The sequence below is a fragment of the Actinocatenispora comari genome (assembly GCF_017312725.1).
GTDB lineage: Bacteria > Actinomycetota > Actinomycetes > Mycobacteriales > Micromonosporaceae > Actinocatenispora > Actinocatenispora comari.
The window spans coordinates 1-54,880 of sequence record NZ_BOPO01000132.1; the positions used below are offsets into that span (position 1 = coordinate 1).

Sequence of the window (54,880 nt, forward strand, 5' to 3'; positions counted from 1 at the left end):
GGCCCGGCGGCGCCGGCGCCAGGCGTGGGGCGGCACCCGCGCCGACCAGCCACGGAAGGATCGGCGCTCAGGCGGTCGCCGGGGCCAGCGCGGCGGACAGGTAGCCGAGATCGGACGGGCCGGTGTAGCGGATCGCGGCGAGGCCGGCGGCCCGCGCGCCGCGCACGTTGCGGTCGCTGTCGTCGACCAGCAGGCACAGCCGGGCCGGCACGCCGAGCCGGTCGCAGGCCGCCGCGTAGAACTCGGCGGACGGCTTCGCGTGCCCCAGCCGCGACGAGTTGAGCACCCCGTCGAACTCGCCGACCAGCCCCAGCAGCTCCAGATCGGCGTCGAGCCGGTCGGTGGCGTTCGAGGCCAGCAGCACCGGCACCCCGGCGGCCCGCAGCGCGCGCACCGCGTCGAGCACCGCCGGCACCACCACCCCGCGGTACGCCGACCACGCGGCCACCGCCCGCTCGGCGCGCGGCCGGTCGTCGGTCGCGGCGGCCAGCGCGTCGGTGATCGAGGCGAGCCACTCGTCGTGGCTGGAGCGGCCGGTGACCACGGCGCGCAGCCGGTCCGGCTCGAACGCGAGGTCGGTGAGCATGCCGTCGGGCAGCCCGTGCGCCGCCGCGACGGTCCGCTCGTTGGCCGGGTCGAACTCGCGCAGCACGCCGTCCATGTCCAGCACCAGCGCCTGGCACCGCTCCCGCATCCGCTCCCCCACCCACACCGTGGTGCGGCCCGAGCGCCGCACCGGCCGCAAGGCTAGCGGGCCGGCTCCCGCCGCGACCACCGACCGGCGCGCGCCGAACCGGGGCAGCCGATACCGGGGGACGAACCGGTCAGCCGGCGGCGGCCTCGGCGAGGCGCTGGCTGATCACCTGGGTGACACCGCCGCGCATGGTCACCCCGTACAGCGCGTCGGCTATCTCCATGGTGCGCTTCTGGTGGGTGATCACGATCAGCTGCGACTCGGCCTGCAGCAGCCGCATCACGTCGAGCAGCCGGCCCAGGTTGACGTCGTCCAGCGCCGCCTCGACCTCGTCCATCACGTAGAACGGGCTGGGGCGGGCCCGGAAGATCGCGCACAACAGGGCGATCGCGGTCAGCGAGCGCTCGCCGCCGGACAGCAGCGACAGCCGCTTCACCTTCTTGTTCGGCGGCCGGGCCTCGACCTCGATGCCGGTGGTGAGCAGGTCGTCCGGGTCGGTGAGGCTCAGCCGCCCCTCGCCACCCGGGAACAGCACCGCGAACACCTTCTCGAACTCGCGCGCGGTGTCCTCGTACGCGCTGCGGAACACCTCCAGGATCCGGTCGTCGACCTCCTTGACCACGGTCAGCAGGTCGCGCCGGGTGCCCTTCAGGTCCTCCAGCTGCTCGGAGAGGAACTTGTACCGCTCCTCCAGCGCCGCGAACTCCTCCAGCGCGAGCGGGTTCACCTTGCCCAGCAGCGCCAGCTCCCGCTCCGCCCGGGACGCCCGCTTCTCCTGCGTCGCCCGGTCGAACGGCGTCGGCTGCGGTACCGGCTTCTCCGCGGCCTCGGCCGCGGCCACCTCGGCGGCGGTCGGCGGCACCGGCTGCTCCGGCCCGTACTCGCCGAGCAGCGTCTCGACGTCGATCGCGTACTCCTCGGCCGCCTTGGCCTCCAGCTGCTCGATCCGCATCCGCTGCTCGGCCCGGGCCACCTCGTCCCGGTGCAGGGCGTCGGTCAGCCGTTCCAGCTCACCGCCCAGGTCGCGCACCCGGGTACGCACCTCGGTCAGCTCGGCCTCGCGGCCGGTACGGGCGGCGGCGATCTCGTCGCGTTCGCTGGCCGCGGCGGTCAACGACTCGCCGATGCGGTGCAGCGCGGCCTGCGCCGCGAGCGACACCGCCCGCGCGATTGTGGCGCCCCGCTCCCGGCGGGCCTTGCGGGCGGCGGCGCGTTCCCGGGCGGCCCGTTCCTGGGCGGCCTGCCGGGCCAGCCCGTCGGCGCGGCCGGACAGCGCCCGGACCCGCTCCTCGGCGGTGCGCACCGCGAGCCGGGCCTCCATCTCCGCCTGCCGGGACGGGCCGACCGCGGCGGCCAGCTCGTCGCGCCGGGTGGCGTCCGGCTCCTCGTCGGCCGGGGTAGCCTCGGCCAGCCGCAGCCGCTCCTCCAGCTCGGCAAGGCCGGCCAGGTCGGCGTCGCGGGCCTGCTCGGCCTTCTGCCGGGAGGTCTGCAACCGGTCCGCCTCGCCGCGCGCCGACCGGGCCGCCGCGCCGTACTCGGCGAGCTGCCGGGACACCGCGTTGCGCTGTTGCTCGGCCGACCGGCGGGACTGCTCGGCCGCCTTGGCCGCCTCGGCCCGTTCGGTCACCACCGCGCGGGCCCGGTCCAGCTGCTCGCCCAGCTCCTCGACCCGCGCCTCGGCCTCGGCCCGGCGCTGCGCCGCCTCGTCGACCGCGGCCTGTACCTCGATGAAGCTCGGCGCCGAGGCGGAACCGCCGGCGGCGTGGTCGGCGCCGAGCACGTCGCCGTCCCGGCTGACCGCGCGCAGCTCGGGCCGGTCGGCGACCAGGCTGCGGGCCGCGGCGAGGTCGTCGACCACCGCGGTGTCGCGCAGCAGCATGTCAAGCGCCGGCTGCAGCTCCGCCGGCGCCTGCAGTACCTGCAGCGCCCAGCGGGCGCCGCCGGGCAGCACGCCGGTCGGCTCGGCGGGTGCGGTGCCGGTACCGACCAGCATGGTGGCGCGGCCGGCGTCGTCGGCCTTGAGCAGCTCGACCGCGGCGACCGCGTGGTCGACCGCGCGCACCGCGACCGCGTCGGCGAACGGGCCGAGCGCGGCGGCGACCGCCGCCTCGTACCCGGTCTCGACGGTGAGCAGGGCGGCGACGCTGCCGAGCACGCCCGGCAGCCGGTCGGCGCCGGCGGCGAGCAGCGCGCCAGCGCCGTCCTTGCGCCGCAGCCCGAGCGCGAGCGCCTCCTCCCGCGCCTTCCACTGGGTCGCCTCGCGCTCGGCGGCGCGCTCGGCGTCGGTGAGCTGCTTGACCGTCGCCTCGGCGGCCTGCCGGGCCTGCTTGGCGTCGGCGAGCTGCTGTTCGAGCTGCAGGTCGTCGGAGTCGATGCCGTCGGCGCTCTCCTGCGCGACGGCGAGCTCCTCGGCGGCGGTCTCGTACCGCGCCTGCGCCTCGTCGAGCGCCATGGTGAGCCGGGCGATCTCGTCCTGCGCCGCCCGGGACCGGGTCTGCAGCGCGTTGACCTGCCCGGTCAGCTTCGCCAGGCCCTCGCGCCGGTCGGCGACCGCCTTGGCCGCGGCGACCAGTTCGCGTTCCGCGCCGGCGAGATCGGACTCGACCTGCTGCCGGTACTCGACCGTCTCGGCCAGCCGTGCCTTGTCCTCTTCCAGCGCGAGCCGCAGCTCGGTCTCCTGCTCGCGGACCCGCTCCGCCTCGCGCTCCAGCGCGTCCGGGTCGCGGCCGGTGCGCTCGTCGTCGCCGGCGGCGGACAGGAACCGGACCCGCTCGGCGGCGAGCTGGCTGGTCGACCGGAACCGCTCCTGCAGCCCGGAGAGCTTGTACCAGGTCTCCTGCGCCCGGGCGAGCACCGGCGCGTCGGCCGCCAGGGCCTCCTCCAGCTCGGCGAGCCGGCGCTGCGCGGTGCCGTGTTCGGCCTCGATGCGTTCCCGGCTGGCCCGGATCGACTCCTCGTCGGAGACGTCCTTGCGCAGCGTGCCGCGGACCGAGGAAAGGTCGTCGGCCAGCAGCCGCAGTCGCGCGTCGCGCAGGTCGGCCTGGATGCCGGCGGCCCGGCGGGCGATCTCGGCCTGCTTGCCCAGCGGCTTGAGCTGGCGGCGCAACTCACCGGTCAGGTCCTGCACCCGGTTCAGGTTGGCCTGCATCGCGTCCAGCTTGCGCAGCGCCTTTTCCTTGCGCTTGCGGTGTTTCAGGACGCCGGCGGCCTCCTCGATGAACCCGCGCCGGTCCTCCGGCTTCGCGTGCAGCACCGCGTCGAGCTGGCCCTGGCCGACGATGACGTGCATCTCCCGGCCGATGCCGGAGTCGGACAGCAGTTCCTGGATGTCGAGCAGCCGGCACCGGTCGCCGTTGATCTCGTACTCGCCGTCGCCGGTGCGAAACAGCCGCCGGGTGATCGACACCTCGGTGTAGTCGATGGGCAGCGCACCGTCGGAGTTGTCGATGGTCAGGGTGACCTCGGCGCGCCCGAGCGGGGCCCGGCCGGACGTACCGGCGAAGATCACGTCGTCCATCTTGCCGCCGCGCAGCGCCTTGGCGCCCTGCTCGCCGAGCACCCAGGCGATCGCGTCCACCACGTTGGACTTGCCCGAGCCGTTCGGCCCGACCACGCAGGTGACGCCGGGTTCCAGCTTCAGCGTCGTGGCGGTGGCGAACGACTTGAAGCCCTTCAGCGTGAGGCTCTTGAGATGCACTGGGCTGTCGATCCTCCATGCGGGTACTGACCTGCGCGCGGCGCGCCGACCTGCGCGTGATGACCCGCGCGCCCGGGCCCACCGACGTGCCTGCCGGGGCGAAAAGGCCCGAGTCGCAGGTTACCGTGCCGCGCCGCGCCCGCCGGGCAGGAGCGCACCTCCGGCGCGCCCGGGGGACCCCACAACGGGTGGGGTCACGCCGGCGCACGCGGCAGGAAGGAGGACGCGCCGACGCGGAACTCGGCGTCGGCGCGCGGACCGCCCGGAGGCAGTCGGTGGCGGCATTCCAGCCGCCACCGACACGGGACCGCGAAACGGCGGCCACGCCGGGCGTCGGGGTACGGGTTCCGCCACGGCCGAACCCGTGGGCACTGCGGTGATGCGTGTGCTGCCGCTCGACGCGCTGTCCGTACGGATCCGGGCCCGAGCAGGCGTTTCGCCCTGTCGTCGACCCGGTACGGATCAGCGCCGGCTCAGGTCAGCGCGGGTTCGGAGATCCGGAACAGATCGTCGGACTCCTGACGCGCCGCGGTCAGCCGGTCGTTCTCGGCCTGCAACCGTGCGGTCTCGAACTCCAGCGCCCGGACCCGGGCGCGCAGTCGGGTGACCTCGTCGATCAGACGCCGATCCGGCGTGTGACCGACGTGGCCGTAGAGGGCCTTCGCCATGGTGTCTCCTTGCGAATGCGTCGCCGGATGGCCGTAGATGCACACCCGCGGCCTGATCGGCGAGACGGGCGGGTGCAGTGGCGACGTCCATATGGTGTGCCAGCACGGCCGACATCGTCAAGGATGTCATGAGTCTGGTGGACTCAACTTCATCACCCCGTCGCAAAGCCGGCCAGGTCGCCGCGTGCCCGCTCTACCCGTACCACCACGGCATCCACCCGCCCCGGGGCCTGTGGACCACCGAGCCAATCGGCCAGATCGTGACATGCAGCACGGTCCCCCTCCGCGACCACCTCGACTCGCCCATCGGGGAGGTTCCGGGCCCAACCGGACAGACCCAGCGCCTCCGCCCGGGATCGGGTCCGGTACCGGAAGCCGACCCCCTGCACGAGGCCGCGCACCGCCGCGACCAGGCGAATCGACCCGACCGTTTCGTCCGGCGTCGCCGCGCTCATCCGACCGTCCAGACCAGAGCCGAGAGTGGTCCCGTTGCATACATAGAGTAGTCCCCACGTTCCGATCCGGCGACGTTTGCCGGCCCGGTCACTCGCCCGGTGCCGGCCGCCGGCGCGTGCCGCCACGCGGCCGGTGACCGCCACCGATAATCCCTCGGTGAACCCCACCACCATCACGCCGGCGCGGCTGTCCGCGCTCAGCGACGGGATCATCGCGATCGCCGCGACGCTGCTGGTACTGGACATCCGCGCGCCGATCGCGGCCGCCGCGGTGTGGCCCGCGCTGGGCCACGAGTGGCCCTCGCTGGTCGGCTACGTCGTCAGCTTCCTGATCATCGGCATCGCCTGGATCCACCACCACAACCTGTTCCATCAGGTCCGCGCCGTCGACCGCACCCTGCTGCTGCTCAACCTCGGCATGCTGCTGACGATCGGCTTCCTGCCGGTACCGACCGCGACCATCGGCGAACACCTCGCCGGCGGGCACGACGCGACCGGGGCCGCGGTCTTCTACGGCGCCGCGCTGACCCTCACCTCGGTGTGGTTCACGCTGTTCTGGCAGCACCTGTACCGACATCCCGAGTTGCTGCAGCCCGGCGGCGTCGAGGCCGCCCGGCGGGCCCGCCGCACGTCGCTGATCGGCCCCGTCGGGTACCTCGCGGCGACCGCGCTGGCGCTCGCCACCCCGATCGGCTCGGTGCTGGTCGAAGCGGGGCTGGTGGTCTGGTTCGTGGTCGGCCGGGCCGCGCCGGCCGGCCGCACCGGCGCCCCGGTCACCAACGAGGCTGGCGGGGACGCGGCTGGCAGTGCGGGCAGCGGTACGACGAGCGGTTCATGAACGGCTCGCGCCGGATCGGCGCGCCACACCGGTGACACGGCGCGCCGTCCCGCCCGTACACGTCCAACGACCGGTCGAAGTAGCCGGACTCGCCGTTGACGTTGACGTACAGCGCGTCGAAGCTGGTACCGCCGGCGCGCAGCGCGTCGCCGAGCACCGCGCGCACGTCGGCCAGCAGCGCCCGTACCACCGGGCGGGTCATCGTGTCGGTGGCGCGGGCCCAGTGCAGCCTCGCCCGCCACAGCGCCTCGTCGGCGTAGATGTTGCCCACTCCGGAGATCAGCGACTGGTCCAGCAACGCTCGCTTGATGCCGGTACGGCGGCGGCGCAGCGCGGCGACGAACGCCTCGTCGTCGAACGCGGGATCGACCGGATCGCGGGCGATGTGCGCGATCTCCGCCGGCAGCTCGGCGCCGCCCGCGGCCAGCGAGAGCCCGCCGAACGTGCGCTGGTCGACGAACCGCAGCTCGGTGCCGCCGTCGGCGAACCCGACCCGTACCCGCAGGTGCTTCTCGTCCGGCTCGTCCGCCGGCTGCACCAGCAGCTGACCGGACATGCCCAGGTGGGCGAGGATCGCGTCGCCCGGCTCGCCCGGACCGTCCAGCGGCAGCCACAGGTACTTGCCGCGCCGGCGGGCGCCGACGATCGTGCGGCCCACCAGCGCCGCGGCGAAGTGCTCGGCGCCGGGTGCATGCCGGCGGATCGCCCGCGGGTGGTGCACCTCGACGTGCTCGATGGTCCGGCCGGCCACCCACTTCTCCAGGCCGGCACGGACGGTCTCCACCTCGGGCAGTTCAGGCACCCGGCACTCCTAGATCGTGTACGGCCAGACGGTGATCATGTACGCCCCGAACCAGCAGCCCACCAGGCTGACCGCCACCAGGCAGGGCACCAGCACCCGGGTACGCGCGTGCAGCAGCGCGCCGCCGACCGGCAGCAGCACCGACAGCACCGGGACCAGCAGCCGCGGGCGGGAGTTGAAGTAGCCGGACGCGCCGGCCACCGTGCCGTAGGCCAGCAGCCCGTACAGCGCGACCGGCCACCAGTTGCCGTCGGTGCGGTCCAGCAGCGCCCAGAGCACCAGCGCGCCGGAGAACACCAGCAGCAACGCCGTCGCGAGCTGGACGAAGCCGTCGGCGTTGCGGAACGTGTCGGCCACGAAACGCAGGCTCGCCGCGCCCCAGTCGACGCCGGTGCCCCAGCCCTGCGACTGCTCGACGAACCAGCCGTCGGCGCGGCCCAGCCGCTGCCCCACCCAGAACCAGAAGCCGGGCACCGCGGCCAGCCCGGCCACCGCCGCGACCACCGGCCGTACCCGCGGGGCACCCGGCAGCCTCCGGTCGGCCCACAGCCGGTACCCGGCGTAGCAGGCCAGCGCGACCGCGGCGGCCAGGCCGGTACTGCGGGTCAGCCCGGCGGCCACCGCGAACGCGCCGGCCAGCAACCACTGCTGCCGGTGCAGGCTCAGCAGCATGGCCAGCACCAGGGCGCAGAACAGCGCCTCCGAGTAGGCCATCGAGAACACCACCGACATCGGCTGCGCGCAGAACAGCACCGCGAGCACGTAGCCGAACCGCTCACCGCGCAGCCGCCGCCCCAGCAGGTGGATCAGCACCGTACCGGCGGCCCCGGCCAGCAACGACACCACCACACCGGCGGCGGCGTACGGCACCCCGAACAGCGCCACGAACCGGACGCACAGCGGGTAGCCGGGGAAGAACGCCAGCGTGTTGCCGATCAGGTGGCCCGACCCGTCGTACTGCAGGGCGTGGTCGTAGCCGTCCCGCGCGATCCGCAGGAAGAAGTCGGCGTCCCAGATGGACAGTCGCGAGTAGACGCTCTGGCCCGGCCGGGCCAGCAGCGCCAGCAGCACGAACTGCACCAGCCGGTTCGCCGCGAAGATCGCCACCGGCGCGAGCACCTGCCGGACCACGAACTCCGACCGCGGCGACGACCCGGCCGCCGACGCCGGCGCCGCGGCACCGACGTCGAGCTGCTCGGTCACGCCCGACCGGCCGACGCGCCGCCGGTGCCCTCCTCGGCCCGGGCCGACAGGTCCTGCCACGCCTGCTCGGCGGCGCGCTGCTCGGCCTCCTTCTTGCTCCGGCCGTTCCCGGAACCGAACCGCTCGCCGGCCACCACCGCCCAGGCGGTGAACGTCTTCGCGTGGTCCGGCCCGTCCTCGGCCACCTCGTACTCGGGGACGCCGAGGTTCTGGTTCGCCGTCAGCTCCTGCAGGCTGGTCTTCCAGTCCAGGCCCGCACCGCGCCGCGACGCGTCCGCCATCAGCGGGTCGAACAGCTTGTGCACCAGCACCGACGCCACGTCGGTGCCGTGCTCGAGGTAGACCGCGCCGAGCAGCGCCTCGGTCGTGTCGGCGAGGATGCTCGCCTTGTCCCGGCCGCCGGTGGTCTCCTCGCCCTTGCCCAGCCGCACGTACGCGCCGAGCCCGTGCGGGCCCAGCCCGCGCGCCACCTCGGCCAGCGCCCGCATGTTCACCACCGAGGCGCGCAGCTTCGCCAGCTGCCCCTCCGGCAGGTCCGGGTGGGTGCGGTAGAGCGCGTCGGTCACCACCAGCCCGAGCACCGCGTCGCCCAGAAACTCCAGCCGCTCGTTGGTCGGCAGCCCGCCGTGCTCGTACGCGTACGAGCGGTGCGTCAGGGCCCGCTCCAGCAGCTGCGGCGACAGCTCGACGCCCAGCGCCGCGGTCAGTTCGGTCGGTGTCGCGCTACTCATCGCGGTCTCCGGTCGTCCTCGGCGGGACCTGTCGTCGCCTCATCGCCTCGCACACCTCCTGGCGCCCGGGTCAGCTCCCGGAACACTCGATCCATCTGCGCCACCCGCTCGACCGTGTGCCCGGTCGCCATCCGCGCGGCGAACCCGATCCCGGAGGCGACATCCGACCCGTTCGCCGCACCGTGGCAGACCACCACCGGCGCGGCCACCCCCAACAGCGCCGCGGCCCGCGGCACCCCGTCGGCACCGACCGGCGCGTCCCCGACGCCCGACGCACCGTCGCCGGCGGGTTCCGACCCCGGCCGCGCCGCACCGTCCGTACCGTCACCCGGGCGCAGCGCACCCTCCGCGCCGCTGCCCAGGCCCGGGACGCCTTCCGCGCGGCCGTGCAGGCGCAGATCACCCTCTGCACGGCGGCCCAGGCGCAGGTCGTCCTCCGTACCCCGGCCGAGGCGCAGATCGCCCTCCGCACGGCCGTTCAGGCGCAGGTCGCCCTCCGCACTACGGCCCAGGCGCAGGGCGCCCTCCGTACTGCGACCTAGGCGCAGGGCGCCTTCGATGCCCTTGAGCAGGACGTTTCCGGTGAAGCCGTCGGTGACGACCACGTCGGCCACGCCGCCGACGGGCACGTCGTAGCCCTCCACCAGGCCGACGTACTCGGTGTCAGGCGGCAGTATCCCCGCGGCCAGCAGCCGGTCGGTGGCCCGCCGCAGCTCGTCGCCGACACCCGGCTCGGTCCCGATGGACAGCAGCCCCACCCGGGGCCGGGCGACACCGAGCGTCGCCATCGCGTACCCGGCGCCGAGGACCGCGTGCCGGACCAGGTCGGCGGCGGTCGGATCGGGCGCGGCGCCCACGTCGAGCAGGATCAGCGAACCGCGGGCGGCCGGCACGGTGACCGCGAGCGCCGGGCGGCGCAGCCCCGGGTACCGACCGCAGTGGGCCACGGCGGAACGCACCGCCGAGCCGGTCGCCCCGGCGGACACCACCGCGTCGGCGCGGTCGGCGGAGACCAGCCGTACCGCGGCGTGCACCGGCAGGGTGCCGTCGGTCTCGACCGGGACCGGCTCGACCCGGTCGCGGTGGGCAGCCGGCAGCCGGGCCAGCAGGTCGTCCAGAACGACCTGGGGCCCCACCGGCAGCAGCCGGAGCACGGGGTCGGCGTTCAGCGCCAGCAGAGCGCCGTCAACCACGACGGCGGGAGCATCGTCCCCGCCGAGGAGGTCGACGGCGATCCGCGCGGCACGCCGCTCGGATCGCGTCATGTCGCGGGCGGGTCAGACCTCCACGACCTGGCGGCCGTTGTAGGTGCCGCACACACCGCACGCCGCGTGCGGCAGCTTCGGCGACCGGCACTGCGGGCACGGCTGGGTCGCCACCGCGGTGGCCTTCCACTGGCTGCGGCGAGACCGCGTGTTGCTCCGCGACATCCGGCGCTTCGGAACGGCCACGTCACTCACTCCTGATGATCTTCTCGTTGGATCGGGCACCGTGCGCCGGGGCACACGGAATCGCTCGGCTCACCGAGCTGCCCAGCTATTGTCACCCATCCGGCGCCGACGACCACTGGCGGGTCGCCCACAGCCGCTCGAACGGGGCCGGCGCGGCCCCGATCGCCCACGCCCCGGGTTGCCCCTCGGTGACCCGCGACCGGCGGTACCGGTCACGAATCGGCGAGTTTGTCCTTCAACCCGGCCAGCGCGGACCAGCGCGGGTCGGGCGTCTCGTGGCTGTGGTCGGCCGGCAGGTCGGCCAGCGGCTGGCCGCACTGCGCGCACAGGCCGGCGCAGTCGGGGCGGCACAGCGGGCTGCTCGGCAGCTCCAGCACGATCGCGTCCCGGATCACCGGCTCCAGGTCGGCCAGCTCGTCCTGCAGCCGGCGCACCTCGTCGATGTCGGCGGTCTCGTCGGTGGTGCTGCCCGGGTAGGCGAACAGCTCGCCGAGGTGCACCGTGATCGTGTCGGAGATCTCCTGCAGGCAGCGACCGCACTCGCCGCGCAGCGGCGCGGTCACCGTGCCGGAGACGAACACGCCCTCGGACGCGGACTCCATCCGCAGCTCCAGGTCGAGCTCGGCGCCCTCCGGCACCCCGATCAGCGGCAGCCCGAGATCGGCCGGTGCCGGCGCGGTGCGGGTGACCTCGCGCATCTCCCCCGCACCGCGGGGCAGCTCGCGGGTGGACAGCACCAGCGGCGACGTGGCGTCCGGCGGACGCGGCGTGCTTTCAGCCATGATGTCTCGGTCGACCTCGATCGTGTGTGGGACGCCGGCAGGGTCCGCCGGCACCGTGGAAGGCTACCCGCGGGCGCCGGGCAGCGTCGAACGGCGGGCCCACCGCCCGCCCCGCGGACCCGCTCAGGACAGCGACGCCCCGGTCAGGACGCGAAGCCCCGTCAGGACCCGAAGCCCCGTCAGGACAGCGACGTCTCGGTCAGTTCCTCGTCGTCCGGCGCGTACGAGCCGATCTCGCGCAGCGCGTGCATCTTGTCCCGGCCGCGTTCGATGGTGGCGAGCGACTTGGTCAGCAGCCGCTCGAAGTTGCCGAGCGTGGTATCGACGTACTCCTCGCACTCCTCGCGCAGCCGCTGCGACTCCTCGCGGGCCTCCCCGACGATCCGGTTGGCCTCGTGTTCGGCGGAGACGGCGACCTCGTTGGCCGAGACCAGCCGGGTGTGCTCGGCCTCGCCCTCGGTGATGATGCGCTCGGCCTCCCGCTGGCCGGCCGCGATGATCTTGTCGCGTTCCTCCAGCAGCGCCTGCGAGCGGCGCAGCTCGCCCGGCAGTTCGGCGCGCAGCTCGTCGAGCATCGCGATGATCTCGCCCCGGTCGACCATGCAGTTGCGCGACGACATCGGCACCGATCGGGCGGACTCGACGTAGTTCATGATCTCGTCGATGCGCTCCAGCGGATCCAACCCGGTCACTTCCCTCCTGCCAGGCGCGGACCGCCTGCCTTGTGCTGGTACCGGGCCCACCGCGCACCGGCGCGCCCGGGCCGCCGGGTCAGGCCGTACCGGGGCGCAACCGCGCGGCGAGCCGCTGGGCCACCACGTCCGGAACGTGCGGTGACACGTCGCCGCCCCACTTCGCGACGTCCTTGACCAAACTCGACGACAGAAAAGAGTAAAGCGGGTTCGTGGCCATGAAGAGGGTTTCCACGCCGGCCAGCCCCAGGTTCATCTGAGACTGCTGCAACTCGTAGTCGAAGTCGCTGACCGCGCGCAGCCCCTTCACGATGACCGAGATGTCGTGCGCCCGGCAGTAGTCCACGGTCAGTCCCGCGAACGAGTCGATCGTCACGTTCGGGTACTCGTGGGTGACCTCGGTGAGCATCGCGATGCGCTCGTCGACGTCGAACAGCCCGACCTTGGACTGGTTGACGAAGACCGCCACCACGACCTCGTCGTACAGGTTGGCCACCCGGCCGATGATGTCCAGATGCCCGTTCGTGACGGGATCGAACGAGCCGGGGCAGATCGCACGCCTCATGATCGGCGACCGTACCAAAGGGTGGTCTCGCCGTAGCGCCGTCCGCGCCGGTCGGTGATCTGCTCCGGCCAGTCCGGCTCCGGGGTCCGGGTCGAGCGCTCCACCACCAGCACGGCGTCCGGCGCGAGCCAGTCGGCGGCGAGCGCCGCCAGCACCGCGGTCAGCGTCTCCTGCGCCAGCGCGTACGGCGGGTCGGCGAAGGCCAGGTCGTAGCGCTGCGCCGGGGGCCGCTCCAGGGTCCGGGACACCGGGCCGGCCACGATCCGGGCCGCGCCGCCGACCCCCAGCTGGGCGGCGTTGCGGCGCAGCACCGCGGCCGCCCGGGCGTCGGACTCGACGAACAGCGCGTGCCCGCAGCCGCGGGACAGCGCCTCGAAGCCGACCGCGCCGGACCCGGCGTACAGGTCCAGCATCCGGGCGCCGGGCAGCTCCAGCAGCGTGCCGAGCGTGTTGAACAGCGCCTCGCGCACCCGCTCCGAGGTCGGTCGGGTGGACTGCCCGGCCGGTACCGCGAGCCGGCGGCCACCGAGCGACCCGGCCACGATCCGGGTCATCGGCGCGCTCCGTGGGCATCCTGCACGGCGTGACGGTACCCGGCGCCGCACCGCGGGCCGGGCCCGCCCCGGGGCGACAGCGCCAGCACTCTGCGTGTCCGCTGACGGCCCGTCGTGGCCGCCAACCACCGGCCGCTTTCCGGCCGCTGGTTCCGGATGGTTAAGGTCGGGCGTCGAGGAGGTCGCGCGGATCGGGGCTGTGGGCGAGACCGAGGCCCTTCCCCGCGTACCGTCTCGCCCGCGGTCACCGCAGCCCGTCGCGGCACCGCACGCATGGCCAACCCGATCACCCCTGTCGCGGAGTACGCCTTGCCTGGCACTGACCTGGTGCGCCGGATACCGGCGCTGCTCGCCGCCCTGGCGGTCGGGCTGTTCGGCGCGCTCACGTTCGCCGCGCCGGCCGCCGCCGCCACCCACGACGCGCCCGCGACGGCGACGCTCAGTTGCGAGAACGGCAAGGTCGCGGTGCGCTGGACGATCCGCAACGGCTGGCCGGACGTGGCCGACGTCAGCGACGTGTCGGGCAAGCCGGTCGACGTGGCGCTCAGCGGTACCGAGCTGGAGGGCAAGGGCGACAAGGTCCTCGGCAAGCAGCTGGTGCCGAGGACCGCGGACACGGCCGAGCTCAACTACACGGTGCGCTGGGCCGATCGCGCCAGCACCACCCGGACCGCCACCAAGACGATCCCGGACGACGTGTGCTCCACCACGCCGCCGACCTGCATCGAGGCCGCGGACGCGAGCTACCGGCACAGCTTCGACGGGACGAAGGGCACCGCCACCGTCGCGCTGCTCGCCGGGCAGAAGCTGTGCAAGGGGTCGAGCCAGGACTTCTCGCTGGCCAGCTACACCGCGTCCAGCGCCGGCGGCTACGCCTCCACGCTGCCGCAGCAGCTGTTCCGGCAGCAGACCCGCACGCTGAGCGCCAAGCATCCGTCCGTGACGCTGCGGGTCGCGGTACCGGACTGCTACACCCAGGTGGTGCTGATCTGGGGCGACCGGGACGAGGTGCTCACCGACTTCCGCAAGGACACGCCCGGCTACGGGGCGAAGGTGCTCGGGCACACCGGCGCGCCGGGCAACCGGTCCATCGGGCCAGTCGGCAGCTTCCACGGCGGCCAGACCGCCTGCGTGGTCAGCGTGACCGACTCGGCGTCGCCGTCCGACTCCCCCGCGCCGGCTCCGGCCCGGTCCGCGCCGGCCAGCAGTCCGGCCGCCGCCGCCAGCGCGAGCAGCCTGCCAGTCACCGGTGGTTCGCTCGCCGCGATCATCGTGGCCGTGGTGGTCCTCGCCGGCGGCGGGCTGGTGCTGTTCGCCGCCGCCCGTCGGCGCCGCATCGCCGCGACCGACCGCTGATGCCCGACCCCACTCCGCCGCCCCACCGAACACCGACGCCTGACCGGACGCTGGCGCCGGACCGGACGCTGGCGCCGGACCGGACGCTGGCGTCCGGACGCACCTCGCTGGCCGCTGGGCCGCGCCGGTCGGACGGACACTGAGCCGGTGCGGATCGAACCGATCACCCCGGCGCTGCTGGTCGAACGGCTGGTGGCGCGCATCGACGCGGCCGGCCCGGGCCGTACCCGGGTGCTGCTGGACGGCGCGCCGCCGGCCCGGCCGGCCCAGCTCGCCGCGGCACTGGCCGACCCGCTGCGCGCGCTCGGTCGGCCGGTGGTGACGGTGCACGCCGCCGACTTCCTGCGGCCGGCGTCGCTGCGGCTGGAGTACGGCCGGCACGACCCGGACAGCTACTACGACGGGTGGCTCGACGCGGCGGGGCTGGTCCGGGAGGTGCTGGCGCCGCTCGGGCCGGACGGGTCCGGGCGCTACCTGCCGACCCTGTGGGACGCGGTGACCGACCGGGCGACCCGGGCCGCCTACCGCGACGCGCCGACCGGTACCGTCCTGCTGCTCGACGGCGACCTGCTGCTCGGGCGAGCGTTGCCGGCCGAGCTCGCGGTGCACCTGGACGTGTCACCGACCGTACTGGCGCGCCGGCTGGACGCCGAGACGGCCTGGACGCTCGACGCGTACCGCCGGTACGCCGACGAGGTGGCGCCCCGCCGCACCGCCGACGTGGCGGTGCGCTACGACGACCCGGAACACCCCGCCCTGATCCTCGACTGACCGGCGCGCTCAGCCCTTCTCCAGGTACTCGGCACGGTCCTCGTCGACCAGGGCAGCGACGGTCTCGGCCAGCAGCGGATGCTCGGTCAGCTCGCGGTCGGCGTCGATCACCCGGACCGCCTCGTCCCGTGCCTCGGCGATCAGCTTCGCGTCGGAGAGCAGCGACAGCAGCCGCAGGTGCGAGCGGCGGCCGGACTGCGCAGCGCCGAGCACGTCGCCCTCCCGGCGCTGTTCCAGGTCGAGCTCGGCGAGCCGGAACCCGTCCACGGTGGACGCGACCGCGGTGAGCCGCTCGTGCGCGGCGGACTCCGGCGCCGCCTCGCTGACCAGCAGGCACAGCCCGGGCGCCGAGCCACGGCCGACCCGGCCGCGCAGCTGGTGCAGCTGCGAGACGCCGAACCGGTCGGCGTCCAGCACCACCATGACGGTCGCGTTCGGCACGTCGACGCCGACCTCGATCACCGTCGTGGCGACCAGCACGTCCAGCTCGCCGGCGGCGAACGCGCGCATCACCGCGTCCTTCTGGTCCGCGGGCAGCCGGCCGGTGAGCTGGCCGACCCGCAGCCCGGCGAGGGGCCCGTCGGCGAGCTGCGGCGCCACCTCGGCCACGCCCAGCGGCGGGCGGCGCTCGTCGTCGCCCGGCGCGCCCTCGTCGGCCGCGTCCTCGTCGGTGGGGTCGACGCCGATCCGCGGGCACACGACGTATGCCTGGTGGCCGGCGGCGACCTCCTCGCGCACCCGGGCCCAGGTACGGTCCATCCAGCGCTCCCGGTTGCCCGGCACCACGTGCGTGGTGATCGGCGAGCGGCCCCGGGGCAGCTCGGTCAGCGACGACACGGACAGGTCGCCGAACACCGTCATCGCCACCGTCCGCGGGATCGGGGTGGCGGTCATCACCAGCACGTGTGGCGGCTGGGTCGCCTTGTCCCGCAACGCATCGCGCTGCTCCACCCCGAACCGGTGCTGCTCGTCGACCACGATCAGCCCCAGGTCGGCGAACTCGACCCCCTGGTAGAGCAGGGCGTGCGTGCCGACCACGATGCCGGCCGTACCGGCGGCGATGTCGGCGAGCACCCGGCGCCGGGCGGCGGCCGGCAGCGACCCGGTCAGCAGCGCCAGCCCGGTCGCGCCGGCCGCCTCGTCGGTCAGCGGCAGTTCGCCGTCGGCCGGTGCCGGGCCGGTGCGGGCGAGGTCGCCGAGCAGCGTGGCGAGGCCCCGGTGATGCTGCGCGGCGAGCACCTCGGTGGGCGCGAGCAGCACCGCCTGCCCGCCGGAGTCGACCACCTGCAACATCGCCCGCAGCGCGCAGACCGTCTTGCCGGAGCCGACCTCGCCCTGCAGCAGCCGGTGCATCGGGTGCGGGCGGGCCAGGTCCTCGGCCACCTCCTCGCCGACCGCACGCTGCCCGTCGGTCAGCTGGTACGGCAGCCGCGCGTCGAACGCGGCGAGCACCCCGTCGGTGCGCCGGGGGCGCTGCACCGCCGGCCAGTCGGCCGCGCGCGCCTTGCGCTGCACCAGCGTCAGCTGCAGCGCGAACGCCTCGTCGAAGGTCAGCCGTTTCCGCGCGGCCGCCCGTGCCTGCCAGCTGCTGGGGCGGTGGATGTCGTGCAGCGCGGCGGCCAGCCCGACCAGTTCGTGGTCGGCACGCAGCGACTCCGGCAGCGGCTCCGGCGGCGGCTCCAGGGTGTCCAGCGCGACCCGGACGCAGCGGGCGATGGTCCAGCTCGGCATCGTCGCCGCGGCCGGGTAGACCGGGATCAGCGCACCGAGGAACTCCTCGATCTCGGTGTTGTCCTGCGCCGCCTCGCCGGGATCGGACAGCAGCTGGAAGTCGGGACCGTTGAGCTGCCGCTTGCCGCGGAACTCGGTGACCTTGCCGGCGAACAGCCCCCAGCGCCCGACGGTCAGCTGCCGCTGCCGCCAGGCCTGGTTGAAGAACGTCAGGGTCAGCGTGCGCTGCCCGTCGCCGACGGTGACCTCCAGCAGCTTGCCGCGCCGCTGTCGCATCGGCCGCACGTTCACCCGCTGCACCTGGGCGAGCACGGTGACCTGATCACCGACCTGCAACGCGGACAGGTCGGTGTGCTCGCCGCGTTCGGCGTAGCGCCGCGGAAAGTGGTAGAGCAGGTCACCCACCGTGGCCAGGCCGAGCGTCTCGGTCAGCGCCGCGGCGGTCTTGTCGCCGAGCACCTTGCCCAGCGGCGTGCTCAAGGTCGCCATCCGGCAACCCTAACCAGCCGCACCGACAGCCCCGGCCGCGCCGCACCCCGCGGTCGGCCGGGCCAGGTCTCTCAGGGCTTCGGGCTCAGCGTGCCCGCGGCCTTGCGCATCTGCTTGTTCAACTTGTCGTGCCCGTCCGGGACCGAACCCCAGAAGCCGGCCGCCGTGCCGTCTCCGGCGTCCAGCACCGCGACCACCACGTACTCGGTGGTCTTCTTGCCGGCGGAGCTGGTGTACGTGACGTCGAATGCCCACAGCCACGCCTTGCGGCCCAGCTGGGTCAGCTGCTCGTCGAGATGGTCCTTGCCGGCGTCGACCTTGGCGCCGGTGCCGTAGTAGCCCTTCAGGATCGAGGTGGCCAGGTCGGACTTGACCGACTTCAGGTCGTCCGGGCCGCTGTAGTCGAAGTCGTCGGACAGCTTGCCCAGCTGCATCGTGGCGTACACGTTGGTGTCGATCTTGACCGACTGGCCGACCGGGCTCTGCAGCTCCTTCGCCGGCGGCTCCACCGAGTCGACCCACGGCGAGCCGGCCTTGGTGTACCCCCAGCCGGTCGCCGAGTCGATGATCTTGTTGCCGTGCACCCCGTCATCGGACGGACCGGGCGACGGCTTGGCGGTCGCGCTCGTCGACGGCCGGGCGCTGGAACTCGAGCTCGGGTCCGCGACCGGCGGCTTCTTGTCCTTGCCGGTGGACACCAGGGCCACCACCGCGACGATGGCGAGCACCAGCACCAGCGCGCCGCCGCCGACGAACAGCCACGGCGCGATCGACCGCTTCTTCGGCGGCACCGGCCCACCCGGCGGCGGGAAGCCACCCGGACCCGGTTGGTACCCGGCGGGCGGGCCGCTCGGTTGATAGCCGGCGGGCGGGCCGCTCGGCGGCGCCATCCCCGGCGCCAGCGGCGCCCCGTACGGCGGGGGCTGCGCGCCGGGCTGCTCGTACTGCTGCGGCTGCTGCTGCCAGCCGGTGTCGAGCGAGTACTGCTCGAAGCCGGACGGCTCGTCGCCGGCGGACGGCGCCCCCGAGGAGTGGCCGGGCGGCGGCCCGAACGGGTCGGCCCCGGCACCCGGGTACGGCTGCTGCGGTGGTTGGCCCTGCGGCGGCTGATCGGGCCAGCCACCGGGCGACTGCGGCGGGTAGGTCACGACCGGAGGGTAAGCGGTCGTGCCCAACACGGCCGCGTTGAGGTCGCAACTCGACGGTACGCGCAAACACGTGCACCCTCGGTGAGACGGCCTGGCTAGAGATCGCGGGCGAAGGAGAGGCAGTCCGGCTCGTCGGCGTAGTAGCCGTAGTTCGGGATCCGCCGGTAGCCGAGCTTGCCGTACAGCGCGATCGCCTCGGGCTGCTTGCCACCGGTCTCCAGGATCACCCGGGTGCGACCGGCCCGGCGGGCGTCGGCCTCGATCGCGGCCAGTACCGCGGTGGCCACCCCGGTACCGCGGGCGGCCGGCACCGTGTACATCCGCTTCAGCTCCGCGGTGTCGTCGCCGTGCGAGCGCCAGCCACCGCACCCGACGGGCTTCTCGCCCCGGTAGGCGACCAGGAACGCGCCGTTCGGCGGCTCGAAGTCGGCCGCCTCGACCGGCGTCTCGTCGCCCTCCCCGCCGTACCGGGCGCCCAGGTCGGCGAGCGCCTGCGCCACCAGCTGCCGGGCCACCGGCTCGGTGAAGCCGACCCGTTCGATGCGCAGCGCGGTCGTGGTCGCGTCGTCGATCGTCACCCCGCCATTGCACCAGCACCACGGCGCCGGTCGCGAGCGGATTCGGCCAACGTGACGAGCGCCGCCGGTCAGCGGAAGTGGTCCCAGCCGCCGCGCCCGGTGAACGGCTCCCCGTCGACGGTCAGGCCGCTGCCCTCGTCGACGCTGCCGATCACCCGCCAGTCGGCGGTCAGCACGCTGCCGGCCGGGAACGTCGCCACCAGCGCGTGGTCCTCGCCACCGGTGAGCACCCACTCGTACGGGTCGACGCCGAGCGCCCGGGCCGCGTCCACCATCTGCTCCGGCAGCTCGAACCCGTCGCGCCGCACGTCGATCGCGACGCCGCTGGCGTCGGCGACGTGTCCCAGGTCGGCGAGCAGCCCGTCCGACACGTCGATCATCGCGGTGGCACCCTGCCGGGCGGCGACCGGGCCGCACTGGTACGGGACCAGCGGCCGGCGGTGCGCGTCCACCAGCGCGCGGGGCGACCGGAACCCGCGGGACAGCACGGTGAAGCCGGCCGCCGCCCAGCCGAGCCGGCCGGCCAGCGCCACCTGGTCGCCGGGCTGGGCGCCGGAGCGGGTCACCGGGCGCACGCCGCGCAGGTCTCCCAGGGCGGTCACCGAGATGGTCAGCGTGGGGCTCGCCACCGTGTCGCCGCCGACCACGCTCGCGCCGACCAGCGCCGCCTCCGCGGCGAGGCCGTCGGCGAGCTGCTCGGCCCACTCGACCGGCAGCTCCGGCGGCGCGGACAGCCCGACCACCAGCGCGGTCGGGGTGGCGCCCATCGCGGCGATGTCGGCCAGGTTCGCGCCGGCCGCGCGGTGCCCGACGTCGGTCGCCGAGGACCAGTCGCGGCGGAAGTGCCGCCCGTCGACCAGCACGTCGGTACTGACCACGACCCGGTTGTCGGAGGTGGTCACCACGGCCGCGTCGTCCCCGGGCCCCAGCAGGCAGGTCGGTCCCGGCGCCAGTCGCGCGGTGACCCGCTTGATCAGGCCGAACTCGCCCATCTCCGCAACGGTCACTGCAGGGCTCCTCCGATCGCCGGCGGTGGATGCGCGCCGCCGCCGCTGTCGGCCGCTGTCGTCGGCTTGCCCGCATCCTGCCACCCGGAGCCAACCCGCACCGTACAGAGGTCGACGCGGTGCGCGCTGCGTACGGTACGTTCTGTTTCGGCCGGCAGTTCCGTGGCGAGGAAGGGCACCCGTCGTGGTCCAGGCGTACATCCTCATCCAGACCGAGGTCGGCAAGACGCACGACGTGGCGACCGCGATCGGGCACGTCGACGGCGTGGTTCGGGTCGACTCGGTCACCGGCCCGTACGACGTGATCGCGCTCGCCGAGAAGCACACCGTCGACGAGCTCGGCAAGGCGGTCGTCAGCAAGGTCCAGTCGGTCGACGGCATCACCCGCACCCTGACCTGCCCGGTGGTGCATCTCTAGGCCCGCCGACCGGCCACGCGCGGGGCACTCGGACTGCGACGCGGGCCCCAGCCGTACCGGCCCGGGCGCGGCGACGGATCCGCCGACGGGCACAATCGGCAGCCGATCCACCCGAGCTTTCGCCGGAGGTGTCCTCGGTGGCCGACGCCGACTCCCGCGCCGCGGCGCGGACCGCGACGCTGATCGCCCTACCGCTCGCGCTGATCGCCGGAGCGGTCGCGTTCTGGGCGCTCGGCGGGCTCGGCGGCGGCAACGGCGACAAGCGGGCCGCCGGGTCGCCGAGCCCGCAGCCGTCCAGCACGGTACGGATGCCGGCCGCGTCGCTCGCCCCCACGCCGACCACCGTCTGCCGGGGGCTGATCGCGCAGCTGCCCAGCACGATCCGCTCGGCGAAGCGGCGCCCGGTGTCGGCCGGCGCCGAGCAGAACGCCGCGTACGGCGCGCCCGCGCTGCGGGTGGCCTGCGGCGTCGCGGCACCGACGGTGGCGAAGACCGCCACCGTGTACGAGCTGTCCGGCGTCTGCTATCTCGCCACCAAGCAGCGGGACGGGTCGAGCGTGTGGACGACGGTCGACCGGACCGTGCCGGTGGCCGTCACGGTGCCCGGCTCGTACTCGGGGGCCGGTCAGTGGGCGGCGGAGTTCTCCGACACGATCGCCGGCACGGTGCCCTCGTCGGACACCGCCCCGTCCGGCTGCCACTGACGCCGCGGCGCTGGTCCGCCCGGCGCCGGACGACAGTGCCGGCGCGGCGCCGTCAGCCGTGTTCGGCGCGACGGTGCAGGGCGGTACGGATCAGCCGGGAGATCAGCTTCGGGTAGTCCAGGCCGCTTCTGGCCCACATCTTCGGGAACGCCGACGCGGCGGTGAAACCCGGCATCGTGTTGATCTCGTTGACCACCACGTCCAGCTCGGGCGTGACGAAGAAGTCGACCCGGGCCAGGCCGGCGCAGTCCAGCGCGGTGAACGCCTGGCACGCGGTCCGGCGGACCTCGTCGATCACGTGCTCGGGCAGCCGCGGCGGGATGTCCAGCTCGGGCTCGTCGAGGTACTTGGCCTCCAGGTCGTACCAGCTGTGCCGGGAGTCGATGTGCACCTCGGCGGGCAGGCTCGCCTCCGGCTCCCCGCCGTACTCGCCCTCCAGCACGCCGCACTCGACCTCGCGCACACCGGTGAACGCGGCCTCCACCAGTACCTTCGAGTCGATCTCGCGGGCGGTGGCGATCGCCGCCGGCAGCTGTGCCCAGTCGTCGACCCGGGTGATGCCGACCGAGGAGCCGGCCCGGGACGGCTTGACGAACACCGGCAGCCCCAGCCGGTCCATCTCGGCCTCGGCCAGCGACTGCCCGGCCCGCAGCACCGCGTACTCGCCGACCCGCAGCCCGTCGGCGGCCAGCAGCTTCTTGGTGAACTCCTTGTCCATGCAGGCGGCGGAGGCGAACACGCCGGCGCCCACGTAGGGCAGGCCGGCCATCTCCAGCAGCCCCTGGATCGTGCCGTCCTCGCCGTACGCGCCGTGCAGCACCGGCAGCACCACGTCCACGTCCGCCAGCGCCGCGGCGCCCTGCGCCGGGTCCAGCGCGACGATCCGACCGCCGGAGCCGGCCGGCAGCGCCACCTCGGTACCGGCACCGTCGGTGATCTCCGGGAACCGCCGGCCGCGGATCGCCAGCTCGCTCGGATCGCCGTCGGTGAGCAGCCAGCGGCCCTGCCGGGTGATGCCCACCGGCACCACCTCGAACTCGTCCGAGTCGATCGCCGACAGCACGCTGCCGGCGCTGACCGCGGACACGGCATGCTCGCTGCTGCGACCGCCGAACACGACGGCGACGCGTGGTCTGCGTGGCGTAGTCACGCCCCCGGACATTACTCGACGTGCTCGCCACAGCAGCGACGCATCGGACGATCCCACCACCTCGGGGCGGCCCGGTCACGACCGGTTGCGGGCCGGGACCAAGGTCCCGGCCGCCGTGACCCTTGGCACCTGGTACGGCACGGGTGCCCGATTGTTGACTGGAGGTCGTTGTCGTCGTCGGGCTCGGGGGGTCGGGCCGAGGAGGTCGCCATGGCAGCGTCCGGTACCGGGCTGATCGTGGTCGGCGTGGACGGGTCGCCCACCTCGATCGCCGCACTGCGCTGGGCCGCCGCCGAGGCGTCCCGGCGGGCCGGCCGGCTGCTCGCGGTCCGGGCGGTCGGCGGCGGCGAGCCGACCGCGCAACTGGCCGCCGAGCACGCCGTACTGTCCGCCTCGGTCCGTGCCGCCCTCGGCGCCGAGCCGGCGGTACCGGTCGTGGAACGGATCGTCGCGGCGCCGCCGCAGCAGGCGCTGCTGTCCGCCGCCCGGGACGCCGACCTGATCGTCGTCGGCTCCCGTGGCCACTCCGGGCTGCTGGGCCGCATCCTGGGCTCCACCGCGATCTCGGTCGCGCGCACCGCGTCGGTGCCGGTCGTGGTGGTGCCGGCGGCGGACACCCCGGACGAGCGGGACGACCCGGGCCCGGCCGGGCAGGACGGCGCGGACTCGGCCGATCCCGGCATCGGCCCGGCCGCCGACCCCGGCCCGCCCGACCCGTTCGCCGGACGTACCGCCCCACCGCCGGCCGGGGCAGGCCGTACCCTGACCGTGTGATCCGGGTCTTCCTGCTCGACGACCACGAACTCGTCCGGCGTGGTCTGATCGACCTGCTCGCCGGCGAGCCGGACGTCGAGATCGCCGGCGAGGCGGGCACCGCGCGGCAGGCGCTCGACCGGGTGCCGGCGGTGCGCCCCGACGTGGCCATCCTGGACGTGCGGCTGCCCGACGGCGACGGCGTCGAGGTCTGCCGGGAGCTGCGCAGCCAGCTCCCCGACCTGCGCTGCCTGATCCTCACCTCGTACAACGACGACGACGCGCTGGTGCGGGCGGTGCTCGCCGGCGCGTCCGGGTACGTGCTGAAGGACATCATCGGCAACGACCTGGTCGACGCGGTACGCACGGTCGCCGCCGGCGGTTCGCTGCTGGACCCGACGGCCGCCGGTGCCCTGATGGAGGCGATGCGGCGCCGCTCCGACCCGGACGACCCGCTGGCCGACCTGACCGCGCAGGAACGCAACATCCTGCGGCTGATCGGCGACGGGCTGACCAACCGGCAGATCGGTGAGCGGCTGTTCCTGGCCGAGAAGACCGTCAAGAACTACGTCTCGAACGTGTTCACCAAGCTGGGACTCAACCGGCGCACCCAGGCCGCGGTGCTCGCCACCCGGATCTGGCCCCGCCCCGAGCGCTGAACCGCCCACCTCTGGCAGCCGGCGGCCGCGACGTGGCATTCGGCCATCGCTGGGCGGCCGAGCCTGGTGAGGCGGAACACCTCCCGGGCAGGCGGTCGGAACCGGCGGCCACGAGGTGGCTGCCGGCGGCGTCTAGGCGTGCAGCGGCACCTGCCAGACGACGAGCGTGCCGCCGCCCGGCCGGGCCTCGGCGGTCATCTCGCCGCCCAGCGACAGCGCGCGTTCGGCCAGGTTGCGCAGCCCGCTGCGGCGGCCACCCGCGGGCAGCCCGATGCCGTTGTCGGCGACGGTCAGCCGCAGCCGGCCGGACCCGACGGTGAGCTCCACGTCGGCGCGGCCGGCCCGGGCGTGCCGGGCCACGTTGGCGAGCAGCTCCCGGACCGCGGCGACCAGGTGCTCGCGCAGCCGTACCGGCAGCTCGACGTCCGGGTTGAGGTTGAACCGGACGCTCGGCGCGAAGCCGAGCGCGTCGGCGGCCTGGTCGGTCACCGACAGCAACGCCGAGCGGACGTCCTCGACCGAGCCGGCCGGCGGCTCCTCCAGCTGGTAGATCGTGGCGCGGATCTGGCGCACCGTCTCGTCCAGGTCGCCGACCGCGCGCAGCAACCGCTCCCGCACCTCCGGCAGCACCACCATCCGGGCGGTGCCCTGCAGCAGCATGCCGGTCGCGAACACCCGCTGGATCACCTGGTCGTGCAGGTCGTGCGCGATGCGCTCGCGGTCGGCGTAGAGCGCGACCTGCTCGCGCCAGGTGCGTTCCCGGGCCAGCCGCAGCGCCACCGCCGCCTGGCTGGCGAAGGTCTCCAGCATCCGCAACGCCACGGTCGGGAACGGTGACCGGCCGCGCAGCCGGCTGACCATCACCACGCCGAGCGCGTCGTCGGCCAGCCCCAGCGGTACCAGGGCGCACGGGCCGACCGGCGGCAGCGTGTCGGACAGCCAAGGCGCCCGCCGGGTGTCCTCCCACATGTCCGCCACCACCACCGGGGTACCGGAGCGGAACACGTCACCGGCCCGCGACGCGTCCATCGGCAGTACCCGCCCGAGCGTGCTCTCCGCCTCGACCCCGTCGGCGGTGCGGATCACCATGTGCTCGCGGGTCTGGTCGACGTGGAACACCACGGCGAAGTCGGCGTCGGTCAGCCGCCGGGCGGTGCGGATGATCGTGGTGAGCTGGCTGTCCGGGTCGGTACCGGCGAGCAGGTGGTGGGTCAGCCCGTAGTTCGCCGCGAGCCAGCGCTCCTGTTCCCGGCTCGTCTCGTACCGCCGGGCGTTGAGCAGTGCGATCGACGCGGCGGCGGCGAACAGCGCGAGCAGGCTCTCGTCGTCGGAGTCGAACGGCTTCCCATCCCGCCGGTCGGCGAGGTACAGGCTGCCGAGGTTGCGGCGACCGTCGCCGATCGGTACCCCGAGGAAGGAGCGCATCGGCGGGTGGTGCGGCGGGAAGCCGGCCGCGGCCGGGTGCCGGTCGATGTCGTCGACCCGCAGCGGGCCGGAGCGGCGACGAGGCTCGCCGAGCAGCCCGTGGCCGTCCGGGAACGGGCCGATCCGGGCGGCCTGCTCGGCGCCGATCCCGGTCCACAGGAAGTGTTCCAGCCGGCCGTCGGTGCCGCGCACCCCGAGCGCGCCGTAGCGGGCGCCGACCTGTTCGGCGGCGAGGTCGACGACTCGCTGCAGCACCACCGACAGGTCCAGCTCGCCGGCGATCGCCACCATCGCGACCAGCAGCTCGACGAACCGCCCGCGGCGCCGGGTGCGGTTCGTGTCGACGGGCGGCCCCTCGGACGGGCCGCCCTGCTCTCCCCCGTCCGCCGAGTCACTCATCGACGCAGTGTGTCATCCGGCGGCCAGCCCGGCGCGAAGATCGTCGATCAGGTCCACCGGGTCCTCACAGCCGACGGACAGCCTGATCAGCCCGGCCGGTACCGGGTCGCCGAACTGGGCGCGCCGGTCCGCCGAGGAGTGCAGCCCGCCGAAGCTGGTGGCGTTCGCGACCAGCCTCGTGGCCCGCAGGAACGCCGTCGCCGCCGCCTCGTCGGCCAGCTCGAAGGTCACCAGCCCGGGCATCCGGGTCAGCTGCCGGCGAGCCAGCGGATCCAGCCCCGGCCAGCGCAGCCCGGTCACCTCGGACCGGCCGGCCAGGAACTCCACCACCGCGGCGGCGTTGGCCTCCTGCCGGGCCAGCCGCAGCTCCAGGGTGGCCAGCGACCGGTGCGCGAGCCACGCCTCGAACGGGCCGCAGATCGCGCCGGTCATCGCCCGCCAGCCGCGCAGCCGGTCCGCGAGCCCCGGGTCGGCGGTGGCGACGTAGCCGAGCACCAGGTCGGAATGGCCGGTCAACGCCTTCGTACCGGACGCGACCACCACGTCTGCGCCCAGCGCCAGCGGCCGCTGCCCCAACGGCGTCGCCGTCGTGTTGTCGACCGCGAGCACGGCACCGAGGTCGCGCGACATCGCCGCGACGGCGGCGATGTCGCACACCGCCAGCCCGGGGTTGGCCGGCGTCTCCAGCAGCACCAGGGTCGGCGCCAGCTCGGCCAGCCGGTACGGGCCGGGCGTCGGCACCGTGTGCACCGTGACGCCGCGCTCGGCCAGTACCGTGTCGGCGAACTCGCGCACCTTGAAGTACCCGTCGGAGGGCAGCAGCACCGTGTCGCCCGGGGCGAGGGTGGCCAGCAGCAGGCCGGTGATGGCGGCCATGCCGGAGCCGAACGCGACGACCTCGCCGCCCTCCAGCTCGCCGATCGCCTGCTCCAGCGCGCGCACCGTCGGGTTGTCGGTCCGGCCGTACGCGTCGGCACCGCCCGGCCCCTCGGCGGCCAGGTGGTAGGGCGCGGCCAGCACCGGTCCGGCCCGGAACGGCGCGCCAGGCGTCGCGGCGGGCTCGCCGGCGTGCACCACCCGGGTCGCGTCCCGCCAGCCCGCCGGCGCCACACCGCCGGGTCGATCCGCCTCCCTGGGGTGATGCGCGTCCTCCGGCCCGCCGGGCTGCCCGGACGGGTGCATCACTCGGCCTTCATGGCGCGGCTCATCAGCTCGCGCAGCGCCTCCGACACCGGCACGTGCTCGTAGCAGACCCGTTCGACCTGCTCGGTGATCGGCATCTCCACCTGGTACCGGTGCGCCAGGTCGCGGATCGACCGGCAGCTCTTGACCCCCTCGGCGGTCTGCCGGGTGGCACGCTGCGCGGCGGCCAGGCTGTCGCCCCGGCCCAGGTACTCGCCGAACCGGTGGTTGCGCGACAGCGGCGACGAGCAGGTGGCGACCAGGTCGCCCAGCCCGGCCAGGCCGGAGAACGTGCGCGGGTCGGCGCCGAGCCGCTCCCCCAGCCGGGACGTCTCGGCCAGCCCGCGGGTGATCAGCGTCGCCTTCGTGTTGTCGCCCAGCCCCAGCCCGGACGCCATCCCGTACGCCAGCGCGATGACGTTCTTGACCGCGCCGCCGATCTCCGCGCCGACCACGTCGGTGTTGGTGTACGGCCGGAAGTACGGCGCCGCCACCGCCCGCTGCACCAGCTCGGCGCGGGCCAGGTCGGTACAGGCGACGACGGCCGCGGTGGGCTGCGCGTGCGCGATCTCCGGCGCCAGGTTCGGCCCGGTCACCACCACGACCTGATCGGTCGGGATGCCGGTGACCTCGGCGATCACCTCGCTCATCCGCAGCAGCGTGTTCAGCTCGATGCCCTTGGCCAGGCTGACCACGCTCGCCGCCGGGTCGAGCAGCGGCTTCCAGGCGACCAGGTTGTCGCGCAGCGCCTGGCTGGGCGTGGCGAGCACCACCAGGTCGGCGCCGTCCAGCGCGACCGCCGGGTCGGTGGTGGCGCTGACCGCGTCCGGCAGCCGCACCTCGGGCACGTAGTCCGGGTTGGTGTGCGTGTCGTTGATCGCGTCGGCGACCTGCGCCCGGCGGGCGAGGATGCGCACCTCGCGGCCGGCGTCGGCGAGCACCTTGCCGAACGTGGTACCCCAGGAGCCGGCGCTGAGCACCGCCGCGCGCTTGATCTCGGTCATCGTCCGCCTTCGCCGTCGGGGGTGGCCGGCCGCTTCGGCGGCCATGCGTACAGCTGCTCCGGCGGCTGCTCGTCGCGAAGCTCGGTGAGCAGTTCCCGGATGCGGTACATGATCGCGTCGGACAGGCCGCTGAGCACGGTGCGGTCCGGCTCACCGCCGGCGGCCCGCTCCCGCCAGGCGGACAGGTCCATCGGCGGGCCGGCCAGCACGCTGACCGGGGTACGCGGCCGGGGCCGCACGCTGTGCGCGACCGGATCCTGCAGCCGTTGCGCGCCCCACTGCGCCACCGGGATCACCGGAGCGCCGGTGGCCAGCGCCAGCCGGGCCACACCGGTACGGCCGTGCATCGGCCAGAAGTCCGGATCGCGGGTGGTGGTGCCCTCCGGGTAGACCACGACGACGTCGCCGTCGCGCAGCGCCGCGGCCGCCTCGTCCACCGAGCGGGCCGCGTCGATGCTGCCCCGGTGCACCGGGATCTGGCCGGTGCTGCGCAGCGCCGGGCCCATCAGCGGCACCTGCAGCACGCTCGCCTTGGTCAGGAACCGCGGCACCCGCCCCGTCGCGTACACGAACCGGGCCATCACCATCGGATCGACCTGCGAGATGTGGTTGGCGGCGACGATCGCGCCGCCGGTGGCGGGGATGTGCTCGGCGCCCTGCCAGGTGTGCCGGCTGAAGACCGTGAGCGTGGAGTTGATCACCCCCATGCCGACCCGCACCCAGAAACCTCGACGCGCCACCGCACCTCCCTACCCTCGTCACCGTACCCGTGCCCACGATGATGCCCGCCCGGCGACGGCCCCCGGACGCGGGCCGGCCGCCTCACCCGCCGACGGTGACCGCCGGGCCGCCCGGCGACTCGGACGGCAGCGGTCAAACTCCCCCGCGGACGTACCCGCCCGCCGCGGCGGGACGGTGCGGCGGGCGCCGCCGGAACCGGTACGGTCGGGGCATGCAGGGGACCGTGGCGACGTTCGAGGCCGACACCGGGGCGGGCACGGCGGTGCTGGACGACGGTACCCGGGTCGCGTTCGACGCGGCCGCGTTCGCCGCCGGCGGCCTGCGCCACCTGCGGCCCGGCCAGCGGGTCCGGCTGGACACCGACGAGCGCGACCGGATCGTACGGGTCGCCCTGGTCACCATGGCCTGACCGGCGACGCCTCCGTGGCGACCGGGTGCCGCCGGCCGGGCGACGGAGCGGACCGGCCGGGCGACCAGGTACCGCCGGCGCGGCGACCGGCGAGGACGGGCCCGCGATCGGGTACCGCCAGCGCGGCGGCCGGCGAGGACCGGCGCCGTGGTCCGGGCGCACGGTCGGCTCGTCACGGTGCCGTTGACCGGTGTTTCTCGCTCGTTCAGCCGGATCGGGTCATCATGAAGCCATGACGCACGCCAGCGAGGAGAGCACCCGTACGGGCGACCGGTCGACGCGGCGCGGCGCCAACACCCGGCCCGCCGCGGCACCGCGGCAACCCGGCCCGGAACCGGCCACGGCACCGCTGCGCGGCGCACCCGACACCGCCCCCGCACCGGCCGGCACCGACCCGTCGCGCCGCGGTACGGCCGGCAGCGACGACCGCGGCGCGGGTACGGCCACGGCGAGCGACACGGCTGCGGTGCGTGGGGCGGCCGAGCCGGCGACCGTGCGAGGGGCGGCCGAGCCGGTCGACCGGGAGGAGCTGCCGGAGGGGCGGTTCCTCAACCGGGAGCTGTCCTGGCTGGACTTCAACGCTCGGGTGCTCACCCTGGCCGAGGACCGCAAGCAGCCGCTGCTGGAGCGGGCGAAGTTCCTCGCCATCTTCGCGAGCAACCTGGACGAGTTCTACATGGTCCGGGTCGCCGGGCTGCAACGGCGGCTGTCCACCGGCCTCACGTTGCGCACCCCGGACCGGATGCCGCCGCGCGAGCAGCTGGAGCGGATCAGCCAGCGGGCCGCGGAGCTGGTCGGCCGGCACTCCCGGTGCTTCGCCGACGACGTGCGGCCGGCGCTGGCCGAGGCCGGGGTGCGGATCCTGCGCTGGTCGGAGCTGACCGCCGACGACCAGGAGCGGCTCCGCGGGTACTTCCGGGACCAGGTGTTCCCGGTGCTCACGCCGCTCGCGGTGGACCCGGCGCACCCGTTCCCGTACATCTCGGGGCTGTCGCTGAACCTGGCGGTGCTGGTGCGGGCGGCCGACGGCAGCGGCGAGCGGTTCGCCCGGGTGAAGGTGCCGAACAACGTGCCCCGGTTCGTCACGGTGCAGCGGCCCACCGCCGGCCGCTCGGCGTTCCTGCCGGTGGAGGACCTGATCGCGGCGCACCTGGACCAGCTGTTCCCGGGCATGGACGTGGTCGACCACCACGTCTTCCGGGTCACCCGCAACGCCGACCTGGAGGTCGAGGAGGACCGGGACGAGGACCTGCTGCAGGCGATGGAGCGCGAGCTGGCGCAGCGCCGGTTCGGCCCGCCGGTGCGGCTGGAGGTGGCGTCCACCACCTCCGACCACGTGCTCGACCTGCTGGTGCGGGAGCTCGACATGACCTCGCAGGACGTGCTGCGGGTGCCCGGGCTGCTGGACCTCACCGCGCTGTGGCAGATCTACGACGCCGCCGACCGGGACGACCTGACCGACCGGCCGTTCGTGCCGGCGACGCCGGCGGCGTTCAGCGAGGGCGAGACACCGAAGAGCGTGTTCGCCACGCTGCGCGGCGGCGACGTGCTGGTGCACCACCCGTACCACTCGTTCTCGACCACGGTGCAGCGGTTCATCGAGCAGGCGGCCGAGGACCCGGGCGTGCTCGCGATCAAGCAGACGCTGTACCGCACCTCCGGCGACTCACCGGTGGTCGACGCGCTGGTGACCGCCGCGGAGGCGGGCAAACAGGTGGTGGCGGTGGTGGAGATCAAGGCCCGGTTCGACGAGGAGGCCAACATCTCCTGGGCGCGCAAGCTGGAGCAGGCCGGCTGCCACGTGATGTACGGCCTGGTCGGGCTCAAGACGCACGCGAAGATGGCGCTGGTGGTGCGAGCCGAGGCGGGCGGCATCCGGCGCTACTGCCACATCGGGACCGGCAACTACAACCCGAAGACCGCCCGCACGTACGAGGACTTCGGCCTGTTCACCGCCGACCCGGAGGTCGGCGCGGACGCCACCGACCTGTTCAACGTGCTCACCGGGTACTCCCGGCAGACCAGTTACCGGCGGCTGCTGGTGGCGCCCCAGGGGGTACGGGCGGGCATCATCGACCGGATCGAGCGGCAGGCCGACCGGGTCCGTGCCGGCAAGCCGGCCCGCATCCAGTTCAAGGTCAACTCGATCGTGGACGAGCGGGTGATCGACGCGCTGTACCGGGCCAGCCGCGCCGGCGTGCGCATCGACCTGGTGGTGCGCGGGATCTGCTCGCTGCGGCCGGGTGTGCCGGAGCTGTCGGAGAACATCCGGGTCCGGTCGATGCTCGGCCGGTTCCTGGAGCACTCGCGCATCTTCCGGTTCACCGCCGACGGCTTCGACGAGTTCTGGATCGGTTCGGCCGATCTGATGCACCGCAACCTGGACCGCCGGGTGGAGGCGCTGGTGCAGGTGACCGACGCCGCCGCGCAGCGCGAGCTGGCCGGGGTGCTGGATCTCGCGATGGCCGACAGCACCGGCGGGTTCGAGCTCAACCCGGACGGCTCCTGGACCCGGCGCAACGGCGGCCTGAACGACATGCAGGCGGTCCTGCTGCGCGAGACCGTCGACGAGACCTGAGGTGGCATCGATGTCCGCACAGCTGATCCGGGCGGCCGGCGGGCTGGTCTGGCGGGAGGGGCCGACCGGGGTCGAGGTGGCGCTGGTGCACCGGCCCCGGTACGACGACTGGTCGCTGCCGAAGGGCAAGCTGGACCGCGGTGAGCACCCGCTCGCGGGCGCCTGCCGGGAGGTGGCCGAGGAGGCGGCGCTGCGCCCGGTGCCGGGAGTCCGGCTGCCGTCGGTGCGCTACCGGGTGGCCGGGCCGGGCGGCTCGACCGACAAGGTGGTCGACTTCTGGTCGATGGCCGCGGTCGACGGCGCCGGGTTCGCCCCCAACGACGAGGTGGACCAGCTGCGCTGGGTCCGGCTGGACCAGGCGCCGGCGGCGCTGACCGACGACGACTACCTGCCGGTGCTCGCCGCGTTCGCCGCGCTGCCCCGGATCACCGCGACGGTGCTGCTGGTCCGGCACGCCAGCGCCGGCCGGGCGGACGCCTGGCAGGACGCCGACGAGCTGCGACCGCTGGACGAGTCGGGCGTCGCGACGGCGGAGCGGCTGGCCGCGCTGCTGCCGCTGTTCGCACCGGTCCGGCTGCTGACCGCGACGCCGTTGCGGTGCGTGCAGACCATCGAACCGACGGCGCGCCGGCTGGGGCTGGAACCCGCCCCGGCGCCGGTGTTCGACGAGGTGGGGCACGATCCGCTCGGTGCGGCGGCGCGCGTGCGGCGGCTCGCCGAGCGCGGCGGCAGCAGCGTGGTCGCGAGCCAGGGCGGCATCATCCCGGCCACCCTGGATCTCCTGGCGCACCAGGACGGTGTCACGGTGGCAGACGCCAGCACGCCGAAGGGCGCGGTCTGGGTGCTGTCGTTCGCCGACGACCGGCTCGCCGCCGCCGACCTGCTCCGCCCCTGACGAACCCCGCCCACCGGTCCTCGTTCGTCCACTATGGACAGACCGGTGCGGCGGTCAGCTGTCGGCTGGCTGCTCGGCGACGACGAGCATGGTGTGCTGGCCCTCCAGACCCTCGACCATCACCAGGGTGCAGGCGGTGACCCGGCCGCGCCACACCTCGGCGACGGGCAGCTCCGGACGCGGTTCGAGCGGGTAGCTGTTGGCGAAGAACGGCAGGCCACCGTTGCCGCCGGCCGATCCGTGCACGTGGTTCATGTACCGGATGCCGGTGTCCAGGTCGACCACCGCCGGGAAGGTGACCGCCTCGAACCGGCCGTCGCCGCGGCGCTTGCGCTCCGGCCGGGTGTCGGCGAACCGGGTGACCTCGATGGTGTGCCCGACGGGGATCGGCGCGGGGAAGTTCAGTCGCAGCGTGCGTGCCATCCCCGCACGGTACTGTCCCGGGGCCCCCGGTCTCCACCGCCGACGCGGCTGCCGCTGCGCGCCGACGGCCCCGCCCGTCCACAGTGGACGTGCGGGGGCCGTCGGGATCGCTCAGGTGGTGGCGATGCTCGGCTTGAACGACGGGCGCGAGCTCTCGTACGCGGCGATGTCGGCCTCGTGCCGCAGCGTCAGGCCGATGTCGTCCAACCCCTCCAGCAGCCGCCAGCGGGTGAAGTCGTCCAGCTCGAACGACCAGGACCGGCCGTCCGCCCGCACCTCCCGCTCGACCAGGTCGACGGTGATCTGGGTGGTCGGGTCGTGCTCGATGAGCTTCCACAGCGTCTCGACCGCGTCGATCGGCAGTTGCACCGGCAGCAGGCCGCCCTTGAGCGAGTTGCCGCGGAAGATGTCGCCGAACCGCGGCGCGATCACCGCGGCGAACCCGTGGTCCTGCAACGCCCAGACGGCGTGCTCCCGGGACGAGCCGGTACCGAAGTCGGTGCCGGCGACCAGCACCGTACCGCCGGCGAACGCCGGGTTGTTGAGCACGAACTCCGGATCGTTGCGCCAGGCCGAGAACAGCCCGTCGGCGAAGCCGGTGCGGGTGACCCGCTTGAGGTACACCGCCGGGATGATCTGGTCGGTGTCCACATTGGACCGACGCAGCGGCACCCCGGTACCGGTGTGCACGGTGAACTTCTTCATGACGAACTACCTCCCTACAGGTCGGCCGGTGCGGCGAGATGGCCGGCCACCGCGGTGGCCGCGGCGACCGCCGGCGAGACCAGGTGGGTACGCCCACCGCGGCCCTGCCGGCCCTCGAAGTTGCGGTTGGACGTGGACGCCGAGCGCTGGCCCGGCGTCAGCACGTCCGGGTTCATGCCCAGGCACATCGAGCAGCCGGCGAACCGCCACTCGGCGCCCGCGGCGGTGAACACCTCGTGCAGCCCCTCCGCCTCGGCCGCGGCCCGTACCTTGGCCGAACCCGGCACCACGAGCATCCGGACGCCCTCGGCGACCCGGCGACCGGAGATCACCTCGGCCGCCGCCCGCAGGTCCTCCAGCCGACCGTTGGTGCAGGACCCGAGGAACACCACGTCCACCTCGACGTCGCGCAGCTTCGTGCCGGCGGTCAGGTCCATGTAGGACAGTGCCCGCTCGGCCGCGGTACGCGCGGCCTCGTCGGCGAACGACTCCGGCACCGGCACCGTGCCGGACAGCGGTGCGCCCTGCCCCGGGTTGGTACCCCAGGTGACGAACGGTTCGACCGCACCGGCGTCGATCGTGACCTCGGTGTCGAACACCGCGTCCTCGTCGGTCGCCAGCCCCCGCCAGTACTCCACCGCGGCGTCCCAGTCCGCGCCGGCCGGCGCGTTCGGCCGCCCCTTGAGGTACGCGAACGTGGTCTCGTCCGGCGCGACCATGCCGGCGCGGGCACCCCACTCGATCGACATGTTGCAGATGGTCATCCGGCCCTCCATGGAGAGATCGCGGATGGCCTCGCCGCGGTACTCGACGATGTGGCCCTGCCCGCCGCCGGTGCCGACCTGGGTGATCAGCGCGAGGATCAGGTCCTTCGCGGTGACCCCGGGCCGCAGCGCACCGGTCACGGTGACCGCCATCGTCCTCGGCTTGGTCTGCGGCAGCGTCTGGGTGGCGAGCACGTGCTCGACCTCGGAGGTACCGATGCCGAACGCGATCGATCCGAACGCGCCGTGGGTGGAGGTGTGCGAGTCGCCGCACACGATGGTCATGCCCGGCTGGGTGGCACCCAGCTGCGGGCCGATCACGTGCACGATGCCCTGCTCGGCGGCGCCGAGCGAGTGCAGCGGCACGCCGAACTCGACCGCGTTGCGGCGCAGCGTCTCCAGCTGGGTACGAGACACCGGGTCGGCGATCGTGACCAGGTTGTCGGTGGGTGTGTTGTGGTCCTCGGTGGCGAGCGTCAGGTCCGGCCGGCGGACCTTGCGCCCGGCCGCCCGCAGGCCGTCGAAGGCCTGCGGGCTGGTCACCTCGTGAACGAGGTGCAGGTCGATGTAGAGCAGGTCGGGTTCGCCCTCGGCGGACCGTACGACGTGCGCGTCCCAGATCTTCTCGGCGAGTGTGCGCCCCATCTCACTTCTCCCACGATATGGACTTCCCGAATGATGGGAGGTATGTTTCGGCTCGTGGGACAGAGTATCAGTGGTGTCGGGGTGCTCGACAAGGCCATCGTGATCCTCGAGGCATGCGTCGACGGCGCGAGCCTGGCCGAGCTCGTCGACCGGACCAAACTGCCGCGCGCCACCGCGCACCGGCTCGCCCAGGCACTCGAGACGCACCGGATGCTGGTCCGCGACCAGCACGGTCGGTGGCGGCCCGGCCCGCGGCTCGGCGAGCTCGCCAACTCCGCGCCGGACGTGCTGCTCACCGCCGCCGAGCCGGTGCTCACCGCGCTGCGCGACCAGACTGGCGAGTCCGCCCAGCTGTACCTGCGCCGCGCCGACGAGCGGCTCTGCGTCGCCGCCGCCGAGCGGGCCAGCGGGCTGCGGGACACCGTCCCGGTCGGCGCGGTCCTGCCGATGACCGCCGGTTCCGGCGCCCAGATCCTGCTCGCCTGGGAACCACCGGAGGCGATCCTGCCGCTGCTGCCGCGGTGCAAGTTCACCGCCCGCACGCTGGCCGAGGTGCGCCGGCGCGGCTGGTCGCAGAGCGTGGCCGAGCGCGAGGCGGGCGTGGCCAGCGTCTCCGCACCGGTGCGCGACCGTACCGGCCGGGTCATCGCCGCGGTCTGCGTGTCCGGCCCGATCGAGCGGATCGGCCGCCGTCCCGGCGACCGGCACGCGATGGCGGTCGTGCGCGGCGGCCAGCGCCTCTCCGGCCTGTAGTCGCGGCGACACCTCGACGCCCGGGCGCCGTCAGGCACCCGGGCGATGCCGCGCGTCCGGACGGCTGAACACCCCGGGGATGTCGCACGTCGCAACGATGCGCACCCTGGGGACGTCGCGCGTCCAGGCGGCATCGTGTCGCCTGACGGGCTTCCGCCGGTGCGCGGTGAACTGTCCGGTTGTGCCCGACCGAACCGTCCTCTAACCTAATGATCTTCATCAATCCGACCTAGCCGGCTATTCCGGCGTGTTGGACGATCGTCTGGGGAGGACGCAATGCCGCGACACCTGACCCGGCGCCTGCTCGGCGTCGCCGCCGGTGCCACCCTGGCGGCGGGGCTGCTGACCGCCGCCGCGCCGACCGCGCTGGCCGCACCCACGCACCACCGCCCGCACCCGTCCGCCGACGTCTCGTTCGCCGGCACCGTGGCGCTGAGCAACTGCTCCGGCTCGCTGGTACGGGTGCCGAGCGCGACCGACGACGACAAGGCGCTGGTGCTCACCAACGGTCACTGCCTGGAGTCCGGGATGCCCGGGCCCGGGGAGGTGATCGTCGACCAGCCGTCGCACCGGACGTTCTCGCTGCTGTCCGCCGACGGCCAGGACTCGGTCGGCTCGCTGACCGCGACGACCGTCGAGTACTCGACGATGACCGACACCGACGTCACGCTGTACCAGGTGTCGCAGACCTACGGCGAGATCCAGCAGCAGTACGGGATCGCGGCGCTCGCGCTGTCCACCGAGCACCCGACGGCCGGTACCGACATCGCCGTGGTGTCGGGTTACTGGCAGCAGACGTACTCGTGCGCGATCGACGGTTTCGTGCCGGAGCTGCACGAGGCGGACTGGGTCTGGAGGGACTCGGTGCGCTACACCGAGCCGTGCCACGTGATCGGCGGTACGTCCGGCTCACCGGTGGTGGACACCGCGTCCGGCCAGGTGGTGGCGATCAACAACACCACCAACGAGGACGGCGAGCAGTGCACCCTCAACAACCCCTGCGAGGTCGCCGCCGACGGCACCGTCACCGTGCACCAGGGCATCGGCTACGCCGAGGAAACCTACGGCCTGGCCACCTGCATCCAAGGCTCCACCATCGACCTCACCGCCCCCTGCCCCCTCCCCAAACCCTGACCAGCCACCACCCGCACTCCGGCGCCCGGGTTTGAGAGCCGAAGGCAAACCCCCACGGTAACCACAGCAGAGGTCGGCGAGCCGAAGGCAAAGCCCCCACGGTAACCACAGCAGAGGTCGGCGAGCCGAAGGCAAAGCCCCCACGGTGACCACAGCGGGGGTCGGGGGGTGCCGGGGGGCGAAGCCCCGCCGGCGCGGGGCCCGGGGGCCGCGCCCCCGGAAGGCATACGAAACCGACCCCATCCGCGCTCTCCGCGGATGGGGTCGGCCCATCGGTGTAGCCCCGACCGGATTCGAACCGGCGCCGCCGCCTTGAGAGGGCGGTGTCCTAGGCCGCTAGACGACGGGGCCCCAGGCGGTGCGCGGACAAAAGCTGGGGTACCAGGACTCGAACCTAGACTAACTGGGCCAGAACCAGTCGGGCTGCCAATTACCCCATACCCCATCGGTGCCCGCGCACCGGAGAGAACTGTACCCGACGATCAACGCGGCCCTCAAATCGGCCCGACCCCCACGGGTGGTGGCAGCGGTCACCGGCTCGTACCGGCGTGCCCCGACCCGTGTCCCCGGCTCCCGCGGTGCGCCGACGCCGCCACCGTGTCCCTCCCCGACCGGTTCGCCGCCGATCGGTACCGCCACCTGGACGGCTCCCACCGCCACCAGGACGCGCCGGCTGGCCGTTCCGCGCCGCGCCCGGCGCGCCGCGCCACCACCGCCGTCCCCGGACCGGATCGGCGGCTCGATGCCGACCCGCCCGCTGTCCGCCCCGCCTGCGGCGACCGCTAGAGTGAGGCACGTACGGCCCCGTCGTCTAGCGGCCTAGGACACTGCCCTCTCAAGGCAGCGGCGCCGGTTCGAATCCGGTCGGGGCTACACGACCTTGGTGACCCCTGTCCGCATGGAGCGCGGACGGGGGTCGTTTCGTGTGCCCTCCGGGGGCGCAGCCCCCGGGCCCCGCGCCGGCGGGGCTTCGCCCCCCGGCACCCCCCGACACTCACTGTGGTCACCGTGGCGCTGACCCTGGTCACCCCGTCACGACCCTGGTCACCCCTGTCCGCATCGAGCGCGAACGGAGCCGTTTCGAATGCTTCCGGGGCGGGGCTCTTCGACAACCTGGCTCCGGAGATGGTCGCCGGGCGCTGACGTTGGTCGCTGGCCGGATGGAGTGCGGACGGGGGTTTCGGGGTGGGGTGGGGTGCTGGTGGGGGGTGCGGGTTCAGGGGGTGGGAGGGGGTGGGGGTGGGGTGGGCTGCGCGGGGTGGGGGCGCCATTGTTCGGGGGTCTGGGCGTTGACGGGGCGGAGGGGCTGGTGAGCGGGTTGGATGCGGGGGCGCGGGCGGTGTGGGGCGGGCAGGCGCGTGCGTACGCGGAATCGTTCGCGGCGGTGTGTGCTCGACCGGTCGGGGAACTGCTCGACGCCGTCGACGCCGGCGCCGGCGTGCGGCTGCTGGACGTCGGTACCGGGTCGGGCAACGTGGCCGCCGCCGCCTGCCAGCGCGGTGCCCGGGTGACGGCCGTCGATGCCGAACCGGGCATGGTGGAGCTGACCGCGAACGCCGTACCGCGGGCCGACGTCGGGGTCGCCGCGCTGCCGTCGCTGCCGTTCGCCGACGACGTCTTCGACGTGGTGACCGCGAACTTCGTGCTGGACCACGTCGGCTGGCCGCGGCGGGCGGTCGCCGAACTGGCCCGGGTGACCCGCCCGGGCGGCCGGATCGCGGTGACCCTGTGGCCGGTACCGGCCGGGGCCGGCCACGCGCTGCTCGGCCGGGCGACCCTGGCCGCCGGCGTGCCGCGGCCCGAACACCGGACGGTGCTGCCACCGGAGACCGACTTCCCGCGTACCGAGAACGGCGTGACCGGACTGCTCCGGGACGCCGGGCTGGCCACCCCGGTGGCCCGGACGATCGCCTGGGAACACCACACCGACGCGCGCCAGTGGTGGCGCGCGGCGGAGTCCGGCGTCGGGTTCAACGGTCACCTCATCGCCAGCCAGCCGGCCGCGACCCGGGCGGCGATCCGGCGGCAGTTCGAGGCGCTGGCGGCCGGGTTCGCCGGCCCGGACGGCCGGCTCGCGCTGCCGCACCGGGCGCTGCTCGCCACCGGTACCGTCCCCGCTCCCCCGGGCCGACGGCACGACTCGTGACCGCCGCGCCCGGGACCGCCGGCTCGATGCCGGCACACCGTTCGCCGGCACGAGCCGAGCCGACCGGACGGGCGCCGACCCGGATCCGTACCGGCGCAACGGATCCGCACCGGCCGAATCCATGACGGCTGGATCCGCACCGGCCGAACATCCCGGCTGGATCCGGATCGACCGAAATCCGTGCCGGCCGGATCCGGGGCGGCGCAACGGATCCGGTCAGCGGGCGGCGAGCTCGAGGGCGGCGGGCAGGGCGACGAGGTCCGGGATCCGGTGCACGCCGGGCGGGGTGGCGGCCGCCGTCGACCGCCGGTCCAACCAGACGCCGGTGAGGCCGGCGGCGTGCGCGGCAGTCGCGTCGGTACCGGGGTTGTCGCCGACGTACGCCGCCTCGTGCCGACCCACGCCGAGCGCGCGGCACGCGTACCCGAAGATGGCCGGATCGGGTTTGGCGCAGCCGGCGGTGTCGACGCACACCACGCAGGCGAACCGGTCCAGCAGGCCGGCGGCGGCGAGCTTGTGCCGGGCGTGCGCCTCGTCGTTGTTGCTGACCACCCCGAGCACCGCCGACGCGGCCACCACCCGCAGGCAGTCCACCACGTCGTCGAACGGGCGCAGCGCGGCCTGGTAGTGCCGGCGGTACCCGCGGAACCAGGCCGCCGGGTCCGCCGGCGCCGGCCGGCCCAGCCAGCGGGCCATGGCCACCGCGCGGGCGTCCTGCTGGTCGGCGAAGGTCAGCTCACCGGCCAGATAGCGGGCGAACTCCTGCTCCTGCACCGCGTTCCAGTACGCCGCCGCGGCCGGTCGATCGGCGGCCGGTACGCCCAGCTCGGCGAGGTAGCCGAGGATGCCGCGCCGCTCCGCGGTCGAGTAGTCGACCAGCGTGTCGTCGACGTCGAACAGCACCGCCCGCACCGCCATGGCCCTCCCGTCGGTCGCGCCCGGCCGGAGCCTACCGAGTTACGAGCGGGCGTGCCCGGCTCGTACGGTGCGGTCGGCAGGGCGCACCGTCGCCGGCCGGTGCCGGTGCACCGGCCGGCGACGGCGTCAGGCCAGCTTCGCGCGGGCGGCGCGGAGCCGGGACAGCGACCGGTCGCGGCCCAGCAACTCCATCGACTCGTACAGCGGGGGCGACACGGTGCGGCCCGTCACCGCGACCCGCACCGGAGCGAACGCCTTGCGCGGCTTGAGTTCCAGCCCGTCGACCAGCGCCACCTTCAGCGCCTCCTCGAGGTCGGCGGCGCGCCAGTCGGCGAGGGCGTCGAGCGCGGCGATCGAGGCGTCCAGGACCGGCGCGGCGTCGGCGCCGAGCGCCTTGGCCGCGCTGGCCTCCTCCGGCTCGAACGACTCCTCCGGGCCGAACAGGAACCGCAGCATGTCCGGCGCCTGGCCGAGCGTCGTGATCCGCTCCTGGATCAGCGGCGCGGCGGCGGCGATCACCGCCCGCTCGGCGTCGGTCGGCGTCACCAGCCCGGCCTCGACCAGGTACGGGACGATCCGGTCGACGAAGTCGTCCGGGGTGAGCAGCCGCACGTGCGCGGCGTTGATCGCGGCCAGCTTCTTGCCGTCGAACCGGGCCGGGTTGACGTTGACGTCGGCGACGTCGAACGCCTCGACCAGCTCCGCCGGGCTGAACACGTCCCGGTCCGGCGCGATCGACCAGCCCAGCAGCGCCAGGTAGTTGACCATGCCCTCCGGCAGGTACCCCTCCCGGCGGTACCGGAACAGGTCGCTGGAGGGGTCGCGCTTGGACAGCTTCTTGTTGCCCTCCCCCATCACGTACGGCAGGTGCCCGAACCGTGGCGTGCGCTCGGCCACGCCGATCGCGATCAGCGCGCGGTAGAGCGCGAGCTGACGCGGGGTGGACGGCAGCAGGTCCTCGCCGCGCAGTACGTGGGTGATCCGCATCATCGCGTCGTCGACCGGGTTGACCAGCGTGTACAGCGGGTCGCCGGTGCCGCGGACGATGACGAAGTCGGGCACCGAGCCGACCTTGAAGGTGACCTCGCCGCGAACCACGTCGTCCCAGGTCAGGTCCTCGTCGGGCATCCGCAGCCGCAGCGTCGGGGCCCGCCCCTCGGCCCGGAACGCGGCCTTCTGCTCGTCGGTGAGGTCCCGGTCGAAGTTGTCGTAGCCCAGCTTCGGATCCCGACCGGCGGCCTTGTGCCGCGCCTCGATCTCCTCGGCGGTGGAGAACGACTCGTACGCGAAACCGCCCTCGACCAGGCGCTTCGCCACGTCGGCGTAGATCTCGCGCCGCTGGCTCTGCCGGTACGGCGCGTACGGGCCGCCGACCTCCGGACCCTCGTCGTAGTCCATGCCGAGCCAGGACATCGCGTCCAGCAGCATCCGGTAGCTGTCCTCGGAGTCGCGCGCGGCGTCGGTGTCCTCGATCCGGAAGATCAGCTTCCCGCCGGTGTGCCGCGCGTACGCCCAGTTGTAGAGCCCGGCGCGCATCAGCCCGACGTGCGGGGTACCGGTGGGCGACGGGCAGAACCGCACCCGGATGTCGGCGCCGGTCGGTTCCGCGTCGGTCGGTACGGAGTCGTGGTCAGTCAAGGTTCACCACCGGGTTGCTCAGGGTGCCGAGGCCGTCGATGGCCACGGTCACCGTGTCGCCGTCGGTCAGCGGTCCGACGCCCGCCGGCGTACCGGTGAGGATCACGTCACCGGGCAGCAGCGTCATCACGTGCGACACGTACGAGACGAGGGTCGGGATGTCGAAGATCAGGTCCTTGGTACGCCCGCGCTGGCGCACCTCGTCGCCGACGGTGCAGGTCATCTGGACGTCGGAGACGTCCGCCTCGGTGTCGATCCAGGGGCCGAGGGGGCAGAACGAGTCGAAGCCCTTCGCCCGGGTCCACTGCCCGTCGCTGCGCTGCAGGTCGCGCGCGGTGACGTCGTTGGCGCAGGTGTACCCGAAGATCGCGGCCGGCGCGGCGGCCCGGTCGAGGCGGCGGGCGCCGGTCAACCCGATCACCACCGCGAGCTCCGCCTCGTGTTCGACCTGCTTGGACTGGGCGGGCAGCCGGATCGCATCGCCGGGGCCGACCACCGAGGTGGACGGCTTGAGGAACAGCAACGGTTCCTTCGGCACCTCGGCGTTGTGCTCGGCGGCGTGCGCGGCATAGTTGCGGCCGACGCACACGACCTTGCTCGGCAGGATCGGCGACAGCAGCCGCACGTCGTCCACGGCCCACCGTTGCCCGGTGATCTGCACCCGGCCGAACGGCAGCCCCTCGATCTGGGCGACGGTCAACCCCTCCGTCCCCGCTGCGGGGTCACCCTCGACCACCCCGAACGACATGCCGCCACCGTGGGCGAACCGTGCGATACGCACAACACAACCTTCCCGTCGCCGACCGCCGCCGATCGGCTCGGCGACGGTACGAATTGCCTCTGGCAGAGAATCTAACGTTCCGCGACCCCGCGGCGTCGACGGGATAACGCGCCGGCCGGTCGGCCCGTCGTCGCTGGCAGACTGGACGCATGTCCGTACCGCCCAGCATGCCCGCCGGCGCCGACCCGCCCGGCGCGGTGTCGACCGGTGGCCGGCGCGAGGTGCTGGCCGAACCGGACTGGCGGCGCCGGCGGGCGCAGCACGAGCGGCGGGTCGACGGCTGGACCCGGCCGCACCTGGCCCGGCGCCGCGACGGGCTGCGCCATCCGGTACAGGACTTCCTGTTCACGTACTACTCGCACCGCCCGGCGCAGCTGCGCCGTTGGCACCCGGGCGCCGGGATCGTGCTCGCCGGTGCCGACCCGGCCGAGTTCGGCGACCGGTACCAGCCGGTCGACGGCGGCGCCGCGCTGGCCGCCGGCCCGCTGCTCGCCCGCCGTGCCGACACCGTCGCCTGGGTCCGCGACCTGCTGGCACGCACCGCGGCGCGGCCGGCCCAGTTCGGCTGCTTCGGCCTGCACGAGTGGGCCATGGTGTACCGGCAGACGCCCGGGCAGCTGCGGCACGCGGCCTGGCCGCTGCGGCTGTCGTCGGCCGACACCGACCGGGTGGTCGCCGAGCGCGGCGTGCGGTGCAGCCACTTCGACGCGTTCCGGTTCTTCACCGAACCGGCCCGGCCGCTCAACCTGCTGCAGCCCACCCGGGAGCGGCAGGCCGAGCTGGAGCAGCCGGGCTGCCTGCACGCGACCATGGACCTGTACAAGTGGGCGTACAAGCTGTCCCCGCTGGTCGGCAGCGACCTGGTGGCGGACTGTTTCGCGCTGGCCCGGGACGTCCGGGAGATCGACATGCGCGCCTCGCCGTACGACCTGAGCGCGCTGGGCTACCGACCGATCCCGATCGAGACGCCCGCCGGCCGCGCCGAGTACGCCGCCGCCCAGCGGGCGATGTCCGACCGCGCCGCGCCACTGCGGCACCGCCTGATCGCCGCCTGCGACGACCTGCTCGCCCAGCGGTGACGAGTCCCTTCGCCGCCGGACGATGCCGACCGCGGGGCGGCGAAGGTCAGGGGCGGGTGCCGACCAGGCCCGCCTCGTACGCGGCGATGACGAGCTGGGCGCGGTCCCGGGCGGCGAGCTTGGCCAGCAGCCGGCCGATGTGCGACTTGACCGTGCCGTGGCTCAGGTGCAGGTGGTTGGCGATCTCGGTGTTGGACAGGCCGCGGCCGACCAGCGTGAGCACCTCCCGCTCCCGGTCGGTCACCCCGGCCAGCGCGGTCCGCACCTGCCCCGTCGGCGCCGGCCGGGCGGCGAACTCGGCGAGCAGCCGCCGGGTGACGCTCGGCGCGAGCAGCGCCTCGCCCGCGGCGACGACCCGGATGCCGGCGAGCAGGTCCGCCGGCGGCGTGTCCTTGAGCAGGAAGCCGCTGGCACCGGCGCGCAGCGCCGCGTAGACGTACTCGTCGAGATCGAACATGGTCAGGATCAGCACCCGGGTGTCCGGCAGCTCGGCGCAGATCCGCCGGGTCGCCTCGATGCCGTCGGTGCCGGGCATCCGGACGTCCATCAGCACCACGTCCGGGCGCAGCCGCGCGGCCTCGGCGACGGCCTGCGCACCGTCCGCGGCCTCGCCGACCACCCGCAGCCCGTCCGCGGTGTCCACCAGTACCCGGAACGAGCCGCGCAGCAGCGCCTGGTCGTCGGCGATCAGGACCGAGATCACCCGGCGGCTCCGTAGGGCAGTACCGCCTCGACGGCGAACCCGCCGCCGGCACCCGGCCCGGCGCGGAAGCTGCCGCCGTAGGCGCCGACCCGCTCCCGCATCCCGATCAGGCCGTGCCCGGCCGCCGGCAGTACCCCGCCGCCGGCGGGGACCCGGGCGCCGTCGTCGATGACCTCGATACGGACCGCGGTGTCGGTGCCGGTCACCGCCACCCGGCAGGTCGCCGGCGCGGCGTGCTTGACCACGTTGGTGACCGACTCCTGCACGATCCGGTACACCGAGACGCCCAGGCTGTCCGGGACCAGGTCGGCGCCGTGCACCGACAGCTCGACCGGCACGCCGACCACCGCGGCCCGGTCCACCAGCTCCCCCAGTCGGGACAGGCCCGGCGCGGGTGACAGCTCGCCCGGTTCGCCGTCGCGCAGCACGCCCAGCAGGTGCCGCATCTCGGCGAGCGCCTGCCGGCTGGTGGTCTCGATCACCTCGAGCGCGTCGTGGGCCTCCGCCGGCCGCTGCCGGACCACGTGGTTCGCCACGCCGGCCTTGACCGCGATGACCCCGAGCGCGTGCGCGACCACGTCGTGCATCTCCCGGGCCAGCCGCAGCCGTTCCTGGGCGACCGCCCGTTCGGCGGCCTGCTGCGCCAGCCGCGCCGCGTACTCCCGGCGGTCGGCGACGGCGCGGCCCAGCGTCCACGAGCAGCCGAGCAGTACCAGGGCGAAGACCAGCATCGCGAGCGATCGGTCGGTGTCGGCGGAGCCGGCACCGCTGGTCGGCCCGGCCGCGGTCATCGCGAGCAGCCCGACCGCGCTCAGCACCCCGATCGCGACGGTCGGCACCCAGCGGCGGCGCGGTTGGCTGACGGCGACCGAGTAGAGCGCGCAGGCCGCCGGCAGCAGGGTGTACGGCGAGAGGGTGCCGGCCGCCGCACCGAGCGCCACCGCGAGCAGCGCGACCACCAGCGCCGGCCCCGGCCAGCGGCGCCGGACCAGCAGCGCGCCGGCGCCGAGGACGGCCGGTACGGCCGCGAGCGCAGACCAGCCGCCGGTGTGGCCGAGCAGCAGCGTGGGCAGCGCGTCCGCGGCGAGCACGCCGGCGGCCAGCACCGCGTCGATCGCGACCAGCTGCCGTGGGGTCAGCCGCCACCTGCCGTCCTGCACCGCTCGACGGTAACCGGCCCGGGCGCCGCCGCGCCTCCGACCACGGTCCGTCGGCCCCAGGTCGCACCCGCCGGCCCGGCCGGGGCGGACCCCGGACCCGGGTGCCGGCGCAGGTCCGGACCGTGGCCAGACGCGCCGGACCGGGCCGGTCGCGCAGCCTGGGGTCATGACCACGCGAGCCGCCGAGGTGCGGACATGATCGAGTTGAGGCAGCTGACCAAACGGTACGGCCGGACCGTCGCGGTGGACGACCTGTCGTGCACCGTGGAACCGGGCATCGTGACCGGTTTCCTCGGCCCCAACGGGGCCGGCAAGTCCACCACGATGCGCATCCTGCTCGGCCTGGACGCGCCGAGCAGCGGGGCGGCGCTGGTGGGTGGCCGCCGGTACGCCACGATCGATCGGCCGCTGCGCGAGGTCGGCGCGCTGCTGGACGCGACCGCCGTGCACGGCGGCCGTACCGCGCGCAACCACCTGCGCATCCTCGCCCGTACCAACCGGATCCCGGCCACCGCGGTCGACGCGGCGTTGGACCGGGTCGGGCTGGCGCAGGTCGCCGGGCGCCGGGTCGGTGGCTTCTCGCTGGGCATGAAGCAGCGGCTGGGGATCGCCGCGGCGCTGCTCGGCGACCCGGCCGTGCTGGTGCTGGACGAACCGGTCAACGGGTTGGATCCGGACGGCGTGCGGTGGATCCGGCAGCTGCTGCGCGGCCTCGCCGCCGAGGGCCGCACCGTGCTGCTGTCCAGCCACCTGATGAGCGAGATGCAGCTGACCGCGGACCGGGTGATCATCATCGGCCGGGGTCGGCTGCTCGCCGACACCACCGTGGCCGAGCTGACCGACCGGTACGCCGGGGCGGTGCTGGTGCGCACCCCGCGCCCGGCAGAGCTGGCCGCGGTGCTGACCGGCGCCGGCGCCACGGTCGCCGCCCAGCCGGACGGGCAGCTCGGCGTCACCGGACTGTCCGAGTCCGCGATCGGTGACCTGGCCGCCGAACACCACCTGCCGCTGCACGGCGTGGCCCGCCGGGACGCCTCGCTGGAGGAGGCGTACCTGCGCCTGACCGCCGAGTCGGTGCAGTACGGCACGCCGCCGCCGGCCCCCGCGCCGGCCGGCGCCGTCGCACCCTCGACCGGGAAGGACGCCCGATGATCGCCGTACTGTCCGCCGAGTGGCTCAAGATCCGCTCGCTGCGCTCCACGTACGCGCTGCTCGCCGTGGTGCTCGCCGGGCTGGGCGGTGCCGCGGCGCTCTGCGGCTACCTCGTCACCGTGTACGACGGCGCCGCCCCGGAGCTGCGCGCCCACATCAGCGTGGCGCCGGTGGCGGGTCTGGTCGGCAGCATGACCGAGCTGCTCGCCGGCGTGCTGGGCACCCTCGCCATCACCGGCGAGTACCGCAGCGGCACGCTCCGGGCCAGCCTCGCCGCGGTGCCCCGGCGCGGCCGGCTGTTCGCCGCGAAGGCGGCGGCGGTCGCGGTGATCGGCCTGGTCGCCGGCGAGGCGGCGGTGTTCGCCGGGTACGCGATCAGCCATGCCATCGTCGGCGACCGCACCCTGCTGCTGGATGCCCGCGGGTTCGCCGACCAGGCGCCGCTGCTGGTCGCGCAGGGGCTGACGGTGCTGCTGTTCGCGCTGCTCGGGCTGTCGCTCGGCACGCTGACCCGGTCGGCCGCCGGCACCATCCCGGTACTGGTGCTGCTCTGGTACATCCTGCCGATCGTGGCGAACCTGCTGCCGCAGCCGTGGCACGGCCGGATCGGTTCGATCGTGCCGGACTCGCTGCCGGGGCAGCTCGCCGGCGTCGGCAACGACCACTCGGTGTACGGCGCGCTGCTCCCGCCGTGGGGTGCCGCGCTCGCGATGGCGGCCTGGATCGCGGTACCGCTGACCGCCGCCGCGATCGTGTTCTGCCGCCGCGACACCCGCTGACCGCGGCCGCCGCCACGGGACCGGCGACACCGGGCACCGCGTGCCTGCGTGTCGCCGGAACCCTTGCCCGGCAACGGATCCGAGGCCGGCCGATCAGCGGGTCGCGACCGGGGTCAGCGGGCCGCGGCGGCCGCCTGCGGGGCGGCGGCGCGGACCCCGTAGGTCAGCGCGTCGACCAGGGCGCGCCAGCTCGCCTCGACGACGTTCTCGTGCACGCCGACGGTGGTCCAGCTGCGCCGCTCGTCGCCGGAGTCGACCAGCACCCGGGTCACCGCGCCGGTGCCGTGGCTGCCCTCCAGGATCCGTACCTTGTAGTCCAGCAAGTCCACTGTGGACAGATGCGGGTAGTGCCGGACCAGCGCCGCCCGCAGCGCCGCGTCCAGCGCGTTGACCGGGCCGTTGCCCTCACCGGTGGCGATCACCCGCTCGCCGCGCACCCGTACCTTGACCGTCGCCTCGCTGACCACCGCGCCGTCCTCCCGGTGCTCGACGATCACCCGGTACGACTCCAGCGTGAACGCGGTGACCGGCGCGTCGTCGAGCTCGCCGCGCACCAGCAGCTCGAAGGAGGCGTCCGCCGCCTCGTACGACCAGCCCTCCGCCTCGCGCCGCTTGACCTGCTCGGTGACCGACGACAGCACCTCCGGATGGCCGGTCAGGTCCAGGCCGAGCTCACGGCTCTTGAGCTCGACGCTGGCCCGACCGGCCATCTCCGTCACGAGGATGCGCATGTCGTTGCCGACGATGGCCGGATCGACGTGGTTGTACAGATCCGGGTCCACCTTGATCGCGCTCGCGTGCAACCCCGCCTTGTGAGCGAAGGCGCTGGCCCCGACGTAGGCCTGGTGGGTGTCGGGGGCGATGTTGGCGATCTCGGCGATGGCGTGCGAGACGCGCACCATCGTCTCCAGGCACCCGTCCGGGAGGACCTGGCGCCCGAGCTTGGTGGTGAGGTTGCCGATCACGGCGAAGATGTCCGCGTTGCCGGGCCGCTCGCCGTAGCCGTTCGCGGTGCCCTGCACGTGCATCGCGCCGGCCTCGACCGCGGCGATCGTGTTGGCCACCGCGCAGGCGGTGTCGTTCTGCGCGTGCATGCCCAGCCGCGGCTCCCCGCCGAGCTTGCCGCGCAGCTCGCTGACCGTGCGGTACACGCTGGAAGGCAGGCCGCCGCCGTTGGTGTCGCACAGCACCACGACATCGGCGCCGGCGTCGAGCGCGGTGCGTACCACCGACAGGCCGTAGCCGGGGTCGTACCGGTAGCCGTCGAAGAAGTGCTCGCAGTCGAGGAACACCCGGCGGCCCTGCTCGACGAAGAACCGGACCGAGTCGGCGATCATCGCGAGGTTCTCCTCGCGGGTGGTGCGCAACGCCCGTTCGACGTGCCGTACGTCGGACTTCGCGACCAGGCAGACGGTGCCGGTCTGCGCGTCGAGCAGGGCCCGTACCTGCTTGTCGTCGGCGACCGCGACGCCGGCCTTGCGGGTCGAGCCGAACGCGACGAGCTGCGCGTGCCGCAGCGACAGTTCGGTCCGGGCCCGGGCGAAGAACTCGGTGTCCTTGGGCATCGCGCCCGGCCAGCCGCCCTCGATGAAGCCCACCCCGAGCTCGTCCAGCAACCGGGCGACGGCGAGCTTGTCGGTGACCGAGTAGCTGATCCCCTCGCGCTGTGCGCCGTCCCGCAGCGTGGTGTCGAACAGGTGGAACTCGTCGGCGGGCGTACCCATGGTGGTGTCCTCTCCCGGGGAGGTCGGATGGCGGAGCTGGCTGAGGCGAAACTGGCCCGGAAAACGAAAAGACCCCCCGGGTCACGGGAGGTCTGCGCGCTGGGCTCGACGGGTGTGTCGGCGGGAGCGCGCTAGGTGCCAATAATCAGGCCACGAAGAGTCCGGGTCATGACCGACACGATGCCACGCCGTCCGCCTTGTGGCCGGCAGATCCCACCATGCGGGCGGCTTCGTGATCGACTTCACGTCGCCGGCCGGTCACCGGCGGCCCCGACACCAGCCGGCCCCGGTACCGCGCCGGTACCGGGGCCGTGGTGACGGGGTCGCGACGGGTCAGAGCAGCCGGTGCACCCAGCCGTGCGGGTCGGGCAGCTCGCCGTGCTGGACGCCGAGCAGCGACTCGCGCAGCTGCCGGGTCACCGGACCCTCGACCCCACCGCCGATGGTGAAGTCGAGGTCGGCGCCGCGGATCCGGCCGATCGGCGTCACCACCGCGGCGGTACCGCAGGCGAACGACTCGCGCAGCCGGCCCGACTCGGCGTCGGCCTGCCACTCGCTCAGCGCGTACGGCCGTTCCTCGACCCGCCAGCCGCGGTCGGTGGCGATCGTCAGCACCGAGTCGCGGGTGATGCCGGGCAGGATCGTGCCGGCCAGCGGCGGCGTCACCAGCGTCACGTCGTCGCCCTCGCCGTACACCGAGAAGACGTTCATGCCGCCGAGCTCGTCGACGTAGCGGCGCTCCACCGCGTCCAGGAACACCACCTGGTCGCAGCCGGCCTCGATCGCCTCGGCCTGCGCGGCCAGGCTCGCCGCATAGTTGCCCGCGCACTTCGCCGCGCCGGTACCACCGGGCGCGGCCCGGGTGTACTCGGCGGAGACCCACACGTCGACCGGGTGCACGCCGCCGGCGAAGTACGAGCCGGCCGGGGAGGCGATCACGCAGAAGAGGTATTCCGAGGACGGCTTGACGCCGAGGAACACCTCGGTGGCGAACATGAACGGCCGGATGTAGAGGCTGCCGCCGTCCTGGGTCGGGATCCACTCCCGGTCCCGCTCGACCAGCAGCCGCACCGCGGTCAGGAACGCCTCCTCGCTCAGCCGCGGCATCGCCATCCGGTCGCAGGTGAGCTGCATCCGGCGGGCGTTGGCCTCCGGCCGGAACATCGTGACGCCGCCGTCCGGCGCGTGGTAGGCCTTCAGCCCCTCGAAGATCTCCTGCGCGTAGTGCAGCCCCGCGGTGGCCGGGGACAGCGAGATCGGGCCGAACGGCTCGATTCGCGCGTCGTACCACCCCTTGGTGTCGCTGTAGCGGATCGTCGCCATGTGGTCGGTGAAGACCTTGCCGAAGCCGGGGTCGGCCAGCAGCGCGGCGCGCTGCGACGCGGCCACCGGTGCCGGGTTCGGCCGGATCTCGAAGTCCAGCGTGGCCAAGCCAGCCGCACTGCCCGATGCTGTGTTGCTGCCAGCACTCATCGTCTGCGTACCTCCCAGGCACGTCGTTGGACCGCGGTACGTGTCGAACAGGCCGAACGTATCGTTCGTTCAGCCGCCCCGGGCAGTCCGGCCGGCGTGCTCGACGCGAGGTCACGCACACCGACCCGGCACCTCGGCCGGGCAGGTCGACGGGACACGTCCCGACCGCGGTCGGATCGTCGTTGTGGGCGCGGCACGCGCACAGGGTGCGGCGCGGCAGGGCGACCCGGCCCGCGCCCGGCCGATAGGCCGCGCACGGACACCAGGGTCAGCATAACCGCAGCACTGAACGTTCCCTCAGGGGCGCCGACCGGGTGCCACCGGGACGCCGACCGCACCGATGCGTCGACGCCCCGGCGCTGGTCACTCGCCGAGCAGGGTGTCCTCGATGGCGTTGAAGACCCCGTTACCGGTGGAATCCGCCTTCTTGTTGCTGGGCAGTGCCCCGTCGTACCGCAACACCGTCACGACGATCATGTACCGGTGGTACGCGCCGTAGTACGCCCGCCACCGCGGGGTCGCGCCGTCGTCGCACAGGTGGCTGGAGGTGCCCGACTTCGGGCAGAAGTAGTGCAGCCCGTTGAACGCCGCGCTGCCCCCGTCCAACCCCTTCTCCACCGCGTCCGCGTCGTCGTCGGTCGGCAGTGGGATCACCATCACGCTCGCCAACAGCTCCTTGTCCGGATCCGGGTAGTCGGCGGTCGCCATGTTCCCGCAGTCGTGCTTGCGCAGCAGCGACTCGGTGTTCGAGTCACCGGCGTCCGAGCACGCGCTGAAGAACCCCTCGGAGTCCAGGGTGAGGCCGGCCGCGGTCTCCGGGAAGATCGAGTCGAGCTCGAACGGGACCGGGTCGGTGTCCTCGTCGTCCAGATCGGACGGATCGCGGTACTCGTCGGTCGGCGAGACGCTCTCGCTCGGCGACGGCGAGTCGCTGTAGCTCGGTGACGCGCTCTCCTGCGCCGCCGCGGACGCGCTCGCGCGCGCCTGCGCCGCCTTCCGGCTCGCCTCGTTGTTGCTGTGGATCAGGAACACCAGGCCGAGCACCACCACCAGCAGCAGGGCGCAGCCACCGCCGACGATGCCGGCGATCGCACCGCCGGACAGCTTGCCCGAGGTGGTCGGAATCGGCGTCGGCTGGCCCCACGCCGAGGTGGGCGGCCCGTACGGCGAGTTGGGGTCGGGCGGCGGCATCCCCGGCCCGTACGGCATGCCGGACGCGGGCATGCCCGGCTGGTCGTACGGCACGCCGGAGGCCGGCCCGCCGGGCTGCTCGTAGTACGTGCCCGGCTCCGCCGCGCCCGGCCCGTAGCCCGGCTCCGGCATCCCCGGCGAGTACGGCGGCATCCCGGCATCCGGCGCGCCCGGGGTGTAGGGCGGCGGCAGGCCGGGACCACCGAGCGGCGGCTCCGAGCCGTACGGCGGCAGGCCCGGCCCGGGCGCACCCGGGTACGGCGGACCGGACTGGGGTGGCGGCATGCCGGGGCCACCCGGCCCGTACGGCGGCTGTGGCGGCATGCCGAACCCGCCGGGGGGCGGCGGCGGGCCTGGCTGACCCGGAGCAGGCTGGCCGGGAGCACCCTCGGGGTGCATCCCGTTGGTCAGGTAGGGATCGCCCCCAGGCCGGTAGCCACCAGGCGGGTTCCCGCCCGGCGGCTCCGGCTCGGACCCGGGGCGCTGATTGTCCGACATGGCCACAACATAGAGCGAAGGCACAACCAGCCAAAACCCGGTCGGCCACAACCGATGCAGCACCGAGAGATCGACGCGGGTCGCTGGCCCCCGGCCCGACGCGCCGCTGAGAATCCCTTAAGGTTTCGCGCCACGACCCGGCCCGGCACGGCTGCACGCGCCACGACTCCACGCGCCACAGCTGTGCCGACCGTGGACCGTCCGTTCCGGAGTGCGGGTGGCCTCCCCGCGACTTCAGCCGGCGAGGGCGGCGGCGACCGCGTCACCGACCTCGGCGGTCCGCAGCTTCTCCCCCGGCACCCGCTTCGCCACCTCGGCGCCGACCGCCTCCTCGACCCGGCGGGCCTCCTCGGGCCGGCCCAGGTGATCGAGCAGCAGGGCGGTGGACAGGATGGCCGCGGCCGGGTCGGCGACACCCTGCCCGGCAATGTCCGGCGCCGAACCGTGCACCGGCTCGAACATCGACGGGTACGCCCGGGTCGGGTTGATGTTGCCGCTCGCGGCCAGGCCGATGCCACCGGTCACCGCGGCGGCCAGGTCGGTGAGGATGTCGCCGAACAGGTTGTCGGTGACGATCACGTCGTACCGCTGCGGGTCGGTGACGAGGAACATCGCCGCGGCGTCCACGTGCTGGTACTCGGTCTGCACGTCCGGGTACTCGGTGGCGACCTCGGCGAACGTGCGCGCCCACAGGTCGCCGGCGTTGACCAGCACGTTGTTCTTGTGCACCAGCGTGACCTTGCGCCGCGGGCGGCGCATCGCCCGCTCGAACGCGTCGCGCACCGCGCGCTCCGCGCCGTACCGGGTGTTGAGGCTCTCCTCGGTGGCGACCTCGGCCGGCGTGCCCTTGCGCACCGTGCCGCCGGCGCCGCAGTACAGCCCCTCGGTGCCCTCGCGGACCACGACCAGGTCGATGTCGCCGGGCGCGACGCCGGCCAGCGGACTGGTGGTGCCGGCCCACAGCCGGGACGGCCGCAGGTTGACGTAGTGGTCGAAGGCGAACCGCAGCTTGAGCAGCAGGCCGCGCTCCAGCACCCCGGAGGGCACGCTCGGGTCGCCGACCGCGCCGAGCAGCAGCACGTCCTCCCCGGCCAGCTGTTCGAGCACCTCGTCCGGCAGCACCTCGCCGGTGCGGTGGTACCGGGCCGCGCCCAGGTCGTACTCGGTGGCCGTCACGTCCGGCAGCACCACGTCGAGGACCTTGCGTGCCTCGGCGACCACCTCCGGCCCGATGCCGTCGCCGCCGATGACCCCCAGCCGTACCGTCACGCCGAACCTCCCGCAGTCGCTGTCGCCGGCGGCCGCACGCCGGTCCGCCCGTCCCCAAGTCTCCCGCGCGATCGACCAGGATCCCAGGACGCGGTATCGAGCTCTCACGTTCTGGGAATGAAAGGAGCGCCGGAGCATCAGGAGAACGGCGGACAGACCGGTTGAATACCGCGATGCGGACAGATCCCCGGCAGCGATCGCATCAGCGCCAGCAAAGCCGAAGAATCATAAAAATGGCCAGGAGTTGTGTCGGGTTATTGACAGACGCAGCAGTGTCGATCGAGTATGGGACGCCTTAGGCGAGATACGGCACCACAAAGCTGCCGAGATCTCCCCGGCGCAGCACGCCGGGAACTGCGAGGAGCGGCCGAGCCGCGGAACGCAGCGCACGGCCCCCGCGACCGCGGCCAGGTCACGGGGGCCGGCAGGGAGCGCGAACGCGGGGGGTGAGCGTCGCGCTGTGGGGGGTGCAGGCCCGCACGCTGCAGCATCCTCGGGCAGCCCTCGCATCTGTGCGCGGACCGATCGGACCGTGACAATGACCCAAGAACCGCCAGATGGACCTCTGTATCGTGTAGCCGACATGAACGGTATCCGGATTAACGACACAGCGCAAGCGCGAGACGGCACTGCGTTGCATCACGCGATACGCCGCGCCCGCCGGGCACATCGCGACTGATTCGTGATCAAGCGATCGACCTGCGGAAATACCGTTCGAGGGCGATCGGCGCCGGAACCGGTCAGCGGAAGGCGCCAAACAAGCCCCGAGAAAACGCCCGGCGCTCTTCCCTCCCGGCCATCGCCATGGCACGGTACAGCCGATGCGTAATGGTCCGGGCAGTCCGTATTCCGGCAAAACCCGTATTACGGCAAACCGCGGCAACCCCGGCCGCCGCTCACACGGACGGGTACCGGCGCGGTGCGATCGGGCCGTTTCCACCGATACGATCCAGTTGCAGGTTCGGACGAAGGGATGCACCTGTGACGTTGGGTGATCGGAACGACCGGTCGTCCGACCGTTCCGGTCGGTCGAGCGGCCGGCCCACCCCGGCGCCGGATGCCGAGCGGCAGCCCGCCGCGCCCGACGACTGGCCCACCATCCCCTGGGCCGGCCCGGAACCCGCGGTCGGCGCTCCGCCGCCACCCGCGCCCGGCCGCCCCGGCGGCGCGTCGACCGCCGGCCGCAGACCGCACTTCGCCGAGCACGCCGGCGACGAGAACTACTGGACCCAGGCCGTCCGGCGGCACCCGATCGATCCCTTCGCCGGGCCACCGCAGCCCGGCTTCGTCCAGCCGCCCGACCCGCCGTGGATCCGCCCGCCGGCGTCCGGCCCGAGCGCGCCCCGACCGACCACCGGGCCGGTCCCGCCCTCGGCGGGACCGACGACACCCACCGGCGACGCCGACGACCCGCCG

50 protein-coding genes, 3 tRNA genes and 1 pseudogene are annotated in these 54,880 nt (G+C 74.0%); 18 read left to right on the plus strand and 36 right to left on the minus strand.

The window, feature by feature from the left end; all coding sequences use genetic code 11:
• Window positions 1-67: 67 nt before the first annotated feature.
• The 4 genes from NUM_RS32780 to NUM_RS32795 all read right to left on the minus strand — a co-directional run bounded on the left by NUM_RS32780 (window position 68) and on the right by NUM_RS32795 (window position 5,514).
• Entirely contained in the window at window positions 68-694 is a 627-nt protein-coding gene (locus NUM_RS32780) for an HAD-IA family hydrolase (protein WP_207128853.1), read from the minus strand.
• Between the two features lie 130 nt (window positions 695-824).
• Window positions 825-4,391, minus strand: a complete 3,567-nt coding sequence (gene smc / locus NUM_RS32785) for a chromosome segregation protein SMC (protein WP_207128812.1) — start codon at window positions 4,389-4,391, stop codon at window positions 825-827.
• A 473-nt stretch (window positions 4,392-4,864) separates the two neighbouring features.
• Window positions 4,865-5,059, minus strand: a complete 195-nt coding sequence (locus NUM_RS32790) for a hypothetical protein (protein ID WP_207128813.1) — start codon at window positions 5,057-5,059, stop codon at window positions 4,865-4,867.
• A 152-nt stretch (window positions 5,060-5,211) separates the two neighbouring features.
• Window positions 5,212-5,514: an acylphosphatase gene (locus NUM_RS32795; protein ID WP_207128814.1), complete on the minus strand. Its 303-nt coding sequence runs from the start codon at window positions 5,512-5,514 to the stop codon at window positions 5,212-5,214.
• A gap of 157 nt (window positions 5,515-5,671) precedes the next feature.
• Here NUM_RS32795 and NUM_RS32800 point away from each other — a divergent pair, with 157 nt between their 5' ends.
• Complete coding sequence (locus NUM_RS32800) at window positions 5,672-6,352, plus strand: TMEM175 family protein (RefSeq protein WP_207128815.1); 681 nt, start codon at window positions 5,672-5,674, stop codon at window positions 6,350-6,352.
• Here NUM_RS32800 and mutM read toward each other — a convergent pair.
• The 9 genes from mutM to rsmD form a co-directional block, all read right to left on the minus strand.
• A complete protein-coding gene (gene mutM, locus NUM_RS32805) occupies window positions 6,288-7,154 on the minus strand; it encodes a bifunctional DNA-formamidopyrimidine glycosylase/DNA-(apurinic or apyrimidinic site) lyase (protein ID WP_207128816.1) in 867 nt (288 codons plus the stop codon). The genes NUM_RS32800 and mutM overlap by 65 nt on opposite strands.
• Window positions 7,155-7,163: 9 nt before the next feature.
• The gene (locus tag NUM_RS32810) at window positions 7,164-8,357 is read right to left on the minus strand and encodes a mannosyltransferase family protein (protein WP_207128817.1); all 1,194 of its coding nucleotides are present in this window, start codon (window positions 8,355-8,357) and stop codon (window positions 7,164-7,166) included.
• Window positions 8,354-9,088 (minus strand): ribonuclease III, encoded by a 735-nt coding sequence (rnc, locus tag NUM_RS32815; RefSeq protein WP_207128818.1) that lies wholly within the window; start codon window positions 9,086-9,088, stop codon window positions 8,354-8,356. The genes NUM_RS32810 and rnc overlap by 4 nt, the downstream gene beginning before the upstream one ends.
• Window positions 9,085-10,353 carry a phosphate acyltransferase gene (locus NUM_RS32820; RefSeq protein WP_207128819.1) on the minus strand — a complete coding sequence of 423 codons (1,269 nt, stop codon included), beginning with the start codon at window positions 10,351-10,353 and terminating at the stop codon, window positions 9,085-9,087. Before NUM_RS32820 ends, rnc begins: the two co-directional genes overlap by 4 nt.
• A 12-nt stretch (window positions 10,354-10,365) precedes the next feature.
• Complete coding sequence (gene rpmF / locus NUM_RS32825) at window positions 10,366-10,539, minus strand: 50S ribosomal protein L32 (protein WP_030448133.1); 174 nt, start codon at window positions 10,537-10,539, stop codon at window positions 10,366-10,368.
• A gap of 212 nt (window positions 10,540-10,751) precedes the next feature.
• Window positions 10,752-11,321 (minus strand): YceD family protein, encoded by a 570-nt coding sequence (locus NUM_RS32830; RefSeq protein WP_207128820.1) that lies wholly within the window; start codon window positions 11,319-11,321, stop codon window positions 10,752-10,754.
• Between the two features lie 179 nt (window positions 11,322-11,500).
• Window positions 11,501-12,004 carry an ATP synthase subunit B family protein gene (locus tag NUM_RS32835; protein WP_207128854.1) on the minus strand — a complete coding sequence of 168 codons (504 nt, stop codon included), beginning with the start codon at window positions 12,002-12,004 and terminating at the stop codon, window positions 11,501-11,503.
• A gap of 88 nt (window positions 12,005-12,092) precedes the next feature.
• Window positions 12,093-12,578, minus strand: a complete 486-nt coding sequence (gene coaD / locus NUM_RS32840) for a pantetheine-phosphate adenylyltransferase (protein ID WP_207128821.1) — start codon at window positions 12,576-12,578, stop codon at window positions 12,093-12,095.
• Window positions 12,575-13,132 (minus strand): 16S rRNA (guanine(966)-N(2))-methyltransferase RsmD, encoded by a 558-nt coding sequence (rsmD, locus tag NUM_RS32845; RefSeq protein WP_207128822.1) that lies wholly within the window; start codon window positions 13,130-13,132, stop codon window positions 12,575-12,577. Before rsmD ends, coaD begins: the two co-directional genes overlap by 4 nt.
• Before the next feature lie 309 nt (window positions 13,133-13,441).
• Here rsmD and NUM_RS32850 point away from each other — a divergent pair, with 309 nt between their 5' ends.
• Window positions 13,442-14,488: a hypothetical protein gene (locus NUM_RS32850; RefSeq protein WP_207128823.1), complete on the plus strand. Its 1,047-nt coding sequence runs from the start codon at window positions 13,442-13,444 to the stop codon at window positions 14,486-14,488.
• A gap of 147 nt (window positions 14,489-14,635) precedes the next feature.
• The gene (locus NUM_RS32855; RefSeq protein WP_207128824.1) at window positions 14,636-15,259 is read left to right on the plus strand and encodes a nucleoside/nucleotide kinase family protein; all 624 of its coding nucleotides are present in this window, start codon (window positions 14,636-14,638) and stop codon (window positions 15,257-15,259) included.
• A gap of 9 nt (window positions 15,260-15,268) precedes the next feature.
• Here the strand turns inward: NUM_RS32855 and recG are convergent, their stop codons facing one another.
• The 4 genes from recG to NUM_RS32875 form a co-directional block, all read right to left on the minus strand.
• A complete protein-coding gene (gene recG, locus NUM_RS32860) occupies window positions 15,269-17,479 on the minus strand; it encodes an ATP-dependent DNA helicase RecG (protein WP_207128825.1) in 2,211 nt (736 codons plus the stop codon).
• A gap of 71 nt (window positions 17,480-17,550) precedes the next feature.
• A complete protein-coding gene (locus NUM_RS37795; protein WP_207128826.1) occupies window positions 17,551-18,627 on the minus strand; it encodes a hypothetical protein in 1,077 nt (358 codons plus the stop codon).
• 95 nt (window positions 18,628-18,722) lie between these two features.
• The gene (locus NUM_RS32870) at window positions 18,723-19,175 is read right to left on the minus strand and encodes a GNAT family N-acetyltransferase (protein WP_207128855.1); all 453 of its coding nucleotides are present in this window, start codon (window positions 19,173-19,175) and stop codon (window positions 18,723-18,725) included.
• Between the two features lie 98 nt (window positions 19,176-19,273).
• Complete coding sequence (locus NUM_RS32875) at window positions 19,274-20,212, minus strand: thiamine-phosphate kinase (RefSeq protein WP_225919010.1); 939 nt, start codon at window positions 20,210-20,212, stop codon at window positions 19,274-19,276.
• A gap of 184 nt (window positions 20,213-20,396) precedes the next feature.
• On the opposite strand from NUM_RS32875, the gene NUM_RS32880 reads away from it, so the two are divergent.
• Window positions 20,397-20,630 carry an Lrp/AsnC ligand binding domain-containing protein gene (locus tag NUM_RS32880; RefSeq protein ID WP_207128827.1) on the plus strand — a complete coding sequence of 78 codons (234 nt, stop codon included), beginning with the start codon at window positions 20,397-20,399 and terminating at the stop codon, window positions 20,628-20,630.
• Between the two features lie 137 nt (window positions 20,631-20,767).
• The gene (locus tag NUM_RS32885) at window positions 20,768-21,334 is read left to right on the plus strand and encodes a DUF3515 family protein (RefSeq protein WP_207128828.1); all 567 of its coding nucleotides are present in this window, start codon (window positions 20,768-20,770) and stop codon (window positions 21,332-21,334) included.
• A gap of 52 nt (window positions 21,335-21,386) precedes the next feature.
• On the opposite strand, the gene NUM_RS32890 is transcribed toward NUM_RS32885, so the two are convergent.
• On the minus strand, window positions 21,387-22,484 hold the full coding sequence (locus NUM_RS32890) for a D-alanine--D-alanine ligase family protein (protein WP_308440606.1): 1,098 nt from the start codon (window positions 22,482-22,484) through the stop codon (window positions 21,387-21,389).
• 210 nt (window positions 22,485-22,694) lie between these two features.
• On the opposite strand from NUM_RS32890, the gene NUM_RS32895 reads away from it, so the two are divergent.
• Window positions 22,695-23,258 carry a universal stress protein gene (locus tag NUM_RS32895; protein ID WP_207128830.1) on the plus strand — a complete coding sequence of 188 codons (564 nt, stop codon included), beginning with the start codon at window positions 22,695-22,697 and terminating at the stop codon, window positions 23,256-23,258.
• Window positions 23,255-23,896: a response regulator gene (locus tag NUM_RS32900; protein WP_207128831.1), complete on the plus strand. Its 642-nt coding sequence runs from the start codon at window positions 23,255-23,257 to the stop codon at window positions 23,894-23,896. Before NUM_RS32895 ends, NUM_RS32900 begins: the two co-directional genes overlap by 4 nt.
• Before the next feature lie 132 nt (window positions 23,897-24,028).
• Here NUM_RS32900 and NUM_RS32905 read toward each other — a convergent pair whose 3' ends face one another.
• The 4 genes from NUM_RS32905 to NUM_RS32920 are packed head-to-tail and all read right to left on the minus strand — an operon-like array spanning window position 24,029 to window position 28,646.
• Window positions 24,029-25,720, minus strand: coding sequence for a sensor histidine kinase (locus NUM_RS32905; protein WP_207128832.1), 1,692 nt, complete (start codon window positions 25,718-25,720; stop codon window positions 24,029-24,031).
• 12 nt (window positions 25,721-25,732) lie between these two features.
• The gene (locus NUM_RS32910) at window positions 25,733-26,905 is read right to left on the minus strand and encodes a cystathionine gamma-lyase (RefSeq protein ID WP_225919011.1); all 1,173 of its coding nucleotides are present in this window, start codon (window positions 26,903-26,905) and stop codon (window positions 25,733-25,735) included.
• Entirely contained in the window at window positions 26,902-27,906 is a 1,005-nt protein-coding gene (locus NUM_RS32915) for an NAD(P)H-dependent glycerol-3-phosphate dehydrogenase (RefSeq protein ID WP_207128833.1), read from the minus strand. Before NUM_RS32915 ends, NUM_RS32910 begins: the two co-directional genes overlap by 4 nt.
• Window positions 27,903-28,646: a lysophospholipid acyltransferase family protein gene (locus tag NUM_RS32920; protein WP_225919012.1), complete on the minus strand. Its 744-nt coding sequence runs from the start codon at window positions 28,644-28,646 to the stop codon at window positions 27,903-27,905. Before NUM_RS32920 ends, NUM_RS32915 begins: the two co-directional genes overlap by 4 nt.
• A 212-nt stretch (window positions 28,647-28,858) precedes the next feature.
• Between NUM_RS32920 and NUM_RS32925 the strand changes: the two genes are divergently transcribed.
• From NUM_RS32925 to NUM_RS32935, 3 genes are all read left to right on the plus strand, one after another.
• Window positions 28,859-29,056, plus strand: a complete 198-nt coding sequence (locus NUM_RS32925; RefSeq protein WP_207128834.1) for a cold-shock protein — start codon at window positions 28,859-28,861, stop codon at window positions 29,054-29,056.
• 232 nt (window positions 29,057-29,288) lie between these two features.
• A complete protein-coding gene (locus NUM_RS32930; RefSeq protein ID WP_207128835.1) occupies window positions 29,289-31,634 on the plus strand; it encodes an RNA degradosome polyphosphate kinase in 2,346 nt (781 codons plus the stop codon).
• 10 nt (window positions 31,635-31,644) lie between these two features.
• Complete coding sequence (locus tag NUM_RS32935; protein WP_207128836.1) at window positions 31,645-32,529, plus strand: NUDIX hydrolase; 885 nt, start codon at window positions 31,645-31,647, stop codon at window positions 32,527-32,529.
• Between the two features lie 54 nt (window positions 32,530-32,583).
• Here NUM_RS32935 and NUM_RS32940 read toward each other — a convergent pair whose 3' ends face one another.
• The 3 genes from NUM_RS32940 to leuC all read right to left on the minus strand — a co-directional run bounded on the left by NUM_RS32940 (window position 32,584) and on the right by leuC (window position 35,066).
• Complete coding sequence (locus NUM_RS32940) at window positions 32,584-32,952, minus strand: hypothetical protein (protein WP_207128837.1); 369 nt, start codon at window positions 32,950-32,952, stop codon at window positions 32,584-32,586.
• A gap of 111 nt (window positions 32,953-33,063) precedes the next feature.
• Window positions 33,064-33,657, minus strand: a complete 594-nt coding sequence (gene leuD, locus NUM_RS32945) for a 3-isopropylmalate dehydratase small subunit (RefSeq protein ID WP_207128838.1) — start codon at window positions 33,655-33,657, stop codon at window positions 33,064-33,066.
• A 14-nt stretch (window positions 33,658-33,671) separates the two neighbouring features.
• Window positions 33,672-35,066: a 3-isopropylmalate dehydratase large subunit gene (gene leuC, locus NUM_RS32950; RefSeq protein WP_207128839.1), complete on the minus strand. Its 1,395-nt coding sequence runs from the start codon at window positions 35,064-35,066 to the stop codon at window positions 33,672-33,674.
• Window positions 35,067-35,132: 66 nt separating this feature from the next.
• Between leuC and NUM_RS32955 the strand changes: the two genes are divergently transcribed.
• A complete protein-coding gene (locus tag NUM_RS32955) occupies window positions 35,133-35,819 on the plus strand; it encodes an IclR family transcriptional regulator (RefSeq protein WP_030448160.1) in 687 nt (228 codons plus the stop codon).
• A 276-nt stretch (window positions 35,820-36,095) separates the two neighbouring features.
• On the plus strand, window positions 36,096-36,953 hold the full coding sequence (locus tag NUM_RS32960; protein ID WP_207128840.1) for a S1 family peptidase: 858 nt from the start codon (window positions 36,096-36,098) through the stop codon (window positions 36,951-36,953).
• Between the two features lie 278 nt (window positions 36,954-37,231).
• On the opposite strand, the gene NUM_RS32965 is transcribed toward NUM_RS32960, so the two are convergent.
• Together NUM_RS32965 and NUM_RS32970 are read right to left on the minus strand one after the other, a co-directional pair.
• Window positions 37,232-37,304, minus strand: a tRNA-Glu gene (locus NUM_RS32965).
• A 22-nt stretch (window positions 37,305-37,326) separates the two neighbouring features.
• A tRNA-Gln gene (locus NUM_RS32970) sits at window positions 37,327-37,398 on the minus strand.
• A 355-nt stretch (window positions 37,399-37,753) separates the two neighbouring features.
• Here NUM_RS32970 and NUM_RS32975 point away from each other — a divergent pair.
• Both NUM_RS32975 and NUM_RS32980 read left to right on the plus strand, forming a co-directional pair.
• Window positions 37,754-37,826: transfer RNA gene (locus NUM_RS32975), tRNA-Glu, on the plus strand.
• Between the two features lie 436 nt (window positions 37,827-38,262).
• Window positions 38,263-39,099, plus strand: coding sequence for a class I SAM-dependent methyltransferase (locus NUM_RS32980; RefSeq protein WP_225919013.1), 837 nt, complete (start codon window positions 38,263-38,265; stop codon window positions 39,097-39,099).
• A 216-nt stretch (window positions 39,100-39,315) separates the two neighbouring features.
• Here the strand turns inward: NUM_RS32980 and NUM_RS32985 are convergent, their stop codons facing one another.
• The 3 genes from NUM_RS32985 to NUM_RS32995 form a co-directional block, all read right to left on the minus strand.
• Window positions 39,316-40,017: an HAD family hydrolase gene (locus NUM_RS32985; RefSeq protein ID WP_207128842.1), complete on the minus strand. Its 702-nt coding sequence runs from the start codon at window positions 40,015-40,017 to the stop codon at window positions 39,316-39,318.
• A gap of 126 nt (window positions 40,018-40,143) precedes the next feature.
• Window positions 40,144-41,655, minus strand: a complete 1,512-nt coding sequence (gltX, locus tag NUM_RS32990) for a glutamate--tRNA ligase (RefSeq protein WP_207128843.1) — start codon at window positions 41,653-41,655, stop codon at window positions 40,144-40,146.
• The gene (locus tag NUM_RS32995) at window positions 41,648-42,436 is read right to left on the minus strand and encodes a fumarylacetoacetate hydrolase family protein (protein WP_207128844.1); all 789 of its coding nucleotides are present in this window, start codon (window positions 42,434-42,436) and stop codon (window positions 41,648-41,650) included. Before NUM_RS32995 ends, gltX begins: the two co-directional genes overlap by 8 nt.
• Window positions 42,437-42,603: 167 nt before the next feature.
• Between NUM_RS32995 and NUM_RS33000 the strand changes: the two genes are divergently transcribed.
• Complete coding sequence (locus tag NUM_RS33000) at window positions 42,604-43,515, plus strand: 3-methyladenine DNA glycosylase (RefSeq protein ID WP_308440607.1); 912 nt, start codon at window positions 42,604-42,606, stop codon at window positions 43,513-43,515.
• A 46-nt stretch (window positions 43,516-43,561) separates the two neighbouring features.
• On the opposite strand, the gene NUM_RS33005 is transcribed toward NUM_RS33000, so the two are convergent.
• A complete protein-coding gene (locus NUM_RS33005; protein WP_207128845.1) occupies window positions 43,562-44,218 on the minus strand; it encodes a response regulator in 657 nt (218 codons plus the stop codon).
• Window positions 44,215-45,378, minus strand: a complete 1,164-nt coding sequence (locus NUM_RS33010) for a sensor histidine kinase (RefSeq protein ID WP_207128846.1) — start codon at window positions 45,376-45,378, stop codon at window positions 44,215-44,217. Before NUM_RS33010 ends, NUM_RS33005 begins: the two co-directional genes overlap by 4 nt.
• 195 nt (window positions 45,379-45,573) lie before the next feature.
• Between NUM_RS33010 and NUM_RS33015 the strand changes: the two genes are divergently transcribed.
• Window positions 45,574-46,530 carry an ABC transporter ATP-binding protein gene (locus tag NUM_RS33015; protein ID WP_207128847.1) on the plus strand — a complete coding sequence of 319 codons (957 nt, stop codon included), beginning with the start codon at window positions 45,574-45,576 and terminating at the stop codon, window positions 46,528-46,530.
• A complete protein-coding gene (locus NUM_RS33020; protein WP_207128848.1) occupies window positions 46,527-47,309 on the plus strand; it encodes an ABC transporter permease subunit in 783 nt (260 codons plus the stop codon). Before NUM_RS33015 ends, NUM_RS33020 begins: the two co-directional genes overlap by 4 nt.
• Before the next feature lie 113 nt (window positions 47,310-47,422).
• Here NUM_RS33020 and cimA read toward each other — a convergent pair whose 3' ends face one another.
• From cimA to NUM_RS33040, 4 genes are all read right to left on the minus strand, one after another.
• Window positions 47,423-49,033 carry a citramalate synthase gene (gene cimA, locus NUM_RS33025; protein ID WP_207128849.1) on the minus strand — a complete coding sequence of 537 codons (1,611 nt, stop codon included), beginning with the start codon at window positions 49,031-49,033 and terminating at the stop codon, window positions 47,423-47,425.
• A gap of 333 nt (window positions 49,034-49,366) precedes the next feature.
• A complete protein-coding gene (locus tag NUM_RS33030; protein ID WP_207128850.1) occupies window positions 49,367-50,506 on the minus strand; it encodes a branched-chain amino acid aminotransferase in 1,140 nt (379 codons plus the stop codon).
• A gap of 363 nt (window positions 50,507-50,869) precedes the next feature.
• The gene (locus NUM_RS37865; protein ID WP_207128851.1) at window positions 50,870-51,982 is read right to left on the minus strand and encodes a hypothetical protein; all 1,113 of its coding nucleotides are present in this window, start codon (window positions 51,980-51,982) and stop codon (window positions 50,870-50,872) included.
• 447 nt (window positions 51,983-52,429) lie between these two features.
• The gene (locus NUM_RS33040) at window positions 52,430-53,464 is read right to left on the minus strand and encodes a 3-isopropylmalate dehydrogenase (RefSeq protein WP_225919015.1); all 1,035 of its coding nucleotides are present in this window, start codon (window positions 53,462-53,464) and stop codon (window positions 52,430-52,432) included.
• 981 nt (window positions 53,465-54,445) lie between these two features.
• Here NUM_RS33040 and NUM_RS33045 point away from each other — a divergent pair.
• Window positions 54,446-54,880 (plus strand): annotated as a pseudogene (locus NUM_RS33045) (hypothetical protein); the annotation flags it as partial.

Excerpts from the sequence above, each read along its gene's own strand:
- NUM_RS32780 (WP_207128853.1), bottom strand. The coding sequence starts at position 694 with ATGCGGGAGCGGTGCCAGGCGCTGGTGCTGGACATGGACGGCGTGCTG.
- NUM_RS32790 (WP_207128813.1), bottom strand. The coding sequence starts at position 5,059 with ATGGCGAAGGCCCTCTACGGCCACGTCGGTCACACGCCGGATCGGCGT.
- NUM_RS32795 (WP_207128814.1), bottom strand. The coding sequence starts at position 5,514 with ATGAGCGCGGCGACGCCGGACGAAACGGTCGGGTCGATTCGCCTGGTC.
- rnc (WP_207128818.1), bottom strand. The coding sequence starts at position 9,088 with ATGAGTAGCGCGACACCGACCGAACTGACCGCGGCGCTGGGCGTCGAG.
- NUM_RS32820 (WP_207128819.1), bottom strand. The coding sequence starts at position 10,353 with ATGACGCGATCCGAGCGGCGTGCCGCGCGGATCGCCGTCGACCTCCTC.
- NUM_RS32830 (WP_207128820.1), bottom strand. The coding sequence starts at position 11,321 with ATGGCTGAAAGCACGCCGCGTCCGCCGGACGCCACGTCGCCGCTGGTG.
- coaD (WP_207128821.1), bottom strand. The coding sequence starts at position 12,578 with ATGAGGCGTGCGATCTGCCCCGGCTCGTTCGATCCCGTCACGAACGGG.
- rsmD (WP_207128822.1), bottom strand. The coding sequence starts at position 13,132 with ATGACCCGGATCGTGGCCGGGTCGCTCGGTGGCCGCCGGCTCGCGGTA.
- recG (WP_207128825.1), bottom strand. The coding sequence starts at position 17,479 with ATGGCGACCTTGAGCACGCCGCTGGGCAAGGTGCTCGGCGACAAGACC.
- NUM_RS32895 (WP_207128830.1), top strand. The coding sequence starts at position 22,695 with ATGGCAGCGTCCGGTACCGGGCTGATCGTGGTCGGCGTGGACGGGTCG.
- NUM_RS32905 (WP_207128832.1), bottom strand. The coding sequence starts at position 25,720 with ATGAGTGACTCGGCGGACGGGGGAGAGCAGGGCGGCCCGTCCGAGGGG.
- NUM_RS32915 (WP_207128833.1), bottom strand. The coding sequence starts at position 27,906 with ATGACCGAGATCAAGCGCGCGGCGGTGCTCAGCGCCGGCTCCTGGGGT.
- NUM_RS32925 (WP_207128834.1), top strand. The coding sequence starts at position 28,859 with ATGCAGGGGACCGTGGCGACGTTCGAGGCCGACACCGGGGCGGGCACG.
- NUM_RS32930 (WP_207128835.1), top strand. The coding sequence starts at position 29,289 with ATGACGCACGCCAGCGAGGAGAGCACCCGTACGGGCGACCGGTCGACG.
- NUM_RS32935 (WP_207128836.1), top strand. The coding sequence starts at position 31,645 with ATGTCCGCACAGCTGATCCGGGCGGCCGGCGGGCTGGTCTGGCGGGAG.
- NUM_RS32940 (WP_207128837.1), bottom strand. The coding sequence starts at position 32,952 with ATGGCACGCACGCTGCGACTGAACTTCCCCGCGCCGATCCCCGTCGGG.
- leuD (WP_207128838.1), bottom strand. The coding sequence starts at position 33,657 with ATGAAGAAGTTCACCGTGCACACCGGTACCGGGGTGCCGCTGCGTCGG.
- leuC (WP_207128839.1), bottom strand. The coding sequence starts at position 35,066 with ATGGGGCGCACACTCGCCGAGAAGATCTGGGACGCGCACGTCGTACGG.
- NUM_RS32960 (WP_207128840.1), top strand. The coding sequence starts at position 36,096 with ATGCCGCGACACCTGACCCGGCGCCTGCTCGGCGTCGCCGCCGGTGCC.
- NUM_RS32985 (WP_207128842.1), bottom strand. The coding sequence starts at position 40,017 with ATGGCGGTGCGGGCGGTGCTGTTCGACGTCGACGACACGCTGGTCGAC.
- NUM_RS33000 (WP_308440607.1), top strand. The coding sequence starts at position 42,604 with ATGCCCGCCGGCGCCGACCCGCCCGGCGCGGTGTCGACCGGTGGCCGG.
- NUM_RS33015 (WP_207128847.1), top strand. The coding sequence starts at position 45,574 with ATGATCGAGTTGAGGCAGCTGACCAAACGGTACGGCCGGACCGTCGCG.
- NUM_RS33020 (WP_207128848.1), top strand. The coding sequence starts at position 46,527 with ATGATCGCCGTACTGTCCGCCGAGTGGCTCAAGATCCGCTCGCTGCGC.
- cimA (WP_207128849.1), bottom strand. The coding sequence starts at position 49,033 with ATGGGTACGCCCGCCGACGAGTTCCACCTGTTCGACACCACGCTGCGG.
- NUM_RS33030 (WP_207128850.1), bottom strand. The coding sequence starts at position 50,506 with ATGAGTGCTGGCAGCAACACAGCATCGGGCAGTGCGGCTGGCTTGGCC.
- NUM_RS37865 (WP_207128851.1), bottom strand. The coding sequence starts at position 51,982 with ATGCCGCCACCCCAGTCCGGTCCGCCGTACCCGGGTGCGCCCGGGCCG.